This is a genomic window from Bradyrhizobium sp. HKCCYLS3013 (assembly GCF_051167615.1).
Taxonomy (GTDB): domain Bacteria; phylum Pseudomonadota; class Alphaproteobacteria; order Rhizobiales; family Xanthobacteraceae; genus Bradyrhizobium.
Genome location: NZ_JBNPTK010000029.1, coordinates 1 through 50426, shown reverse-complemented (window position 1 = coordinate 50426; position 50426 = coordinate 1). Strand labels below are relative to the sequence as shown.

The window sequence follows — 50426 nt, the reverse complement described above, 5'->3', positions numbered from 1 at the left end:
TTCATAGCCGCCGCCGGTTGCCTCGACCCCGATCGGAATCCAGCCGCCGACGTTTCCGGCGACGATCGGCGAGCCGCTGTATTTGAGTTCAGGTCCGAGGCTGCCTCCAGCGGGCATGAAGTAGTAGTTGAGACCCACCTGAGCCAGAGCAGTTGAGCCGTAGGCCTCGAGAGTCGTGGTGGGGATTCCAATCGTGCCGTCGCCGTTCAGGTCCTGGTGGAAGCTGGCTTCGAGCGACTGCAGCGTGAGATCAGTGCCTGGGGCGCTGCCAACGAGATTGCCGTTGTAGTTGCCGCTCGCGTCGGTGGTCCAGACGGAATAGAGATTGCTGCCGGGCAGCTTCCATGCGAGTTCATAGCCGCCGCCGGTTGCCTCGACCCCGATCGGAATCCAGCCGCCGACGTTTCCGGCGACGATCGGCGAGCCGCTGTATTTGAGCTCAGGTCCGAGGCTGCCTCCAACGGGCATGAAGTAGTAGTTGAGATCTACCTGGGCCAGAGCAGTTGAGCCGTAGGCCTCGAGAGTCGTAGTGGGGATTCCGATCGTGCCGTCGCCGTTCAGGTCCTGGTGGAAGCTGGCTTCGAGCGACTGCAGCGTGAGATCAGTGCCTGGGGCGCTGCCAACGAGATTGCCGTTGTAGTTGCCGCTCGCGTCGGTGGTCCAGACGGAATAGAGATTGCTGCCGGGCAGCTTCCATGCGAGTTCATAGCCGCCGCCGGTTGCCTCGACCCCGATCGGAATCCAGCCGCCGACGTTTCCGGCGACGATCGGCGAGCCGCCGTATTTGAGCTCAGGTCCGAGGCTGCCTCCGACGGGCATGAAGTAGTAGTTGAGACCCACCTGAGCCAGAGCAGTTGAGCCGTAGGCTTCAATGCTGACTGGTGACGCGCCGACCAGATGAAAGCCGAGCGCGTCCATCTGCTTGAGGTCCACGGCCGTCAGCGTCTGCAGCGTGCTGTAGGTGTAGAACTCGTTGAACGGATCGTTGCCGCCCTGCACGCCGCTGTTCAGGAAGTCGCTGGGGTCCGAGGATTGGCCGTAATCGGCGAGCTTGGTATAGCCGCCATCGAGGGAGAAATAGGCGGTCCCCGCCGTCGCGCCGCCGGTCATCAGCCGCACGCCGGGGCTGGAGAAGCGGAACAGATCGAAGACGTCGGGCTGCGGTCCGTAGGGCACGCGGCCGAAGGCGTGCGTCAGCTCGTGCAGCGCCACGCCGACCAGCAGGTTCGAATTGATGTCGGTGGCGAAGGTCGCGCTGCCGTCGTCGGTGGTCGCATCGTTGGCGCCGAGCCCGCCCCACAGCTTGAGCTGCGAATTCCACACCGCGACGTAGGACTGTCCCTGGATGCTGGATCCCGCCGGCAGGGCATTGAAGGTGGTGTCGCCTGGGCTGGCATAGTTGATCAGGTTGGACCTGACGCTCGAATAGCCCATCCACTGGCCGCCGTCAGGACCGGCTGCCGCGCCGCCGCCGACGCCGCTATAGTCGATCTTGATGTTGACGGTGATGCGGTCCGAGATCATCGAGGTGAGGATCGCGGCGGCCTGCTGAATGCCGGCCCGGAAGCTCGCGGGGGCATTCATCGCCGCGGTGTCGAACAGCAGATTGATCGTCAGTCCGCCGGCGCTCACCGCGGTGACCGCGCCAATCCCGCCGAAGTCGCCCTGCGCGAGCTGGGCCTCGACCGCCTCGTCGGGCAGCTCCACGGGATTCGACGGCGGGGGTACCCCCGCGTCGTATGGAGGTGAAGTCGTGACCGACTGTAAGTTGGATGCTCCAGGCATTGCCTCAGTTCCGGCTCATCGCGTGAGGGCGCATGGCTCGACCGTATCGACACGCTGCCGAGTCGAATCGTGACCGTCCCAAGTTACAGGGCAACGATCTTGCTCGGAGGTTAATGGGCGTTCCGAAGCCCCGGAAAACGACCGGCGATGGCTGTCGCGGGCGTTCATCGAACCGAGGTTCGCTTACGCGTTCAATCCAGCAACTCGGGCAGGCGGTCCAGGAACGCAGGGACCGGTAGTGCAGCACCGAAATTATAGGGGTTGCCGCTGAGCGCGGCGCGATAGCGATCGAGCTGTGGCCCGCCCTCACGCAGGGGCCGGCCGATCCCGTCCAGGCAATCGAGCTTGTAGCGGACGGCTGCCGTGATGTCCTGCGCGGTATTCGGGTGGATTTCGAGCCCGTGGCGCGCCAGCACGGCGGTGTCGATCAGCAGTGCCTGCAGCGGCTGGCGATAGGTCTCGCGCAGCGAGAGGTAGCGCCGCGCGCGCCGGTCATAGACCGGGCGCAAGGTGAAGTCGGTGCGCTCATGCCAGAACTGGCAGTCGTTGGAGATGCAGTTGACGAGCAGCATCGGCGTTCCCAGCGCCTGCACGGCCGTGGTCAGGCCCGATGTCGTGCCGACGAACAGGCGGGCGGCAGCGCAAAGATAGAGGTCCATCTCCGCCGACTTGATGTCGCTGTGGGCGTAGTCGAAGACGCCTGCCATGCCGCGCAGCGGCGTCATGCTGCGATCGCCGAGCCTGACCACGGCGCCGCCGCGTGCGGTGATCGCGGCGATGGCGTCGAGGTAGTCGCCGACATTGGCGGAGCGATGCTGGCGCGTGGTGCCGGGTCCATCGCCGTGATAGCCGCCCTCGCGGATGTGCATCGCGACGAACCAGTCGGCGGTGACACCGGCGGCACGCAGCCTGGCCGTTGCGGTTTGCATCAGCTCCGACGGGACCTTCACGATCGGCAGCCGCTGCTGTTCGGCCCAGGCGACCTGCGCGCGCGACGCTGCGTGAGCCCACGGCTCGGCGATGCCGTCCTTGCCCCGGACGGCGATGAACTGGTCGCCGACCAGCCGCTGATAGGGCAGCAGATCGTCGACGAGAGCGGGGTCTTCGATGATCGTGACATGCTGATCGAACAGCCTGAGGAATGGCTGGTTGACAACCTTGCTTGCCGGGGCAAGCAGCACGTAGTTGGCGCGCGGCAGCATGCCGAGCGCGGCCATGCGCAAATGGCAGTCGATGAAGCCGACGTGGCCGATCAGCGTCACCCATTCGTAGCCGAGCAGCCGGACCGGGAGCGCGGGATCGAAGATGCTGCCGGCGCCGGCAATGCGCGCGATCAGCGCGTCGGGAATCGACCATTTGGCTGCCAAGGAATCCTGGTGGTCGAGTGCGGCCTGATAGCTGCGGAACGTGTCCTCGTAGCGCCCCTGGTGATAGAAGTTCTCGCCGAGCTGGATCAAATTGTCGTAGATCAGGAGCTCGCCGGCATGCTCCAGCTCCCAGGTGCTCGGCGTATAGGTCGATGGATCGTAGCCGCCGGCATAGTTCTGGTGCGCCATCACCGAGCGGGGATCGCGCGCGACCGACGCCTTGAAGCACGCGGCGGCCTGAACGTGGTCGCCGGCCAGGGCATGGACGGCGCCGAGCTTGCGCAGCGCGTTGCCGTCGCCCGAGGCCGCCGTCAGGAAATGCGCCGCGACTGGAAGATTGCCGCGATACATGTGGGCGACGCCGGCCGCGAAATTGATCGCGAAGCTGTCGATCGTCTCCGGCCGCGGCACCTCGCGCACGATGCGGTCATAGGCGCTGCACAGTGCCAGCGTCGTGAAATAGGCCTGCGCGCCCACACCGGCTCTGGCGCGCACATTGCTGCGGAAGATCAGGTTCAAGATCCGCACCGCACGCAGCGCGCTCGGCTTGCGGCTGGCGGCGAGGTGAATCTGCGCTGCCGCGGCCAGCGTGGTCGAGGCCGTCAGCGCCAGCAAACGGCCGAGGCGCGATCCCTTTGCCAATTGCCGGTCCATCAGCCGGAGCAGCGTCGCACCGGCCGGCGCGACGATCAGCCTGCTGTCGACGATGTTCGCGGCGCGGGTGGTCAGCGGCAGCAATTGCCGGCGCCGCGCACTCAGGAACGCATAGAGGCGAAACGCGGATGCCGTCAGCCACGTCCGCGGCGACCAGCGGCCTCGCGGCGTCTGCGGCGACGGTTGCTCGGCCGGCACGGCGCGAGTCGGCGCAGGAACAGCCTTGGCGCCGAGGCGGCGACGGAGAGAGCCGAAGGGGGCGCGGGCCGTCATGGCGCGCGATAGCCGGAGGTGGCGGACAAGATCGCGCGCCGGGCGGCGGTCTGGGCAAGCAGGCGCGTCAGCGACATCGGCCGCGTCCGGAGCGTGACCCAAGCCAGCGCGGCCAGGCGGCCGACGGCCCCGAAGCTCAGCATCACCCGAAGCAGGTGCGTGTCGAGCGCGTTGCCATCCAGCAAGGCGGATACGCGCGCAGCCTTGGCCGACGGCATCGTTTCACCGCCGAGCACCATCCGCGCCGCGCCGAAGCGATTGCGCCGGGCGAATAGATCGCCATAGCCTTCGGGGAACAACTTGCTCTGCGCAATCAGCGCGCCGATGTCGGCGAGCTTGGCGTTGAGCGAAGCCGGATCGGTCGCCGTCGCCGTCGAATAGTTCTGGCCGTGGATGCGCCAGTAGCCGAGCGCCTCGGCGATGAAGCAGCAGCCATAGGTCAAGGCCAGCCGCCGGGCGAGAAAGGCATCGGAGAACGAGCCGAGCTGGACGTCGAATCCGCCGAGCGCCTGCAAGGCGGTGCGGCGATACAGCGATGTGGTCCCCGAGAAGTAGTTGTCGCCAAAGCGCAGCGCCTCGCGAATGTCGGCCGGCGCCAGCATCGCCGAGGTCGACGCGGGCAGCATCATCGGCCGCAGCATCCGCCTTGCGGACGGCCCCTGAGGACCGATGATCTCGCAGCAAGCGAAGACCAGGCCGGCTTCGGGATGGCTGGCGGCCTGCGCCATCGTCTTTTCGAGATAGGTCGGATGCAGCGCGTCGTCGGCCCCGAGAAAGCCGATCCATTCGGTGTCCGCGAGCGCCAGCGCCTCGTTCTGACCGCGCACGACGCCCTGGTTGGTCTCGTGGCGGATCAGCCGCCAGCTCGGCCGGTCCGCCACGAAGCGCGAAATGACCGCGATGCTGTCATCCGTCGAGCAGTCGTCGATGATGACGACGCGGTCTGGGAGGCGGGTCTGGCTGGCGATGCTGCCGAGCGACTCGGGCAGGTAGCGGGCATGGTTGAAGTTTGGGACGACCAGCGTGACGGTCGGCAAGGTTGCTGGGCGGGTCGTCGTAGTCATGGCTCAGTGAACGTCATGGCACATCATCCCCGATGCCTGTCTCTCACGGCTTCGGGAGTTCCTTGACAACGTCGTCCAGGGCGCCGAAGGCCCTCACGCGGCCGCCATCAAGATAGAGCCCGAGATTGCAGGTGTCGCGCAGCAGGCCGTGATCATGCGAGGCGAGCACGACGATTCCCGAGCGGTTCGTGATCTCCTGCAGCCGGCCGTGGGTCTTCTTGCGGAACTGCGCGTCACCGACCGCGATCCACTCGTCCATCAGGATGATGTCGCCGTGAATCGAGGCGGCGATCGAGAACACCAGGCGCAGCAGCATGCCGGAGGAATAGGTCCGGATCGGCAGCTCCAGATAGTCGCCGAGCTCGGCGAATTCGGCGATCTCCGGCACGCGCTGCTCGATCTCCTCGGGCGAGAGCCCGAGGATGAGGCCGCGGGTGCGGATGTTCTCGTAGCCCGAAGCCTCTTCGTCCATGCCGAGACCGATGTCGAACATCGGAACGTTCCGCCCCACGGTCCGCAGCGATCCGCTCGTCGGCTCGTAGATGCCGGCGAGCACGCGGATCAGCGTGGTCTTGCCGGCGCCGTTGTGGCCGAGCAGGCCGAGCCGGTCGCCCTGCTTCAGGGTGAAGCTGATGTCATCGAGCGCCTGGACGAACTGGAACGAGCCGTCGCTCTTCGAGACCCGGCCGCCGACGCGTGAGGCCGCCTTGATCGCCAGATGCCGGAATGATCGTGCGTTCGGGGGTGCGACGGGAAATTCGATACCGATTTGCTTGGCTTCAATGAGAGTCATTCGAGGCGGATCCAGAGGTCTCCGGCCATGATGTCAGGCCCAATACACGACGCGCGACCGATAGCGCGTGTAGATATAGATCATGGCCGCGGTCAGGACCGCGACCGATCCAATGGCGCCGGCCCAGGTCGCAAGGCCGGGAACGTCGCCCATCAGCGGACCACGCGTGACCGCCAGCAGATAGGCGATCGGATTGAGCGTGACGATCAACTCGCCGCCGCGGATGCTCGACGGCTCCCAGATGATCGGAGAGATGAAGAACAGGAGCTGCAGCACCGCCGCCATGACGGGCGGCACGTCGCGATAGCGCACGCAGATCATCGAGACGATCACCGAGGCGCTGACGACGAAGACGTAGACGATCATCAGGCCGAGGATGGCGAGCACCATTCCGAATCCGACCGACCATGGATAGACGAGCCAGATGAACGGGATCACCGCGATGTTGTGCAGGAAGATGATCAGGTTGCGCTGAACCATGCGCATGACATGGATCAGGATCGGCATGTCGACGGCCTTGATCATGCCGCCTGCATTGATCATCGTGTAGCAGGCTTCGCTGAGCGAGGACGAGATGAAGCTCCAGATGGTCATGCTGACCATGAAGTGGGGCAGGTAGGTCTTCATGTCGGCGCCGAGGAAGCGGCCGGCCACCGTGCCCATGATCAGTGCGGTGATCGCATTGGTGGCCGTGATCCACCACGGGCCCAGCATGGTGCGGCGGTATTTCGATCGGATGTCACCGGCCGCGAGCGCACGCCAGGTGACGTGACGGGTGATGAACGGCGCGATGTCCTCGCGGCAGCGCGCCCAGGAGATGCGGCGCCGATCCGCAACCACGAACCGCTCGACCTGTCCATCGGTCAGGGTGGTCATCCTTCTACCTCGCGAGAGCCGTAAGTATTTGGCTTACCAGCCGAAAGCGGTTGGACGTCCGTCACGCCCGGGGGCCAATCGCCGGGGCTTGCTGGACCATGTTACGCGGGCACTGTCAACCGGTCAGCTTGAGGCCGCCGCCGCGGGCTCAGATCGCGACCGAGCCCGAGGCGTCGACGATCCGCGGCTCCGGCAGCGGCACCAGGAAGCGGCCGCCGGCGTCCAGGTAAGCCTGGTTGCGCTTCAGGATCGGCTCCGCATAGATCCAGGCGAGAATCACGACGATGTCGGGCTTGCGCGTCGCGAGCTCGCTGGACGGCAGCACAGGGATGTGGGCGCCCGGGCTGAAGCGGCCGTGCTTGAGCTGGTTGTCGTCGACGATGAACTTGATCCGGCTCTCCAGCTCGAAATGGTAGAGCAGGGTGGTGGTGGTGGTCGAGGCGCCGTAGGCCGCGACCAGCTTGCCCGCGGCGATGGCCTGGTCGAGCGTGGCGAGCACCCGGCGCTTGCAGTTTTCGATGGCGACGAACCAGTCGCGGTAGATCTGCGGCTTGGTCACCCCGCGCCGCTCCTCCTCGGCGATCAGTTTCGACAGCTCCGCCGAGCGCGGCCGCTTGCCGGTCGATTTCGGCTGCGCAAAAGCTCGGATCGAGCCGCCCTTGGTGCCGGTGCGTTCGACGTGGAACAGCGTCATGTCGTGCCGGTTCAGGAAGGTCTCGAGCGGGATCAGCGCGTGATGCGAGACGTGCTCATGGTAGATCGTGTCGAACACCATGTTGTCGATCATGTCGACGATGTAGGAGACCTCGAACACAAAGGCGCCGTCGTCGGCGAGCAGCAGACGGATGCCCTTCACGACGTCGGACATGTTGTCGATATGCGCGAACACGTTGTTGGCGCAGAACAGCTTGGCCTCGCCCTGTTCAGCCTTGATGCGGGCCGCCAGCGCGCTGGTGAAGAAATCCGGGATCGTCGGCACGCCTTCCTTGGTGGCGGTCGCCGCGATGTCGCGGGCTGGGTCGATGCCCTGCACGCGCATGCCCTCGTTCTTGAATGCCTTGAGCAGCGAGCCGTCGTTGCTGCCCATCTCGGCGACCAGACTGCCCTTGGGGATGCCGAGCGAGGACACCACCGATTGCGCATAGCGCTTGAAGTGCTCGACGAGGCCGAGCGAGACCGAGGTGCGATAGGTGTAGTCGCGAAACAGGATGTCGGGATCGACGACGTCGAGATTCTGCAAATGGCCGCAGTCGAGGCAGAGATAGCAGTCGAGCGGGTAGAGATCCTGCTTCTCGCTCAGCCGGTCGGCCGTCACGAATGCGTCGCCGATCGCCGAAGGCCTGATCGGCAGCACGTGATCGAGCGAGGTCGAGCCGCACAGGCGGCAATCGGTCTTGTGCTTGACGTGCTGCATGAGGTGTCGATCCTGGGTTGGCGATCCCGCAGGCGGGATGGTCGGCCGAAGAGGAATTTGCGGCGGGTTTTACAGGCCGGCGAAGCTCTTGGCGACCTCTTCTTGCCAGACTGTGGACACTCCGCCATCCAGGAACAGGCTCTGCCCGTTGATGAACGACGCGCGCGGGCTGCAGAGGAAGTCGAGGGCGTCGGCGCATTCCTCGGCCGTCCCGAGCCGGCCCAGCGGGACCAGCTTCCGGTAGGTCTCCATCAGCTTCTCGTTCTGTTCATAGAAGATGCGCGATTCGCGCTTCAGGTAGGTCAGCGGCATGATCGCGTTCACGCGGATGCCGCGCCGGCCGAGCGTTGCGGCGTAATGCCGGACCATCGCATTGAGGCCGCCCTTCACGGCGTGGTAGCCGACCGGCTGCGAGGAGCCGACGAATTCGGCGTAGACCGAGCTGACCACGCCGATGGCGCGGTCGCCATCGCCAGCAAAATGGCCGGAAAAGCCCTCGATCAGGTCGCGCGAGGCGGTCAGGCCGACCTGGATCTCGCCGGCCCAGGGATCGCCCTGGCCGCGAAAGCGCTGGCTCAGGACGAGGTAGCGGACCGGGCCGGAGGCCTCGGCGATCTCGCGCCAGAGCCCGGCAAAGCTCTCGCTGCGCTCGAGATCGGCGGAAAAATGCTTCAGGCCGGGCTGATCGGGAAAATCGGCCGGGCGCTGCCGTGACACGACGCTGACGGCGCAGCCGCGCGCCAGGAAGCGTTCGACGACCACGCGGCCGAGGCCGCGGGTGCCGCCGACCACGACCGCATGGTCGGTCATGCCGCGACGCCTTGCCGTGCGGCGACACGCCGGACGAGATCAGCCTGGTAGGCTGCGGCCTTGGCGGTGTCGCTGTCCTCGGGCGCGAAGTCGGCGAACACGCTGGCGCCGGGGCGGAACGGGCCGTTGGTGATCTCGTGCACGATCAGGAGGTCGCTGCGGATGATCAGGGTGTGGAAGAACGCGTTCGACATCCGGTAGTAGAACGGCCGCGCACCGCCCGGCGGCCCCAGTTCGACGACACGCTCGATCTGGCCGTCGTCGTCGAACACCACGATATCGACCTCGCCCTCGATGATGTGGAAGGCCTCGCTCTTGCCCGGGTGCTTGTGCGGACGGATGTAGGAGCTGGAATCGATCGCGATGATCATTTCATGCAGGCTGTCATCGCCGTCCGGATGGGCGTTGATGCGGGCCCGCCGCTTCGGGCTGGCCTTCACCGCGGCTTTCAGGGTGTTGATCTCGGCAGCGCCCACCGATGAAATGGGGCCCTCGGCCAGGAAGACCTCGGGGGATTTCTGGACGAGCGTCATGCTTGATCCCTCATGATCGAATTGTCGAGCGCGGCGTAGATCGAGCGGAATTCCACGCCCCTGGCAGCGAGCGGCGCAAGCTTTTCACGCACCTTGGCCTCGATATGCGGCGCGATCGCAAACAGGCACAGCCTGATCCGTTCGTCGTCGAGCAGCCGCTCGGAGCCTACCACAGGTGTACGGAAGCCGGGCGGGAAAAACCCGGCCTTGTCGGCATCATCGTCGACGGCCACCGCGATCAGGTCGGCCAGGCCGAAGGCGTTGACGAACATGATGGCGTGATGGCCGATGCCGAACAGCGCGATCCGATCGCGGTCGGGACCGGCCAGGGCCGCGAGCTTCGCGCGAAGGGCTTCCCGGGTTGACGCAAAGCCGTCCCGATAGGCTTCGAACATACGAGAGGGGCCGCGCGCCAGAATGGCCGGTACTGGGGCGTCGGTGGCTTCGAGAACAACCGCCAGAGCGTCTTCGAGGACGCCGGGATAGCGCAGCAACGCCCGAGTCCAGAAGCCACTCAACTCTGCGAGACACCGAAACGTTTCTTCGACGAAATAGCAGCTGTGCTCCTCCCAGAGAAAGCAATAGTCGCGAGCGGCAAGAAACTTGCTGCTATCGGGAACTTCAACAACCAGCAGGCCGTCGGGATTGAGCAGGCGCTTCAGGGCCTGCAGCGCGGCGACCGGTTCCGGTGTGTGCTCGACGACGTAGCGGCAGGACACGATGTCGAAAGTGCCAAGCTGCGCCGCCTTTGCTGAGAGATGCGGCTCATTCAGGCTGGCCTGCCAGGTCTCCAGATAAGGGTAGCGGCCAGCGGCCGCGCCGGGCTCGAGTTCGAGAGCGCGCGAAACAAGCCCCCGCGCGGCAAGCCGCGACAGCAAAGGCCGCTCGAACGGGCCAGTACCGATGGCGCTTTGTGCGTCCGGTCGCAACGAGAACAAGCTCTCCACCAGCGCCTCAAGATGACCTTCAGGCTCGCGATAGCGAATCCAGGGCACCTCGGGCCTCAATAGATGGGGCGGGGAGACCTCACCAAGCTGGACGAGCTGGCAGGCGTCACACTCGACGATAGTGAGATCGATGTCAGCGACGGGGCCGGGAGACCGGCTGAATTGATTGCAGACGGGTATAGATCCCAGTGCCAGCGTCGGCTCTGTCATCGTCTGTCCGCAGAGCCGGCATGTCGGAGCAGGTGGAGGTCTGACCATCTTGGCATCCGTGCTAGATTCGGAAATCATTGCCAATTCGCTGGCCGAACGACACGCGAGCACTATTCTCAGTGTCGAAGGGCATTCGACGGTGACCGTGGCGATAGCTGAGCACCGCAGGCTAGCGTCCAGAGCGCTTTGCTGGTATTCATCCTTCGACGAGTGACAGGGCATTCTTTATCTGCGGTCCGATTCTAGCGCAAGCTTCTATACGCCGCCCTTTGATTCGAGGAGATAGTGTTCGTGGGTATGAACTTAAATGGCCCGATCTATTTGCAGCGCAAGGGCTTTTTGACGTCAGAACGAAACAAGATACTCGATATTGGCCCCCAGAATGTTCTGTTTGTCCGAGAAGAACAGCTCAGGGAATTCATTCACCGCCAAGGCGGCGCAACGGTGCCGGAAGCGACAGTCGAAGCCGAGCTCAAACGCCTCGTCTACTTCTCGACTCCGCGCTCCGGCGAACGGACAATGCTCTTCTCGGAGATCACCGACCTGACCAACATCGAGTACAATTCGGTCGACGTCTGTCCGGGGCTCAAGACGACGATTCTGGACCTAAACTTCGATCCGGTGCCGAGCGAGATGCTCAGTCACTATGATGTCATCTTCAATTTTGGAACGACAGAGCATATTCTCAATCAGTGGAATTGCTTCGAGTTCATGCACGACGCCTTGAAGGTCGGTGGCGTCATCTATCACCAGCTGCCTGCCAGCGGCTATCTCGATCACGGCTATTATTGCTACACGCCGCTGTTCTTCCGCGAGATGGCTCAAGCCAACGACTATGTCATCGAGCAGATGGCGATGACGCCGGCAGGTGAAAGCAAGATTGATTTGCTCGATATCCCGTCCATGAGCGGTGATTCGCTTCTCAGTGAAGGCGCACCTCTGGGCGAGAATAACCGCGTGCCAGCGCTGAACATTCATGCCGTGCTGCGCAAGACGTCGGACGCGCCGTTCCGTGCTTCACTTGAAATCGCTACGGCTCACTCCGAGGTCGCCACAGCGATGCTGGAGCGCTACAAGGGCGGGGCTCGTGGCGTCTCGTTCTCCAAGCAGCGCCTGAGCGAACTGCTCGCTGCAGAGCGCGAGTTGGTAGCTCTCAAGCGATCTCGCTCATGGCAAATTACGCAGCCGCTCCGCGATGCAGCCGATCTAGTGCGCCGCGCGCGAGGAAAATAGCTTGCGCTTGCGTCCGCCGTAGTCTGTGACAGCACCCTGCTCGACCTCTACGTTGGGCTCGGGACGAGCCCCTCGCGACTCTAAGCAAATTTACAAGCACGCAATCTGCAACATTCGGCGAAGAATACCACGCGCACCATCGGAGCAGACTTGGCCAGCTTGAACGCGAGGGCATCTGCCGAATAATTGTGCGACAGCAGATGGAAGTAGCTTTGCGAGATGTTTGGCTGAACCGACGAAGGCATGATTCTTCTTCGTTGTTCCGGTGACAGGTAGTTGGGGGTGCGACTGCATGAGTGACGAAGACGAACTACTGCGGCGCATGCTATCGACGGCCCGCTCGGCGGCTCGCACCATTTGCGTGTGTGTTATAGTCTTGTCGGTGCTTTCGGCGCTTGGCGCAGGACTTCTGAAATCTTCGGTGGCAGCGGGGGTCGCCTTTGTTTTGGGCGCAGTCGGGCTTGGCCGGTTGATGCTCGAGAGGCTCGCGGTGTGGTCCGTTGTTCTATTGATTATCCACTGGACAGGCCTATTGCCTCTCAAGGAATGGATCCAGGCGATGATCGCGATCATCAATCGAGGATTGAGCTAAAGCGGCGCACGTATCCGTCCGGCCCTTCATTGCTTGGCGTTGGTAGGAGCTTGATCGAGCAAGTAAGAGCAAGGCGGAACTGGAGCTTTGGACATGACAACGGGAATCCGAACGGAGCAAGAACAGGACCAGCTATGCCGCCTCTACGCATTCTTCGTCAGGTCTGACGCTTCTTGGGCAGGGGGGGCAACTAAAGGCTGTAAACGACTATTTTGCTACTTTCCCTAAAGTCCGCGTCGTGCTGTGATGGCGGCCGCTATACATTGCCGAGCTGGACGCAAACGATGACCAACTTCGCCGTGTCGTATTGTGGTTATAGGATGCTATCGTGCACCAGCTCGGCAGGTGCGTTAGGCCATATATTGATCCATTTTCCACAAGATTTTCAGCTACGGAGAGAGTGTTCTCGGTCACGTAAGACTGTATCGACTTGGGTTGAGTTTTGAGAACAAGGGGCCGAGCGCCGTTCGCCATCGGCTTGCCTCCGATCTAAGATGCTCTCGTCTGATCGCAAATGACGACCGGGCTAGAAATATGTGATCGTGAGGTCGGGCGACTAATTAAATGCTGTTCTTGGGATCTGACAACTGTGATGACAATGCGCAGGCACAAGAGTTTGGAGGTGCCGTCCGAGCCGCTCACTCTCGTTGCAGCGTACGGGGGAGCAGCACGGTGGTCACGGCTGCAGTCCCGGCGATGGCTTCTCTTCGGCGTCGGTCTAGCGGCTAAGCTTCTATCTCTGTTCCCGGCTCGTTCGGCATTTCTGGTCATGGTGGCTGTCGAGGCGAGCAGGGTTCGCGGCGGTCGCCGGCTCCAGAGCGCCTATCAGGGCCACGTGACATCGCTACTGGCGAAGCGTCCCGCCCGTCGGTTTTCCGGACGGTTGATGCGGCAATTTCCGATTGTCGCCGCGCGAGTTCTCCTGCGTATCGGGGCCTGTCGCGAAGCCTACGAATTGGTCATGCAGGGTCAACTAGGTTTCCGTTCCACTGACCTTGCAAGCTGGACCGCGCGCGAACTGTTCGAGCACGGAGAATTTGAGAAAGCGCATCGACTGCTATCGAAGGTGGCAGGACAAGTCGATCTTGAACGGGAGCACCATCTCGCCTTTCTGAAGGGAGGGCTTGACTTGATAGCGGGTGACGAGGCGGCCGCCGTTGCATCCGCCCGCAAAGCCGGCTGTGGCTACTCGGATTACATGCGTCCGCACCAGAACATGGCTGCACGGCCGGCTCAGAACTACGTTCCCAATCCGCTCGACTCCGCTTGCGGCTCACGGGGGAGGCTGTTTGATCTCTGCAACTACACCGGCCAACGTTTAACCCACGTCGGGCGTGGCGAACTGGGAATCGGTCTTTTCGAAAGAGCTCTTGTTGCGCAGTCGCAGCTGCGCGGCAATGTCGTGCCGATCTTGTCGGCGGAACTTGCTGCCCTGCTCACCAGGTTGGGAATCCCGCTGGATCAACTGCGGATCCTTGCGGAGGAATGGACGAGCCAAATCGGTCATCTTGGGATGCTTGACATCTTGTTCCGAATGCGCGACCTGGGCTGGTGGTCGGGACGGCCGGTCCTTGTCGTGCGGCGCAATCTCGTTGCCAACAAGCCTTTTTCTCGTCTGTTCGAGAGATTTGCGGAAGTTGTGGTCATTGGAGAGTCCGTCTCCCAAACGATAGGCGAAGAGCTCCTGTCGCTGCAGCGGTGGTATGGAATGAGCTTCAACGTATTCCCACTTCCCAGCGGCGATGTGGTGCCGTGGCAGGAGGCGGGAGCGTTAGCCGTTGTGCAATGGGAGAAGGAGGGCCGAGGCCATCCGCTGCGTGACGAGTATGATCGGATTTTCGGGTCGCGGGCGGAGGTGCAAGACAGTTTCCAGCGGATGCGCGAAGCCTTTGGCATGAAGCCGGACGATTGGTATGTCTGCCTGCACACGCGCGACGCTGCGCACTATTCCGAGGTCGAGGGCTCCGGCCAGACTCATCGTAATTCTCCCATTGAATCATACCTCGATGCAGTCCATTTCATCACGGACAGAGGTGGATGGGTGATCAAACTCGGCGGTCCGAATTCACCCAAGCTGCCGCCAATGGATCGTGTGATCGATTATGCACGCAGTCGCTTCCGTTCCGAATTGATGGATATCTGCTTGATCCGTCACGCTAAACTGTTCATCGGCACCACGTCCGGGCTAACGAATGTAGCGATCAGCTTCGGCGTCCCATGCGCTCTTGTCAACTGCATCACCACTGACGCGCAGCTTTGGACAGGAGGGGTGCGGTTCGCGCCCAAACCGATTCGTCGCGACGACGGGACAATGCTGACGCAGGCGCAACTCACTTCGAGTCCATGGCGTTGGCGGCAGTTTGATGCAGGCGTCCTTCGGCGCCGCGGGGCTCAGCCGTACAACAATACGTCCGATGAAATTTCCGCAGTCGTTGAAGAAGTGGAAGCATTAGCTTCAGGACGTCCGCCGGCGCGTTGTCCTTCAGCGCTGGTAGTTCGTTGGCAGAAGCAGCTTGCTATCCCGCACTATTATGGTGCCAGCACAATCAGCTCGTATTACCTGAAGAAGTACGAAGATGCGTTCTTGCGTTCGGGAGATGACGCGGAGGTTCCTGGTAACAGGTAATTCGCTTACACTCTACACATGTATGTCTGCTCGAAGCGGTCCTTCGCGCCAGTATAGAGAGCCTGATCGACGACGTTCAGTTGCCGGATCAGCTCAAGGTCTTGAGGCGCGATGTCTCTTTGCAACGGACGGTCCATGTTCAAGTTGAGTTCTCGGGCGATTAGAGTTCTCCCAAGAAGTCGGGAAAGAACCTCGACGCTCTGTCGATAGTGCTCCACTATTCCGACGAACTGGAATTCGGAAAGATTAAGTTCCGCCTCACGTTGTAAATCTCCGATTTGTTTCCGATATTGTGGCCTAAAGTCCAAGGCGAGCGTTCTGGCCTGAAAATTTTCCGTGATCATCCGGACCTGCGGATCTTCACATCGAAGAAATTCCGAGAACGACATTATTCGAGCAGCCTCGATCGCGCGGCGACTGTAGTCGGATATCGGAGATTTCTTTCTCAAGAAATAATAGGCCGAGATAACGCGTTCGGTCGGATCGCGCAAGAAGGTCAATAGGAAGCGATCCTTCCTGAGTTTTGCGACGTGCTGATATGTGAAATGGCCAATAACGAGATCGTGGATCACGAGCTCAAGCGGCGTTACCGTGTCAAAGTTGGTAAGCTCCTCGTGGAAGATGACCGCGTCCTTGAAGGCGTCCGAGAGCGCGTGCTGAAGCGAGGTGCCCGCCGTCTTGCCGATATGCAAAAAGCAGATCTGGTGGCCGTCAGGTCCCGGCCCGGATGCGGTCGCTCGCCCCAGGAACTTCTCGAGGCCGCGGAAGAGTCGGTCACGCTCATCAAGCGCCCTGGAACGTTCGGCGCAGCACGTCTCGTATGCAGCACAAAAACCATCCGATGTTTCGCGCCACAGCGTAGCTTCAGCTTGCAAACTCTGGAAGGCATTCCGATAACCATCGGTATCGAGGTGCCATTGCGTTGCTTGCTGCGTCAGGCTTTGATAGGCAGCACGCAAACCGTCCGCCGTTTGCCGCCACTCGGTAGCCTCAACCTGAAGACTCTCAAAAGCAGCCCGATAGCCGTCAGCGTCGAGGTGCCACTGTGTTGCTTGCTGCGTTAGATTTTCGTACGCAGCACGATATCCATCACGTTCGCTTCGCAGGCGATCAATATCTAGCGCGGTGCCCACATTGTCCGCATCGGTGGTTCTCCACTTTGTCAGCAACCGCTGAAAAATCGTTCCGGGCTTCGCCATTCGCATCTGTCCTCACTCACGCTGAGGCGCGTTTGATTTTAATCTTAGGTGGGCCTAGTGGCCTGAGTCCAGTCGCTCACGTATGCCGTCGTGCCTAGAGTGAGAAAGAGATGGCAAGCACACTCATTCGAAGAAGATGAATTCGTGGTCGCCGGTGTAGCCGGAGCGCTTGAATTCGAAGGCCCATTCCTCGGGCGTGTGGAAGATGCGGCAGGTGAGCTGCCAGTACATCAGGTTCACCTTCTCGCGCTCGTTGCGGTAGCCCTCGACGCAGAGATATTTGGCGCCGCGGCTGACGCGCTCCATCTCGCGCAAGGCGGCATCGAGATCGTAGTTGTAGAGGTTGTGCAGCGTGTTGATCGAGATGACGAGATCGAAATACTTGTCGGGGTAGGGCAGCTTGGCGGCGGAGCCGACCTGGCAGAACGGCTTCACGCTCTCCATCGTGTGCTCGACGCCGTAGGACGAGATGTCGATGCCGGCGACCTCGAGGTCCGGAATGGCCTCGCGGAAATCGTGCAGGATGAAACCCTTGCCGGAGCCGACGTCGAGCACGCGCATGCCCGGCTTGATGCCGTACGTCTCGATCATGGCGTCGGCGACCTTGCGCCAGCGGCCGTCATATTTGTAGCCGCCATAGCCGGTCTCGCGGCTGCCGTCCCAGTAGTCGTAGTCGAACTTGATCGCCATCTCCGCGACATCGGCCTTGTCGCGCTGGGTGACGCGCGCGAGATAGTCGCGCTTGGTCGATTTGTGGACGAGACTGACGAACTCGCGATAGGCCATGAATATCTCCGGGCGTGTGAGTGTCGGTTAATCGGATGTGGCGCCGATCAGGCTGAGCTGTGCCTCGGCCTTGGCGAGCTGCGCAGCGCAGCGCTGCGCCCAGGCGCCGGTGTCGGCGAAGGCGCGACGCGTGGCGCCGAGCGGCAAGAAGTCGTTCAGGATGATGCAGGTCCATTTGACCTGGTAGGCGTCGATCAGCAACCGGCAGCGCGCCACGCTGGCGGCGTCGAGCCCGAGGCCGTCCGTCAGCCGGTCGATGAAATGCTCGTGCACCGGCAGCGGCACCGGCACTTCAGGCTGGCAGAAGAAATCGGAGACCAGCTTGGCCGGGTCGTCGCGGCCGGCATATTCGAAGTCGAGGAAGGTGAGCTTGTCCTGGTCGTCGATCAGCGCGTTGTGGAAGCCGAAATCGGATGGCGACAGGCAGACCTGATCGGCGGGGATGGCGGCCTCGAAGGCGAGCCCTTCGGCCGCCGCTCCGCGCAGAATGGTTGCCTTCACCTCGGTCCAGGCCGGCTGCAGCCGCGCCGCCACGAATGCCCGGGCGTCGGCGACATGCGGCACCTCGGCATCGAGCGTGGCCAGTCGCGCCACCCGGCGCTCGACGGTGGCGAGGTGCTCGGCGAGGGAGAAGCAGGCTTCCGATCCTGGCGCCAGCGCGGGGCGGGGCGGGGCGTTCACCGCGAGCACGAAGTCGATCGCGGCATCGACATGGGCGGGCGCGAGCTCTGCCGCGGTCAGCTTGCGGCCTGCGACGAAGCTGTAGAGGCCCGCCTGCTCGGCGCGGTCGCAGGCCAAGGGCTCCGGCACGACGCGGACGCCGTGGGACCAGGCATGGCTGATGAAGCTCCACTCGGCGCCCAGCCGGTCGCGGGTGTCGCGGGCGTCGGTGAAGTAGCGCTTGAGGACCAGCGGGCCCTCGGCGGTGTCCAGACGATAGACTTGGTTGTTGCGGCCGCCGGCGAGCCGGGTCAGCGCCGTCGGGCTCGCTCTGCCGGCCTGCGCGGTGAGGCGCTGCGCCAGCGCCAGCAGGGCGGCATCACGATCCGCGCCGGCGTCAGTGGGGGTCACGGACGACATCCGCCGCGATCTCGGCCCAGGAGACTCGGCGCTCGTACGGCACGGCCTTGGCCGCGAACTGGTTCTCCGGATCGAACAGCACCTTGCGCATGCCCTCGGGGAAGCCGGTCATGGCCAGGATCTCCGGCAGGTCGTCGACGAACAGCTCGCAGGCCAGCGCATGGGCCCGGGCGACCTTCTCGTCCTTGGTCAGCTCGAAGAACACCCGGTCAGGCGCGATCTGTCCGGGCGCTTCGCCCATCAGGCCGCGATCGGTCAGGAAGCCGCGCGCGGCGGCATGCATGTCGTGCTTGGGCCCGAGAATGGGGTGCTTCGTCTTATGACTGACGATGAACAGGTCATGGCCGGCGGCGCGGGCCGCCGTGACAAACGCGGCGAAGCCGGGGTAGGGCGACACTAGGTCCATGCGGGCGCCGTAGACATAGCCCTGCAGCTCGGTGAAGTCGTCCTTGCGCCCGCTGCCGTTGAGATGGTCGCGGACGCTGTTCTTGTCGCGGCCGAGATCGGCCGGGATCAGGCCGCGCTCGAGGGCCGCCGCATGAAACACGCCGTCATAGCAGGCGATCGTGTTGTCGAAGTCGATCCCGATCCGCATGGCTTGGACTTAAATGACCTGGACTTAACGCAAGGACATGTCGATCAGCGGACGGCCGACCTTGCCGGCGGCGAGATCCTGCAGCGCCTGGTCGGCCTGGGCGAGGCTGTAGGGCTTCGACAAGAGGTCCCGCACCGGGAAGCGGCCGGAGCTCAGCAGGCGCCCATAGCGTCCGTAATCGCGATCGGGCACGCTGTCGCCACCCCAGGTGCCGAGCAGGCTCTTACCCTGGTTAAACACGCCCGGATTCAGCGTCAGCGCCGCGCCATGCTTGGCATTGCCGATCACGACCGCGCGGCCGCCCTGCTGGCGGGTGGCGTTGACGGCCTGATCCATGACGCCCGGAATGCCGGAGGATTCGACCGCGAGATCAACGCCCTGCGGCACGATCTTCTTGATCTCGGCCAGCACGTCGGAAGCCGCGTCGATCACATGCGTGGCGCCGTAGATCTGGGCGAGCGCGCGGCGGGTCGGGTTGGGGTCGATGCCGATCACCGGCATCGCTCCGGCCAGCGCCGCGGCCATCAGCGCGTTCAGGCCGATGCCGCCGGTGCCGAACACGGCAACCGCATCGCCCGGCTGCACCTTCAGCACGTTGTAGACCGCGCCCATGCCGGTCGGCGCGGCGCAGCCGAGCAGCACCGCCACATCCATCGGCAGGTCAGGCGGCAGCAGGGTCAGGCGGTTCTCGCTCACGACCGAATGGCGCTGGAAGGTGGTGACGCCACCGGCATTGACCTTCTTGCCGTCCCAGTCATAGACCGCGCCGCCGGCCTCGATGCCGCTGCCCTTGATCCAGGACAGCACGACCTTGTCACCGACCTTGACCTTGGTAACGGCGCTGCCGGTCTCGATCACCGTGCCGGTGCCCTCGTGGCCGAGGCAATGCGGCACCCATTTGTCCTCGCCCTTGTCGCCGCGCCACTCCATCACCTGCGTGCCGCAGGCGCCGGAATAGGCGATCTCGACCAGCACCTGGCCCGGCTTGAGGGCGGGGGTCTCGATCTCGGCCAGCACGAGCGGTTGGCCGGTCTGGACCAGCAGGGCAGCTTGGGTCTTCATGTGATGTCTCAGCTCAAGGCGTGGATGATTTTGTCCGCGATCTGGTGGCCGGTCAGGCCGAGCACCTCGCGGGCATATTCCTGTTCACCGGATTTCTTGAAGAAGGCATCCGGGGTGCCGAAGCGCAGGAATTTCTTCGCCGATGTCTCTGAATCGACGAGCCATTCCGACACGGCAGCGCCGAAGCCGCCGATCAGCGAATGCTCCTCGATGGTCGCAACCAGCTTGAAGCGGCTGAACGCCTGCTTGAGCTTGTCCTCATCCAGCGGCTTCACGGTGTGGAAGCTCACGACCTCGGCGGAGATGCCCTTTTCCTTCAGTCTGTGGCCGGCCTCGATCGCCTCGGGCAGCATGTTGCCGGTCGAGAGCAGGCAGACGTCGGAGCCTTCCTCGACCGTGATCGCCTTGCCGATCTTGAAGTCAGCGATGGGGCCCTTGTGAACGACCGGCTCACCCTTCTTGCCCATGCGGATGTAGACCGGACGGTCCTGCTGCACCGCCGCGCGCAGCGCGCCGCGGACCTCGAAGGCATCGCCCGGGCAGATCACGACCATGTTCGGGATCGAGCGCAGGAACGAGATGTCCTCGCAGGCGTGATGGGTCGGACCGAGGCCGGAATAGGCGAGGCCGGCGCCGACCGCGACGATCGTCACCGGCGCCTCGTGATAGCAGACGTCGGTGCGGATCTGCTCCAGGCAGCGCGTCGTCACGAACGGGGTGATCGTATAGGCGACCGGGCGCAGGCCGTTCATGGCCATGCCGGCGGCGACGCCCATCATGTTGGCCTCGGCGACGCCGCAGTTGAAGAAGCGGCTCGGATGCTTGTCCTTGAACTTGTCGAACAGGCGGTTGCCGATGTCGCCCGAGAGCATCACGACGCGGCTGTCCTCATTGCCGAGCTTGGTCAGCTCGTCGGCGAAAGCATTTCTCATGACAGGCCGAGCTCCTTGAACGACTTGACGACTTCCTCAGCGGTGGGGGCGCGGTAATGCCAGTTGTTGTCGTCCTCCATGAACGACACGCCCTTGCCCTTGACGGTATGGGCGATCAGCGCCACCGGCTTGCCGGAGCCGTTCGGGATGTTCTGCATGGCCTCCGCCAGCGCGCCGACGTCATGGCCGTCGATCTCGTGCGCGTCCCAGCCGAAGGCGGCCCATTTGTCGCGCAGCGGCGCCAGCATCAGGGTCTCGTTGGAGCGCGCGGTGGCCTGCCACTTGTTGTAGTCGACCACGACGCAGACGTTTTCCAGCTTCTGGGCGGCGGCGAACATCGCCGCTTCCCACACCGAGCCCTCGTTGTTCTCGCCGTCGGACAGCAGCGCGAACACGCGGTAGGTCTCGCCCTTGATGCGGCCGGCCAGCGCCATGCCGCAGCCGAGCGGCAGGCCGTGGCCGAGCGAGCCGGTGGCGGCCTCGACGCCGGGCAGCAGGTTCGCCGGCGGATGCTCGGCGAGCCGGCCGCCGTCCTGGCAATAGGTGTCGAGCTCCTCGATCGGGAAGTAGCCCTTCATCGCAAGCGTCGCGAACAGCGCCGCGGCGGCGTGGCCCTTCGAGAGGATGAAGCGGTCGCGCAGCGGATCGGTCGGGTTCTTCGGGTCGATGTTCAGGACGTGCCAATAGGCGGCGGTCATCGCATCGGCGCAGGACAGCGAGGAGGCGAGATGCGCGGCCTGCGCCTTGTGCGACATCTCGATGATCTTGCCGCGCAGCTTCGCGGCCTGCGCCTTCAGGGCGGCCACGTCGGGCTTGGCCGCGGTGTTCCGGACTGCCACGTTCATCGTGCTCTCCAGTCGCGCCTCCGTTCGGAAGCGCAGGGGTCTCGATCAGGGTTTATGTTCGTACTTGGTCGGCAGCTTGGCCATGACATCCTCGAAACGTCGCGCCCAGGCGATGACGTCGTCGATGCCCTGTTCCAGCGAGAACGTGTCGCGCCAGCCGAGCTCGGTGCGCAGCTTGAAGCTGTCGAGCGTGTAGGCGGTATCCTTGCCGGGCCGCTCGGGGCCGATCTCGACGCAATCCTCGAAGTTCTTGCCCAGCCGGGCGAGGATCATCTCGACCAGCGTGCGGATCGACACCAGCTCGTAGCCGGAGATGTGATAGGTCTCGCCAAGCTTGCCGCTGCGGCCGATCTTGACCGTCGCGTCCGACACGTCGGTCATGTGGATGAAGACGCGGACCGACTTTCCGCCGCCGTCGAGCCGCAGCTTCTGCCCGGTCATCGCGGCGACGATGGTGCGCGGCACGATGCGGTAGAGCTGCTGGCCCGGGCCGTAGACATTGGCCGCGCGGGTGAAGACCACGGGGAACTGGTAGTTGGCGAAATAGGTCCGCAGGCTCATGTCGCCGGCGGCGCGCGACACCGCATAGGGCGTCGACGGGTTGAACGGCGCGTCCTCTCGCACCCAGCCCTCGGTCGAGCCATAGACCTCCGGCGTCGTGACATGAACGTAGCGATCGAGGCCGTCATAGTTGCGCAGGATGTCGTGCAGGCGGACGGCGGAGACGACGTTGGTCATCATCCAGTGGTCCGGGTACAGCCAGCTCTCGCCGACCATGCTCTGCGCCGCGAAGTTCACGACATGGGTCGGCCGCTCGGCCACCAGCAGCGCCTTCAGCGCATCGAGATCGTGGTTGAGGTCGACGCGCTTGAACCGCACGTTGCCTGGGCGCTTCTGCCATTTGTAGGGCAGGAACGCATCATGCGGCTCGTCCGAGCGGCTGGTCGCGATCACGTCGTGACCGGCGGCAGCCAGGAAGTCGACGAAGGTTGCGCCCGAAAAGGAGTTCGAGCCGAGGATCAGGTACTTTTCGTTCGCAGCCATCGTCCTTGCCCGTCAGACCTCGCGCGTCGTGATGATGTCGCCGCGCTGGGCGTACAGCCACTGCATGATCATGTGGCCGATCACCATCTGCGCGTCCTCGGCGATCTGCATGTCGTCGACCGCGAAATGGATCGGCACGTCGGCCAGCGCCTTGGCCTTGCCGCCGGTGAAGCCGAGTACGGCATAGCTGGTCATGCCGAGCTTCTTGCCCTCTTCGAGCGCCTTCAGGATGTTCGGCGAGTTGCCGGAGCCGGAGAAGGTGATCAGCACGTCGCCCTTGCGTGCGAGCACCGCGAGCTGCAGCGAGAACACCTGGTCATAGCCTTCGTCGTTGGCGAGGCAGGTGATCACCGACGGGTTCGACGACAGCGAGTGCACGCGCAGGCCGGAGCCGGGCGTCTTCGACAGCGCGTAGAGGAAGTCGTTGGCGAGATGGTTGGCGTTGCCGCCGCTGCCGCCATTGCCGCAGAAGAACACCTGGCGGCCGGTCTGCCAGCAGTCGCGCAGATCATAGGCGAGCTTCTCGACGGGGGCCCAGTCGAAATCCTTCAGCACGGTGCTGAAGCGGCTGGTGTAGTCGGCGAACAGGCTGCCGGGGGTCTTGAAGGCCAGGACGTTCATTTCACGACCTCCTTCTCCATCCATTTCAGATTGTACCAGCGGTCCTCGTTCTTGAGCTGGCCTTGCGAGTACATGCCGATGATTTCCTTGATCGCGTCCTCCACCGTCTTCTTCGGGCGGAAGCCGGTCGCCAGCAGGCGATCGGAGTTGACGCGATAGCTGCGCGGATCGTTCGAGGGCGTCACGATGACCTCGGCCGGCACGTGCTTGGTGACCAGATTGGCGATGTCGAGGATCGAGATGTTCTCGAAGCCGGCATTGTAGACACCGGTGTGCTCAGGATGATCGAGCAGGAACAGATAAAGATCGGTGATGTCGTCGATATGAATGTTCGGGCGGGTCTGGTCGCCGCCGAACACCGTGATGCGGCCGTTCATCAGCGCCTGCATCGTCAGCATGTTGACGGAAACGTCGAGCCGCTGGCGCGGGGAGTAGCCGCACACGGTGGCGGGACGCACGATCTGCACCACCATGTCGTCCTTGTAGGACAGCACGATGCGCTCGCCGCACATCTTGGTCTTGTTGTACTCCGAGATCGGCAGCAGCTCGAGATCCTCGGTGACCTGCTCCTCTTCCTTGACGCCGTAGACGCTGCCGGAGGACGCGTAGATGAAGCGCTTGATGCCGTGGCGGTAGGCGCGATCGGCGAGCTGCATCGTGGCGAGGCAGGAGATCTCCCAGGTCAGCTTGGGATCGAGATCACCGCAGGGATCATTGGCGACGCTGGAGAGATGAATGATGGCATCGACGCCGGTGAGGTCGATGGCGTCGGGATTGCGCACGTCGCCCTGGACGACGGTGAGATCCGGATGCGGATCGAGGAAGTTGCCGAACCACATGATGTCGAATGCGACGACCTTGTGGCCGGCCTTCAGGAGCTTCGGCACGAGCACGCTGCCCTTGTAGCCGCACGCTCCGGTCACGAATATCTTCATCTGAGCAATCCCCGTGGCTCGCCTGTCGTGTCGCCGGCTGGCGCGTCGCGCGCACCTTTATACAAATTGGCGGGGGAAGGCGACCAGCCCAGCGGCGAAAATCGCCCGTCAAGCGTCCCCGCCACGGCGCGGTTCGTGATTAAACTCCAAATGGGCCCGGCGCAAGCTTTCCGGGTTACCGATATCCCGATGATAACCGCTGGTTTCCACGCACAAAATGCGTTCCAAATAGTTGGGGATGATTTCGGTGGAGAGATCGACGATCGGCTTTCCCAGCGCGGCGATGTCGGCGATGACGGCGGGATCGAAGACGTAGACCGCGCCATTGGCGAGGTTCCCAGGCGGATTTTTGACCTTCTCGTGGAAGGCGATCACCCTGTGCTGAGCATCCAGCTCGAGAATCCCGCACGAGCTCGGATCGTCGGTCCGGAACGCGAGCATCGTCATGATGCAGCCGTCAGGGCGGTTGCGATGGGCGGCGAGCAGCCCTGCGACGTCGAAATCGGTCAGATTGTCGGCATGGGCCACGAGGAACGGCTGGTCGCCGAACCAGGTGCGGTTCGCAAGCACGGTGCCGCCGGTCCCGAGCAGTTCATCTTCGTGAACGAGATCGATCCGGTCGCGCCAGCGCGACTGCGCGACGTGCGCGCGAACCTGCTCGGCGAGCCAGTGCGTGTTCAGCAACGCCCGCTCGATGCCGCCTTCGAAGACGAGGTCGAGCCAATGGTCCAGCAAGGGTCGGTCGTGCACACGCACCAGGCATTTCGGCGTCGTATTGGTCAGCGGGCGCAGCCGGCTTCCGATCCCCGCCGCGAGCAGAAGGGCACGCATGTCGACATCCTACTCCTGGCTGAATCCGGTCTCGTCGATTTCCCGCACCAGCTCCGCCGTCGTCAACGGCAGGTTGCCGACGCGGGAAACCTGGAGCGCGGCCGCCAGCGATCCGAGATAGGAGGCCTGCCAGATATCGGCGCCCGCGCGCAGGCCCATCGAGCAGGCCATGAAGAAGCTGTCGCCGGCGCCGGAGACGTCCTTCGGCGACGGATTGAACGCCGGCAGGCGGTCGGAGGTGAAGATGCCCTCGGCCATGGTATTGATCAGCGCGCCCTCAGCGCCGAGCGTGATCACGAGGTTCTTGGTGCGGGCCCGTTCGACCAGGCGCTCGCTGATGACGGCGAGACCGGAAATGAAGTCGTTCAGCGCGACGCGGGCCTCGCGTTCGGTCGGCGTCAGCAGGGTCATGCCCTTGAAGCGCGAGACGTCGCCGGTCTGCGACGACACCTGGCTGTCGGCCGCCATCATCACGCCCTGGGCGCGGGCGCGGTCGGCGATCGCGTCGACCAGATCCTGCGGCAGGCAGCCGTAGTTGAAGCAGGAGAACAGCAGCAGATCGCAGGTCTTCAAGGCGCGCTCGACCGAGGTCAGCATCTGCCGCTGAAGGTCGGCATCGGAGGCGTGCTGGCGCAGATGATTGACGCGCAACAGCGTCTTGTTGAGCGCGCGAAAACGCTGCTTGCGCGTGGTCGGCCGGCTCTGGTCGGTGAAGGCGTTGAAGTTCACCCCATGCTGTTCCAGCGTGTTGCGGGCGAACCGCGCCGCTTCATCGTCGCCGACCAGCGTGAAGAACTTCACGTCTGCGCCCAGGCCATGCGCATGGGCCGCAACCGCGCCAGCGCCGCCGACGAAGGTACGGGTCATCAGCGGCGTCACGACGATGGTCGGATCTTCCTGGGACATGCCGACCGCATCGCAAGTGACATATTCGTCGACGATCAGGTCGCCGATAACGGCGACTCGCATGCCGGAGAGCTTGCGGAGCAGGTCCTTCAGATTCCCGATCTCGAAGCCGTGGCGCCTTGGAAATTCCTGCGGCTTGCGGACCGTGGAGATGTCGATGTTGGCGTCGCGTTCCAGCAGCGACAGCGACGCAAAGCGCAATTCACCGGACGAGAAGATCAGCCGTCCGCCATAGGCGTCCACGGCCTCCTGCTCTGGATTGGCGCGATCCTCGAACTCCTTGCCCTTGACGACAACGGTCGGCTTCAGATGCGCGATGAAGTCGGACGCCGACGTTTCCAAGCGCACGACATGGTGCACAAAGGCGATGGAACGCACATTTTCGAGGCGCATGTCCTGCGCCAGGGTCACGCCTGGCGTCGAATCGGGATTGACGCCCACGACCAGCACGTCGGCCTGCTCGGCAGCGAACTTCAAAAGCCGTAAATGTCCGGGGTGCACGACGTTGAAATTGCCGGACACGAACGCAATCGTCTGCCCGGAGTCACAGGAGGCGCGAACCGTCTGACAGGCCAGATCCATCTCACTCATATCGATCACCTGATCCAAGGAATTCGCCTCCGGCTCGATCGGGCTGAGGTCGGACAATCGGCCACCGTGTCATTCGCCGGCCGAGGAACTCCGATGCAAAGCGTCGCTGTCGCCCGGCACATCTGCACCGCGAATCCCGTTCCGATCTGCATCTTTCATGCTCGACATTGATTTCGTTGCGAAAAAAACAAGAACAGTCCCTCGATCGGAGCGATGGAGGGGCCTGCGGCCGATCATTTCCAATGGTCTCTTTATCAGGTGTGCGCAGCAGCACAAACAGTCCTGTTAGCTTACGGTTGTGCGGTCGCATCGGAACGCGGCTCCGGAGTGCTCATCGTCCTTTCACGACGATGCTGAACGCCCGTGCTCACGAATCAGGCGGGGGATGGATCCGAGGATGCTCCGACGAAAAAAGACGAACAGCGGGGCGCGCTGGTGGGCGGGCTATGCGGAAAAGCCTCGGAGACGCAAGTCTCTCGCAGCATGCCTCAGTGATAGAGATCGAACTGTTCGTGCTGTCCCTTTTCAAGATCGGCTGCCAAGGCGCTGCGGTCGATCCGCGGAAACAGCTTGCTAAACTCGGGCCGGTCCAGCAGGGCGAGGTAGGTCTTGAGCATGCCCCTTTCCGAGGGATGCGCAGGATCGAAGAAGTTGCCGGAATCCCGCGAGATCTCGGTGCGGCTCATATCGAAGAACTGGATGCCAAGCTGCGCAAATCTTTCGACGGTCTGTGGACTCCTGATCTCGCGCCAGTGCCCGGAATAGGGCCGGTAGGCTTCATCGTTATCGAGGAAGGCTGCCGCGCTTTCCAGGAAGGGATATTGGATCGCAACCACCGAGAAGTCTCGTTCGCGAGACAGTCGGACCAAGCGGTCGATTTCCAGGAACTGCCGTTCGCTGAGGTGGGATGTGCCCCAGAACGACAGGATGTATTGAGCGCCATTGGACATCGTTTCGGCCGACGCGCGTCGATAGGGTGGGGCCACAATGACCGAGCCGTCGTTGCGGAATCCGAACTTCCCGCGAATTGCCTCTGGTCCGACCAGTTTATTGTTATCCACAGGATCGAATTGCGGAACAAAGAGTGCGGACCGGATTGCTTCGAAGTTTCCGCCGGTCCGGATCAAGAACTCTACAACGCTGTGCAACTCTCGCCGGTGCGCATCGAGCCCCTGCGCGAAATCCATCGTGCGTTCTTTTCTCCAGGCATCGGCAAGGGAATCGTCGAACAGGAAGTAGTCAAGCGCCACGACGACGACGCGAGGTTTCGTAGATGAGGTCGCGCGATCGACGAAATCCACGATTTGCGCGAGAGGCCAAGCCGTCAGGCAGGCATTGTAGGTGCGATAGGGACGAAACATCTGCTCGCGGGCCTGGCCACAGCGTGAGCTTCCTACTAGCAAGATCTCAGGACGAGTTCGCCTGATTCGCTCCAGCTTGTAAGCCGCATAGTCCTTGAACGTCCCGAGCCAGACGAGCCGGTCGCTGCGTGATTGCTCCGCTGCGATCACTGAAAGCGGAACCGTGGCGCCCAGCCGCCAGCCGGCCCATTCCAGCGCCGCCAGGAGCGGCACGAACACGGCAGCGAACAGCGTTATGACTATCGCGATATACCGGGTCACGGTCTTGTATCCAATCCGTCTCCTCCCGCAAGGCGCGGCCATTTTGGTTGCCAACGAGCAACATCCGGACGCTGACTGCCCCCGTGAAAACTTGGTGTTGCGACGATCGCTTGAGCCGCCGGTGCCCAAAGAACGTTGTATGATGCTCAGGTTTGCGTTGAAGAAGCGAGTGATCGCCGGATCTCTACGGGGTCGATTCTCGGAAACTCGGCTCGAAAATCCGGGTCGTCCAGTAGATGCAGCATCGTCCGGGCGGCGCCGGTCTCAGCCAGATGATACGCGTCCACGAAACTGACCGTTTCATGCTCCAGCGTTAGACGCGCCAGATCGAAGAAGCGGATTCCTATCTCCTGCAGCCAGTCTCGGGTCTCCTTGCTCGCGAACTCTCGCCAAGCACCGAACCCCTGAGGACCGCTCTGTTCGCGATCAAGAAGATCAACGCCGGCCCGAATGAACGGCAATTGAACGCCGATGAGCTTTACCTCGCGAGACTTTGCGATTTTGGCGAGGCGAGCAATCGGCTGTTCCAGCCGCGGCGACACGCCCGGCGCGCGAGGAAGGCTCCCGGCGAGCGTTTCGGCATTCAAATAGCGTGAGCGCGCGTCGGCGATATGTGCCGGCGAATAGACGTAGGACCCGTCGCTGCGGAAGCCTTCTTCGTGAACGATGGACTGGGTGCCGACGAAGGCCGTCGGAGCGCTAGAGTAGTTCCGGAACGGCGTCGGATTCCGCGCTGCGGTACGCGCGAAATCCAAAACGCTCGATCTCACATAGGCAAGCGCAAAGTCATAATGCATCTTTCTAGGAAGAGCGAACCATTCTTCCCACCGCTCCGCGAACAGGAAATGATCCAGTGAGAGAATGGCAACTCGGGGAGGTGCTTGCCGTGTGGCGCGCTCGAACAGTTCAACCATCTGGTCGGTCGTCCAAGCCGTGAACGAGAGATTGTAGAAGCTGTACGGAGCAAAATGGGCTGCACGAAACGCACCCGCTCGCGACGAACTGATCCAGATGACTTCGGGACGCTCGTGCTCGAGCCTCGCCAGCTTGAACGCTGCGTTGTAGCGCAGATCAAAGGGCAGCACGATCTGTTCTGGGTTCTTTCGCTGCGATTCCGCTAGTTCATGCAGCGTTCTCGTCGCGCCGAATGGTCGGGCGAGTTGAAAAAGAGCCGTGGGAAGCAGGTAACCGGCCAACGCGGAGGTCGCCAGCACCGTCGTGACGTAGCGCCGCGTGCAATCTATCGACTGCGCTGAAGGCGGTGGCCGCGGGTGATCATCCATGCAGCTATCGTCTGAATCCATGCTCATTGAGATCAGCGCAAGGCGCTGCCGCGCACGCGATGATAGTTCAGAATTGGAAGTAGAGGAACTGGGAGGTATCGCCGGCAATGATGTTCATCAAGACCGCCGCCACGAGCGCGATGGAGGTTCCGATGGCCCACGGCAGGGACGGCCGCCACTTCAGGTTCAGAATGCTCCAGGGACGAGGGTTGTGATAGGTTTCCAGCCCAACCTTCCAACGCTCGAACATCGCGTTCACGTTGGGCAGGGTGAAACAGGCAACATAGCCTGCCAGGATCGCGATCATGAGGCGCGGATCGACGAGGTTCGTTGCCGTGATCTTCTCCGGGTTGGACAGGGCGAGCATTCCCTTGATGAGCCTGACCGCGGCATTCGGATTGTCGGCCCGGAAGAAAACCCATGCCAGAACCACGACGAACTGTGTCAACAAGAGCGCCGCCACCGTATACCAGGCGGTCGCCGACAGGCGGGTGAGGCCCGGTCGCTGCGCGACGAATTTGCTCCAGCGATGATTGACGATCAGAAACAGCCCGTGCAGCGCGCCCCAGATGATGAAGGTGAAACCCGCGCCATGCCAGAGACCGCCGAGCAGCATGGTGGCGAAGAGGTTGGCGTTTCTCCGGTGCTCGCCGTAGCGGTTGCCGCCAAGCGGGATGTAGAGATAGTCGCGCAGGAAGCGCGACAGTGAGATATGCCAACGGCGCCAGAATTCGACGATGCTCAGCGACTTGTAGGGGGAATCGAAGTTGAAAGGCAGCCGGATCCCGAACATGATCGAGATGCCGATCGCCATGTCGGAGTAGCCCGAGAAATCGAAATAGATCTGCAGCGAGTAGGCGAGGGCGCCGCCCCAGGCGTCCATCAGGTGAAGGTGGCTCGAATTGGCGGCCTGGAACACGGGATTCGCGATCAGGCCGAACCCGTCCGCGATGAACGACTTCTTGAAAAGTCCAATGGTCAGAATCGTGAGGCCGACCGCGACCTTCTCGATGGAAATCCGTCGGCTCTCCTCCGAGCCGAATTGCGGCATCATCTCGCGGTGATGGAGGATCGGGCCGGCGACCAGATGCGGGAAATACGTGACGAACAGGCCGTATTTCACGAAGCTTCGTTCGTCGGAATAACCGCCATAGACGTCGGCGAGGTAGGCGATCTGGGTGAAGGTGAAGAACGAAATGCCGAGCGGGAGAACGATCGCGAGCGAGGGGTGTTTCGACGCGGTGATCGCATTGAGGATCTGGATGCCGAAATTCGTATATTTGTAGAACGCGAGCGCGGCCAGGTTGAGCGTGATGGCCGCGGAAAACAGGCCGGTTCGGAGCTTTCCGGTCTGTCCGGCAATCAGCAGACCCATCGTGTAATTGAAGACGATGGAGACCAGGATGACCGGGAGGAAGTGAATGTCCCAATAGCTGTAGAAGGTCAGCGACGCCGCGGCGAGCCAGCTGAGGCGCACGACAGGGGCGGCGAAAAAGCGAGCCAGCAGAAAATAACCGACCAGGGTCACCGGCAGGAACAGAAACAGAAACTCAAACTGCGTGAAGAGCATAACAAGTTTCTTGATGTTGCTGCATATTGCGCTGCTTTATCAATGATTGAGGGCGCTGCCAAGTTGGGTGCACCTCTCGCGATGCGAATTTCGGGGGATGTCGCCCCCTGACGACAGCGACGTGGACCAGCCTCTCGAATGGGGCGGACACTTTTCGATCAATGATTCTTCTGCTATGGCAGCTCAATTAGACGACGACGCCAATCCAATGACGCCATGATGGGGTTTCGCGCAATCACTCTCGCCGATGACCGCCGCGGCCAAGAAACCCCTCGATGGACCATGCCGATGACATCCCGATAGGTCTGCGCTCTCGCGCGCAAGCAAGCTGGGGAGGAGTGGAAAGCCCTCTGTTCCACCGGCTGACGTCGTGTCTAGACTCTCGTTGTCGGAGCCAAAAGCAGCTGCCACGACACCCACCGAGACAACCTATCGAGCGGGAATTGCGTCATGTCGACAGTCGGCCGGTCTGCACCGGAAAAGTCAGCTGAACCGGGCGGATTCGAGCGCTATCTCATCGCAGTCGGAATTGTCGGCGTGGCGGCCGCGCTGGCGTTTTCGCTCGGTCTGTCGCTCTTTTCGTCGGACGTGTGGACGTTGCGTGATGGGCTGCTGCAGATTCCACGGGAAGGGGACACCAACTGGTATCGTGATTTCGGCGGCCGCAGCATTCCGCAGATCCAGGACCAGGATATCTTCTACAGCAATCTGGGGGGATCGGTCGAAGCCGCAAAGCAGGCCGACATCGTCTTTCTCGGCCCGTCCTTCGTCAGCTATGCGGTCGACCGGCAGACGCTCGCGCAGTCGCCGGTGCTCGCTCGATTGGGGATCTACAACATGGCCTTCGTGGGCATTCGCGGCGGGGAGTTCTCGCGGCTCGTGATCCAGCGCTGGAAAATCCGTCCGCGTCTGTGGGTCATCAATGCCGACGATCAGTTCGTGCACTTTTTCAGCAACGATCTCAGCGTCACTCTTGGTCCGCAGAAGCAGCCCGTCGCCGCGGTCCAGCGCAACCGAATGCGGGGGTACCTGACGGTGGTCGGCCGCAATCTGCATTGGCGCATCGAGGACCTCGTTGCAGCCTATCAGAATGGCCATTTTTCGCCCACTGGCCTCTATCGCAACATCACGGACGGCGACATGGGGCTGGATGCCAATCCAGGCTATGTTGCCACCGGCAACAAGCCGATGCTATCGGCCCGTGATCCGGACTGCCATACGACCCCCGCGATTGTCGACTATGCGAAGAGATTTCTCCACGAGGTCGGCGGAGAGGTCGTGCTCACGCTGGTCCCGCACAGCCAGTCCTGCGTCCAGCAGGCGGCAGAACTGGCGAAGGAATTGAACATCGAACTGATCGCGCCGCCATTCGATGGCCTGACGACGATCGACGGCGGCGGCCATTTGGACAGGCACGGCGCGCAAGTCTTTACGAGCTATCTCGCTCGCGAGATCGTCAAGACGGCGGCTTTCAAACGGGCATTTCCAGTCGGAACTGGCGACGGCAAATGATGCCGATGTTGCTGAATTCCAGCCAAGGAGCCGCCGGCTCCACGCGGGTTCGTCCGACACGCTTCGTCCGAGCCATCGAGGGCCCTCGCTCAAGGTGGGGCTCCCCGAGACTAATCGCCACCGGGGCTTAGAATTCTGAATTCTCATTTCGTCCAGTTTTGCTTGCGTTCATGCCCAGGTTCGGCTTGGAAAATTCCCGGCACCTCTGTTATAGCTGCGATCCAATCGGCTCAATCCTTGGTTGGCATTTGCGGCGGCGATGTCTGCACGGGGAATTCTCGCATTGGACCCGGCGAGCGTACTGTCCTCATCCCGAGACGTGATCCTTGGCGCGCAGGCGACTTGAACGGCCGGTCGTCCAGGCTCCGCCTTGATCCGAACGCGCGGAATCCGGGATTTCAAGGTTGTGTGGAACTTGGTCGTATGAAACTGCAAAAGCAAAGGCCGATGCGCGGCGGCCGCCGACGGATTGTCTACCAGGTCTTCGTCATAGTCGGAGCGACCCTCAACCTGCTGCCGAGACGCGCGGTGTTCCTTGGTCTGGTCATCGCTTTCGCCGCGAGACTTCCACTCCGGCGGCGCCTGGCTCAGGCGTATTTTCCCTATGTGACGTCGCATCTTGCAGCTCGGCCGGAGTTTCGTTTTTCGACGGCTCTCAGCCGATATTTCCCCGGCCCTTCGATTCAAGCCCTGAGCAGCATCGGCGCCTATCGCGAGGCGGCCGGGACTGTCGGCCGCGAAACCTTGGCGTTCGATGATGCGGAGACCAGATACGCGCTGGTTCGATCCTTGTTCGAGCTGGGCGAGTTTTCGGAAGCGCGCGATGCCGCGGCGGGAGCGAAGCCCGAACAGCTCGAAGCGATGGTCGATCTCGCCTTCTACAAGGCCATGGTCGACGTGATCGGAGGGGATGACGCGGCGGCGCTCGACGCGATGTTCTGGGCGTGTCGGAGTAGCCTGCATTTTCTCCGTCCCCACCAGAACATCGCGGCTCGGAATTCACCGTATTATGTCCCGAACAGCCTCGACTTCCTCTGCGGCGCTCGAGGCCGGCTGTTCGACCTGTGCAACTTCACGGGCCAGCGTGTGATGCATGTCGGTCGCGGCGAGATTGCAATTCGGTTGTACGAGCGCGCCTTGGATGCGCAGCAGGAACTGCGGGCATCGCCGCCACCGCTTTCTGATGAGTTGAAGCGTCTGCTCGACCGGCTCGGCGTCACCTTCGATACGTTGCGGCTCGTTCCTGAGGAATGGGCGACGCAGATCGGCCATCTGGGCATGCTCGACATTCTGTTTCGGATGCGAGCGCTGGGCTGGTGGTCAGGCGAAGCCGTGATCGTCGTCCGTCCCGATAGCATCGCCAACGCGGTCTTCTTCAAGCTGTTTGAAAGTTTCGGCAAGGTCGTGGTGATCGGCGAAACGGTATCGGAGCGACTGGGTGAGGAACTGCTGTCCTTGCAGCGATGGTGCGGGTTGAACTTCAACGCCTTCAGGCTGCCGGATGGGCGGGTCGTTCCCTGGCAAGATGCGGGTGCGATCGCCATCGAGCAATGGGAGCGCGAAGGAAGAGGGCATCCGTTGCGTGATGCCTACGATCGGAGCGAGGCGGCAGCGGCAACGGCTCGCTTCGACGCGTTCCGTTCCAGGTACGGCATGAAGCCCGACGACTGGTATGTGTGCCTGCACACCCGGGACGCAGCGCATTATTTCGAGTTCATGGGCACAGGGCAGACCCACCGCAATGCGCCGATCGAGACGTCTCTGGACGCCATTCGTCTGGTCACCTCCCGTGGCGGATGGGTCGTCAAGCTTGGCGGTCCGAACTCGCCGCGGCTTCCTCCGATGGCGCGCACGATCGACTACGCACTGAGCGAATTCAGATCGGAGCTGATGGACATCCACCTGATCCGCCATGCCCATGCCTTCATCGGGACGACGTCCGGGTTGACGAATGTCGCCGTCAGTTTCGGAATTCCCTGTGCGATCGTGAATGCGATCACGACCGACGCCCAGCTTTGGAACAGCGACGTCCGTTTTGCCCTCAAGCCCGTCAGACTGGCAGACGGCGCCGCGCTGACGCAGCACCAACTGACAACGTCGCCCTGGCGCTGGCGCGTGTTCGACGCGGCCGTGCTGGGCCGGAGCGGTGCGCATCCGGAGACCAACTCGGCGGACGACATCCGCCACACCGCGGACGAGGTCCTGGCCATCGCCGACGGTCGGTTGGCCGAATTCGAAGCTGGTCACGATGGCGCGCGGCTGCTGTCGCGCTGGAGGCGTGCGCTCGGGCTGCCCTATTACTACGGCACCAGCCGTCCAAGCCTCGGTTTCCTGGCCCATCATGAGACGGAGTTGCTGCACGACACCGGTGAGGGGCACTGAGCCATGCAAATGGGGGACGAAGCGGCGGAGATGGCCCGATGTGCGGCATAGCCGGCCTGTTTCGCCCCGGCGGGGCCGACGAGGCCCAACTGGCCGGGATCGTCGAACGGATGACGGCGGCGTTGGCGCATCGCGGCCCCGATGCGTCCGGCACTTGGATCAGTGCTGCGAGGGGACTTGCCTTCGGACATCGCCGTCTGGCGATCCTCGATCTCTCCGAGGCCGGGGCGCAGCCGATGCACAGTGCCTGCGGACGCTACACCGTCACCTTCAACGGCGAGATCTACAACCATCTCGATGTCCGTGCCGAGCTAGAGGCCGACGGCGCCGCACCGAATTGGCGTGGTCATTCCGACACCGAAACGCTGCTCGCCGCGATCAGCCGATGGGGCGTCGAGCCGGCGCTTCAGCGCCTGATCGGCATGTTCGTCTTCGGGTTGTGGGACGCCGAGACCCGGCAGTTGATCCTGGCGCGCGACCGCTTCGGCGAGAAGCCGCTGTTCTACGGCTGGAGCGGCGCCGATCTGGTGTTCGGCTCCGAGCTCAAGGCGCTGGCGGCGCATCCGTCCTGGGCGCCGTCGCTCGACCGCGCGGCGCTCACGGCGTTCATGCGCTATTCCTACGTGCCTGCGCCCGCCACGATCTGGACCGGCATCCGCAAGCTGCCCCCGGCGTCGTTCGTGCGCTTCTCGGCGGATGCGGCTCCCGACAGTTGGCCGGTGCCGCAATCCTATTGGTCGCTGCGCGATCGCGTTGTTGCCGCCCAGGGCGATCGCATTGCCGACGAGCGCGAGGCCGTCGATCGGCTGGAGCAGTTGCTGTCGGTCGCCGTGAAGCGGCAGTGCCTGTCGGACGTGCCGCTCGGCGCGTTCCTGTCCGGTGGCGTCGATTCATCGACCATCGTGGCCTTGATGCAGGCGCAGTCGGGCCAGCCGGTCCGCACCTTCAGCATCGGTTTTGCCGAGGGCGGCTACAACGAGGCCGAGGATGCCCGCAGGGTCGCCCTGCATCTCGGTACCGATCATACCGAGCTGTATGTCGATGCGCGGACCGCGATGGACGTGGTACCGAAGCTGCCGCGGATCTATGACGAGCCGTTCGCCGACTCCTCGCAGATCCCGACGCATCTGGTCGCTCAGCTCGCGCGCCGGCACGTGACCGTCGCATTGTCAGGTGACGCGGGCGACGAGCTGTTCGGCGGCTACAACAGGCATGTCTGGGGCGGCACGCTGCAGGCACGCCTGGGTCGTGTGCCGATGCCGGTGCGGCGCGCGATCGGTGCCGTCCTCGGCGCGATTGCCCCGGAGCCGGCCGATACGGTCCTCAGGGCGCTGCAGCCGGTGTTGCCGGCCCGATTGAGGATTCGGCACGCCGGCGATCAGGTTGCCAAGCTCGGCCGCGTCATCGCCGCCGATGGCTTTGATGGCCTCTACCGGGCGCTGTGCTCGGTCGATCAGGATCCGGCCGGGACGGTGGTGGGCGGCACGGAGCGGGAGAGTTGGGCGGGGAACGAGATGCGGCAGCTTGCGGCGAAGCTCGATCCGCTCGACCGCATGACCCTGGCGGACTCCCTCAGCTATCTCAGCGACGACATCCTGCAGAAGGTCGATCGCGCGGCGATGGCCGTGGCGCTGGAGACGCGCGTGCCGTTCCTCGACAAGGACGTCGTCGAGTTCTCGGCCAAGGTGCCTTCCGGCATGAAGGTGCGGGACGGCCGCGGCAAATGGCTGGTTCGGCAGGTGCTGTATCGCCACGTGCCGGCTGAGATGATCGATCGGCCGAAGACGGGGTTCAGCATTCCGCTCGACGCGTGGCTGCGCGGGCCGTTGAAATCCTGGGCATCGGATCTGCTGTCGCCGGAGCGGCTGAGGCGGCAGGGTCTGTTCGATCCGGTGCGGGTGACGCGCATGTTCGACGAGCACGTCAGCCGCCGCCATAATCATTCCTATTGGCTGTGGAACGTGCTGATGGCGCAGGCCTGGCACGACGAATGGGCGCGCGCCGCTTAGAGCATGATCCGGAAAAGTGGAAACCGGTTTTCCGAAAAGATCATGCTCAAACAAAGAGATGAGATCATGATGCGATTCCGTGGAAGCGCATCATGATCCAGGTCAGTCTTCGACCGTAGCGGGAACCGCCAGGCGGCCGGCGCCCTTTTCGGCGCTGAGGATCCACACCAGCCCACCCATGCCGCCGACGATGAAGTAGACCGCGCCGAACAGGATCGAGACGACGGTGCCGTCGGCAGGCGCCAGGCCGGCATAGCCGAACGCGACCATCATCGTCGCCTCGCGCACGCCCCAGCCTGCGATCGAGATCGGCAGCATCGTGATCAGCATGATCGGCGGGGTCAGAAGGAACAGTTGTTCGAACGCGGCGGGCGCCGCGATGGAGCGCACGGCGCACCAGGCGATGACGACCGCCAGCACATGGATCGACAGCGACAGCACGGCGATCTTCGCAGCGGTGCCTGGGCCGAAGATCACCTTGTTCGCGATCACCGAGCAGGCATAGACGTGCCGCGTCGGCCACCACGCCTTCATCCATTTGGCCGGCAGATAGCCGATGGTGAGGAAGCCGACGCCGGCGGCCAGCGCCGCCGCGTCGACCAGCACCAGGGCCAGCCGCCCGTGCTCGTCGGCGATCATGCCATAGCTCCACGGCAGGCTCGCGACGATGATCAGTGCCAGCGCAATGAAGCCGACGGCGCGGTCGGTCAGGATCGAGTAGCTGGCTGCGCGCCAGCCGGCGCCGGTGCGCCCGATCAGCCACAGACGCACGGCGTCGCCGCCGATCGAGGACGGCAGGGTCTGATTGAAGAAGGCGCCGATCATGTTGTAGCGGAACGCCTGCATGTCCGTCAGCGGCGCGCCGCACAGCGCCGAGATCTCGCGCCACCGCAGGGCACCGATGAAGATCTGCACCAGCGTGATGGCCACCGCCAGTCCGATCCAGCCGATGTTGATCTGGCTGAGCCGCTCACGGATCGCCGCAAAGTTGATCCCGCGCAGAGCGAGATACAGCAGAGCCAGCGACACCACGATCCGGAGGAGAAGAATCAAAAACGCACGCATGCCAGGCTGGCTTCGCTCTTGGTTGAAACGCTCCAAGCCGAGTGCGATACGCGCAACTCCCGTCCTGGCAAGGCTGGACCCCGGGTCCAGGGGGAGCCGTAGCCGCCCCTTGCGGTCCTGATGCCCCGGTGGCTAAACAGTCGCAGGGGTGGCGTCAATGGCCTCCGAAACGACCGGAATATCAATTTATGTCTCATGGCCGGAAGATTGCGGTGATAGGCCTTGGCTATGTCGGCCTGCCGGTCGCGGCTGCGTTCGCGCGGGCAGGCTGCCCGGCGATCGGGTTCGATATCGATGCGGTCCGGGTCGCGGAGCTGAAGGACGCAAGGGACCGGACCTGCGAGGTCGATGCGGCCGATCTGCGCCGGCCGGGCCTGCGCTTCACCAGCGAGCCGGATGATATCGCGACTGCCGATTTTTTCATCGTCACCGTTCCGACCCCGATCGACAACGCAAGGCGGCCCGATCTCGGCGCCATGCTGGCCGCGACGCGCACGGTGGGAGCCGTTCTGAAGCGCGGCGACATCGTCGTCTACGAGTCGACCGTATACCCGGGCGCCGTCGAGGAAGACTGCGTCCCGCTGCTGGAGAGCAGCTCGGGGCTGAAGGCGGGGACGGATTTCAACGTCGGCTATTCGCCGGAGCGCATCAATCCCGGTGACAAGACGCATCGCTTCGAGACCATCACCAAGGTGGTCTCGGCACAGAATCCGCAGACGCTCGCGATCGTCGCCGCCGTCTACGGCTCGGTCGTCACCGCTGGCATCCATCGCGCGCCGTCGATCAAGGTCGCCGAGGCGGCCAAGGTGATCGAGAACACCCAGCGCGACCTCAACATCGCGTTCATGAACGAGCTGTCGCTGATCTTCCAGGCACTGGAGATCGATACCGGTGACGTGCTCGCCGCCGCCGCCACCAAGTGGAACTTCCTGCCGTTCACGCCCGGCCTCGTCGGCGGTCACTGCATCGGCGTCGATCCCTACTACCTCACCTACCGCGCCGAGAAGGCGGGCTATCATCCCGAGGTCATTCTGGCGGGCCGCCGCATCAACGACGAGATGGGCCGGCGCATCGCGCGCGAATGCATCCGCGGCTTGCTGCGGCGGAAGGGCCGGGGTGGCCTCGTCACCATTCTCGGCATGACGTTCAAGGAGAACGTGCCGGACATCCGCAATTCGCGCGTGATCGACATCATCAGCGAATTGCAGTCGTTCGGCGTCGAGGTGCAGGTCGCCGATCCACTGGCCGATGCTGCGGCCGTGCATGAGGAGTACGGCATCGGCCTGACGGCGATCGAGGCGCTGCGTCCGGCCGACGCGGTCGTGCTGGCCGTGTCGCACGATCGATATCTCGCCGGAGGCTGGCCTCTCGTACAGGGCCTGCTGCGCGAGGAGAGCGGCCTCGTGCTCGACGTGAAGATGAAGCTCGACCGCGCGAGCAAACCCGCCGCCATCGAACTGTGGCGACCCTGACGGAGCGACCATGGCTGATCATCCCATCCTCGTGACCGGCGCCGCCGGGTTCATCGGATTTCACCTGTCGCAGCGGTTGCTCGCCGACGGACGCCAGGTGATCGGCATCGACAACGTCAACGCCTACTACGATCCGAAGCTGAAGGAAGCGCGTCTCGACATTCTCAAGAGGCAGCCCGGCTTCACCTTCCACAAGCTCGATCTGGTCGACCGCGCCGGCATCAAGGCGTTGTTCGCTCAGCATCGCTTTCCAGCCGTGGTGCATCTCGCCGCCCAGGCCGGCGTGCGCTACTCGCTGGAAAATCCGCACGCCTATGTCGACGCCAATCTCGAAGGCTTCATCAACGTCCTCGAAGGCTGCCGCCATCATGGCTGCGAGCATCTGCTGTTCGCCTCGTCCTCATCGGTCTATGGCGCCAACACCAAGCTGCCGTTCTCGGTCAGGGACAATGTTGATCATCCGATCAGCCTCTATGCGGCGAGCAAGAAGGCCAACGAGCTGATGGCGCATTCCTACAGCCATCTGTACCGGCTGCCGGCGACCGGTCTGCGCTTCTTCACGGTCTACGGTCCCTGGGGGCGGCCCGACATGGCGATGTTCATCTTCGCCAAGGCCATCCTCGCCGGACAGCCGGTCAAGCTGTTCAATCACGGCCGCATGCGGCGTGATTTTACCTATGTCGACGACATCGTGCAGGCCATCGTCCGCCTGCTCGGCCGGCCGCCACAGGGAAACCCGGATTGGGACGGAAACAGGCCCGATCCGTCGAGCAGCCGGGCGCCATGGCGGATTTACAATATCGGCAACAATCATCCCGAACAGCTGATGGACGTGATAACGCTGCTGGAGAAGGAGTTCGGGCGGCCAGCCATCAGGGAGATGCTGCCGATGCAGCCCGGCGACGTCGAGGCGACCTACGCCGATGTCAGCGACCTCGAGCGCGACATCGGCTTCCGGCCGGCGACCTCGATCGCCGACGGCATTGGGCGTTTTGCAAAATGGTACCGCGAGTATCACGGGATTTGACGGATTGATTTCATGACCGGACGCATCATTCCTCTCATTATGTGCGGCGGCGCCGGAACCCGGCTGTGGCCGGCCTCGCGCGAGGTCAGGCCGAAGCAGTTCCTGCCGCTGTTCGGCGCCCGTTCCACCTTCCAGGATACGCTGCTGCGCGTCTCCGATGCCGATCTGTTCGAGCGGCCGATCATCATCACCAATTTGGCCTATCGCTTCATGGTGCTGGAGCAACTGGCCGAGATCGGCATCGAGGCCGACGTCCTGCTGGAGCCGATGCGACGCGATTCAGGCCCGGCGATCGCCGCCGGAGCCGCCTTCGCCCAGTCGCGCCATCAGGATGCTGTCGTGCTGGCGCTTGCGGCCGATCACGTCGTTCGTGACACCCCCGCTTTTCTCGCGGCGTGCCGCCAGGGGCTCGCTGCCGCCGAGGCCGGCCGCATCGTCACCTTCGGCGTCAATCCGGAGCGCGCGGCCACCGAATACGGCTACATCAGTCCTGGCGCGCCGGTATCCGGGGAGGTGCGGGCGGTCGCGAAATTCGTCGAGAAGCCGGACCAGCCGACCGCGGAGCGCTACATTCGCGAGGGCTATCTCTGGAACAGCGGCAACTTCATGTTCCGCGCGTCGGTCCTGCTCGACGAATACCGCAAGTTCGATGCCGACAGCGTGCAGACGGTCACCAACTCCGTTGCCAAGGCCGGCCGCGACCTCAGCTTCATCATCCTCGACTCCGACGCCTTCGCCGCGGCCAAGCCGATCTCGATCGACTATGCCGTGATGGAGAAGACCGAGCGTGCGGCCGTGGCCCCAGTGTCGTGCGGCTGGTCCGACGTCGGCTCCTGGCATGCGGTCTGGGAATTGTCCGACAAGGACGGGCAGGGCAACGCCGCGCGCGGCACCGCCGTGTTCGAGGATTCCCGCAATTGCAACGTCGTCACCGACAAGGCGCTGGTCGCGCTCGAAGGCGTCGACGATCTCGTCGTGGTGGCGGCGCAGGATGCCGTGCTGGTGTCGCGCCAGCGCGATGCCAACGGCTTGAAGCGGCTGGTCGCCAAGCTCAAGACCGTGGCGCCGGAGGTGACCGAGGCCCACATCAAGGTGCACCGGCCCTGGGGCAGCTATCAGTCGGTCGACAATGGCGAGCGCCACCAGGTCAAGCGCATCATCGTCAAGCCCGGCCAGCGGCTGTCGCTGCAGAAGCACTATCACCGCTCCGAGCACTGGATCGTGGTGCGCGGCGCGGCGCGGGTCACGGTGAACGAGACCGTTCAGACCGTGCATGAGAACGAATCGATCTACATCCCGATGGGCGCGGTGCACCGGCTGGAGAACCCGGGCAAGATCCTCTTGGAGCTGATCGAGGTCCAGACCGGGTCCTATCTCGGCGAGGACGACATCATCCGCATCGAGGACGATTACCGCCGCGAGTAGGGCGGGGTCTCGCCGCGAATCACGCGAGCCGTGCTAGACAGCCCCGGAGTCGTCCGCCGGAGAGCTTCCTTGCAAAGCACGATCGGATCGCGTGCGTTCCAGAACGCGCGCCTGCAGAAGAAGAACCGCAAGCAGGCCGACGGCCTGCTGCCGAAGGCCGTCGAGGCCTACCGGGCTGGCCGGCATGCCGATGCCCAGGCCATCTGCGGTCAGGCGCTGGCCCTCGTGCCCGATCATTTCGACGCTCTTCACCTTCTCGGCGCCTCGGCGCTCGACAGTGGCCGGCTCGACCTCGCCGAGCAGGCCCTGACCCGCGCCGTCGCGGTGGAGCCGCGCAATGCCGAAGCCCTTGCCAATCTCGGCCTCGCGCTGTTCAGCATGAAGCGCTACGAGGAGGCGCGCGCGGTGCAGGAGCGCGCCGTCGCGCTCAAGCCCAGTTTCGCCACGGCGCTGACGAGCCTCGGCAACACCCTGATGAACATGCAGCTGTTCGCGCAGGCGATCGAGGTGCATGACCGCGCCATCGCGCTGAAGCCCGACTTCGCCGACGCCTACTGCAATCGCGGCATGGCGCAACTGCTCCTGCTGCGCAACGAAGAGGCCCGACAGAGTTTCGACCGCGCCCTGGCGCTGGCGCCGCGGCACATGCAGGCGACCTTCGGCAAGGGATTGGTCAGCGTCAATCTGCGGCACCTCGAGCAGGCACTCGCCGCCTTCAACGCCGCGCTCGCCATGAAGCCGGGGACGGCGGCCGTCATCGCGCAGCGTGGCCGGCTCTATGTGCAGATGGGACGGTTCGCCGAGGCCGAGGCCGATTTCGATGCCGCGCTGGCGATCGACCCCGGGCTCGAAGCGGCGCTGCTCGGCAAGGCGCATGTCTGCGTGCTCACCGAGCGGATCGCGCCAGCGATGCTGGCCTGCAAGCGGGTGCTGGAGCAGAATCCGGCGTCGGAAGTCGCGCTGATCTGGCTCGGCACGTGCCTCGCGAAGCAGGGCGACACGGCCGGCGCCATCCAGCACTTCGATCGCGCCCTCGAGATCAAGCCGGATTTCGAGGATGCGATCATGAAGAAGATCTTCGCGCTCGATTTCTATCCCGGCGCCGACGTCGCCCTGCATCAGGCCGTCCGCCGCGAATGGTGGGAGCGGATCGGCGCGCATATCCCGCAGCGCCAGCTTGCCGCCATCGACCGCGATCCGGATCGCCGCATCACGGTCGGCTACGTGTCGTCCGACTTCCGCAGCCATTCGGCCGCGCTGACCTTCCTTCCGGTGCTGCGCCATCACGACCACGCGGCGTTCAAGGTCATCTGCTACTCGTGCTCGCCGCTGGTCGATTCCGTCACCGAGCAGTGCAAGGCTGCGGCCGATGGCTGGATCGAGGCATCTCAGTTGTCCGACGATGAACTCGCCGATCGCATCCAGGCCGATCAGGTCGACATTCTCGTCGACCTCTCCGGTCATTCGGCCGGCAACCGGCTCACCGTGTTCGCCCGCAAGCCCGCGCCGATCCAGGTCACCGCGTGGGGCAATGCGACCGGCACCGGCCTGCCCACCATGGACTACTTCTTCGCCGATCCGGTGACGGTGCCGGCGGCAGTACGGCCGCTGTTCGCCGAGCAGGTCTACGATCTGCCGGCACTGATCACCACGGATCCTCTGCCGGACGCGCAGCCGACACCGCTGCCGATGTTGCGCAACGGCTACGTCACCTTCGGTGTCTTCAACCGCGTCGACAAGATCTCCGACGAGGTGCTGACGGTGTGGTCGGCGCTGCTCCGGACGCTGCCGGACGCCCGCGTCGTGATCAAGAACGGCGCGCTTGAGGATGCATTCCTGCGCGACACGCTGATCGCCCGCTTCGCCGCGCACGGCGTCGGCGAGAGCCGCCTTACGTGTCTGGGCGCGTCGATGCGCCATGAGCACATCGCAGCGTTCGCCAACATCGACATCTCGCTCGATCCGTTCCCGCAGAATGGCGGCGTCAGCACCTGGGAATCGCTGCAGGCCGGCGTGCCCGTGGTTGCCAAGCTCGGCAGCAGCGCGGCGTCGCGGGCCGGCGGCGCGATCGTCAAGGCGGTCGGGCTCGACGACTGGGTGGCCGAGGACGACGAGGGCTACATCGCGATCGCCGTGCGACACGCGGCCCAGCCGGCCGAGCTGGCTCGGCTCCGCGCCGAGCTGCCGGCGCGGGTGGCCAACTCCGCTGCCGGCAATGTCGAGACCTACACGCGCAAGGTCGAGGAAGGCTATCGCCAGTTCTGGCGCCGCTATTGTGCCGCCGGCGGCTGAGCGCCGTCCGCAGTACGCCTGTTCTGTCGATCTACGCGTCACTCCGGAGGCCGTCTTTTGGCAAGCGACGTCGGTTCCCGCGCGTTTCAGAATGCGAGGCTGCAGAAGAAGCATCGCAAGCAGGCCGATGCGCTGATGCAACAGGCCGTCGCCGCTTATCGCGGCGGCCGTCGCGCCGAGGCGCAGGCGGTCTGCGGCCAGATCCTGGCGCTGCTGCCCGATCATTTCGATGCGCTGCATCTGCTCGGCGTGACGGCGCTCGACAGCGGACAAATGGAGATGGCCGAGCAGGCGCTCATCAAGGCCGTCGAGATCGAGCCGCGGAATGCCGAGGCGCTCTCCAATCTCGGCCTTGCGCTGTTCAACCGCAAGCGGTTCGAGGAGGCGCGCAAATGCCAGGAGCGGGCGATTGCGCTGAAGCCGAACCTGCTCGTGGCGCTCACGGGCCTCGGCAACACGCTGATGCGCCTGGGACGGCCGGAGGAGGCGATCGCAGCCCATGACCGGGCGATCGCGCTCAAGCCCGACTATGCCGACGCCTATTGCAATCGCGGCATGGCGCTGCTTCCGCTCGCCCGCAATGCGGAGGCCAATGCGAGCTTCGATCGCGCATTGTCGCTCAATCCCCGCCACATGGAGGCGATGTTCGGCAAGGGCCTCGCCAGCATCAATCTGCGCCATTCCGACGAGGCGCTCGCGGCGTTCGATGCCGCGCTTGCAATCAAGCCCAATGCAGCGCAGGTGCTGGCACAGCGCGGCCGCCTGCACCAGCAGGCCGGACGGTTCGAGCGGGCCATGGCCGACTTCAAGGCCGCCCTGGCGCTCGATCCATGGCAGGACGTGGCGTTGCTGGGCTTCGCGCAGCTCAGCGCCATCAAGGACAATATCGCGCCGGCGATGGACGCGTGCCGCAAGGTGCTGGAGCTCAATCCGGCCTCCGAGGTCGCCTGGACCTGGCTCGGCGAATGCTTCTGCAAGCAGGGCGATCTCGCAACGGCCTTGCAGCACTTCGAGGGTGCGCTCGAGATCAAGCCGGATTTCGGTGATGCGATCACTGCCAAGATCTTCCTGCTCGACTTCATGCCGGACACCGACTTCGCTCAGCACCAGGCGGCGCGCCGGGAATGGTGGACCAGGATCGGCAGCAAGATCGTGCGCCGGCCGCCGCCGGTCCGCGACCGCGATCCGGAGCGGCGGCTGACCATCGGCTACGTCTCCTCCGATTTCAGGAATCACTCGGCTGCGCTGGTGTTCCTGCCCGTCCTGCGCCACCACGACCATCAGGCGTTCAAGGTCGTCTGCTACTCCTGCTCGCCGCTGCAGGATGGCATGACCGAGCGCTGCCGTTCCGCCGCCGACCTCTGGGTCGACGCCTGGCAGATGTCCGATGAGGAACTGAGCGATCGCATCGAGGCTGATCAGGTCGATATCCTCGTCGACCTCTCCGGCCATTCCGCCGGCAACCGGCTGCCCGTGTTCGCGCGCAAGCCGGCGCCGGTGCAGGTCACGGCGTGGGGCAGCGGCACCGGAACGGGGCTTCCGACCATCGACTACTTCTTCGCCGATCCGGTGACCGTGCCCGAGGCCGCGCGTCCTCTGTTCGCCGAGCAGGTCTACGACCTGCCGGCCGTCATCACCACCGATCCCTTGCCGGGATGGCAGCCGACGCCGCTGCCGATGCTGCGCAACGGCTACGTTACGTTCGGCGTCTTCAACCGCATCGACAAGATCTCCGAGCCCGCGCTCGCGCTGTGGTCGCGGCTGATGGGCGCGCTGCCGGACTCGCGGATCGTCATCAAGAACGGTGCGCTCGATGAGCCCTTGCTGCGCGATGGGCTCGTGGCCCGGTTCGTGGCGCACGGCATCGCCGAGGGGCGCATCACCTGCCTCGGCCTGTCGACGCGCGATCAGCACATCGCGCAGTTCGCCGCGATCGACATGTCGCTCGATCCGTTCCCGCAGAATGGCGGCGTCAGCACATGGGAGTCGCTGCAGGCCGGCGTGCCCGTCATCGCCAGGCTCGGCCACGGCGCGGCGGCGCGGGCAGCGGCCGCCATCAACACGGCGGTCGGGCTCGCGGAGTTCGTAGCGAAGGACGATGACGGCTATATCGCCGTCGCCCTCAGATATGCCGCGCAGCCCGCGGAACTGGCGAAGCTGCGCGCGGAGCTGCCGACGATGGTTGCCGGCTCTGCGGCGGGCGACGTCGAGACCTACACGCGCAAGGTGGAGGAGGGCTACCGCCGGTTCTGGCACCACTATTGCGCCTCCTCCTGACCTCGGCGGCTACAGCCGCGCGGCGCCGACGATGCGCCCGTCCGCCGCTTCGAGAATCACCGCGGCATCCTCGCCCTCCGGCATCGGCTCGGTGAGGCGCAGCGCGCTGCCGCTCCAATCTGCCAGCGTCCGCACCGAGCGCACCACGTTCAGCTCCTCCAGCGTGCGGCCGCCATTCTCGCCGCGGCGGATCGACGTTTCATGCCGATGATCGAAGCCGACCAGGAGCAGGCGTCCGCGTCCTTCACCGCCGCCGACCTCGACCGTGAGCCTGTCGCCATTGCGTGCGAGCTTGAGCCGCGCCGCCGTCGCGCTCGCCCCTCTGGCGCGATCGATCGCGGGTCCGACCTCGGCCCGGTTGGAGCCGACATGGCTCGTCGTGCCGTCGACGACGATCTCCGGCGTGTAGGAGCCGTCGCCGAAGCGGCTGCCGTAGCGGGCCTGGCGATCGGTGGCGGCCGGCAGCGAGAACGGATCCTTCCAGCCGAGCCGGTCCCAATAGGTGACGTGAAAGGCGAGCGGCAGCACGTCGCGGCGCTGCCGCACCAGCTCGTTCAGATAGGCATTTGCAGGCGGGCAGGAGGAGCAGCCCTGCGAGGTGAACAGCTCGATGACGACGGGCCGATCCGTGGCGGCGGCCGACGGCGACCATGGGGCAAGCGATGCGAGCAGCACGGCGAAGGCGGAGGCGTGGCGGAACGAGGCGAGGCTGAGGGGCATGGGTGTTCTCCCGCGTTGTGACGTGATCTCCTTCGCTGGCGCGGGCCATCGCGTTACCTCCTGCCGTAGCCAACACGCAGGCGTGAAGACGCATCCACCGTTACTTTCGCGACCTGTCGTGACGCGTGAGCAGGGCGCCCGCCACACCTGAGGCGCATCGCGCACGCCATTCAAAAGACAGCGTTTTTCGTCCGTGCCGGATGTAACTTTCTGAATCAAATCGTGTCCTGAAAAGGCTTTCCGCATTCGCCTCGCTTCGAGCGGCATGCTAGGAGAGCTTCGACCGGTGATTTGCAGTTCGTTAACCGTTGCGGCCAATCCGTGACGTCGCAAGCCGGGGGCATTGATGGGGTCGATGACATGAGTTCCAAGGGGGCGGGCCACAAGGCCGAGCTGAGGCAGGCGCTGCGCGTCGGCGTGATCGGAGCCGGCGTGATGGGCAGCAATCATGCCCGCGTGCTCGCCGGACTGCCCGATGTGCATCTGGTCGGCGTGGTCGATCCGCTGCCCGCGCATCGCACCCGCGTCACCGAGCTTGCGAACTGCCCGACCTTCGAGAGCCTCGACCAGCTCGTCGCCGAGGGCGTCGACGCCGTGACCATTGCGGCTCCGACGCATCTGCATCATGAGCTCGCGCTGGCCTGCATCGCGCGCAAGGTTCACCTGATGGTCGAGAAGCCGATCGCCTCGACGGTGGACGAGGGCAGGGAGATCGTCTCGGCCGCGCATCGCGCCGGCGTCACCCTGATGATCGGCCATGTCGAGCGCTTCAATCCGGCGGTGGCCGCGATCAAGAAGGCGATCGCCGGCGAGGACATCCTGTCGATCGCGATCACCCGCGTCGGCCCGTTCCCGCCGCGCATGTCCAATGTCGGCGTCGTCATCGATCTCGCCGTGCACGACATCGATCTCATCCGGTGGTTCACCGAATCCGACATCATCGAGGTGCAGCCGCAACTGTCGAGCGCGGTGGCCGAGCGCGAGGACATCGCGCTCCTGCAATTCCGCACCGCCTCCGGCGTGCTCGCCCACATCAACACCAACTGGCTGACGCCGTTCAAGGCGCGCAACGTCACGGTGGCGACGCGCGGCAAATACATCATGGGCGATCTCTTGACCCGCCAGGTCACCGAATGTTTCGGCTTCAAGCCGGACGGCAGCTACTCGATGCGTCATCTCCCGGTCGGCCATGACGAGCCGCTGCGCGCCGAGCTGATCGCCTTCCTGCATGCGGTGCGCTCGGGCACGGCGCCGGCCGTCACCGGCGACGAGGGCGTCGCGAGTCTGGCGATCGCCACGCAGTGCCTGGAGACGTCGAGCCATCGTCCGGCCGAGGCGGCTGCCACCAAGCGGCGCGCCGTGGCCGGCTAGCCGCCCAGGCCTCCGCTTCACCCTCATTTCCGTTTCCGAACCTTTGTCAGAGCTCATGAACCAGCACCTGCGTCATCAGCCCATTCCGTTCATCGACACCGCCGCGCAGCGCCAGCGGCTCGGCAAGTCGCTCGACGACGCCGTCGCCCGCGTGCTCGCGCATTGCCAGTTCCTCGGCGGCCCCGAAATCATTCAGCTCGAGAAGGAGCTGGCCGAGTTCTGCGGTGCCAAATACGCCGTGAGCTGCTCCAGCGGCACCGACGCGCTGCTGATGGTGCTGATGGCGCAGGGCATCGGCCCGGGTGACGCGGTGCTGTGCCCGTCCTTCACCTTCTGCGCCACCGGCGAGGCCGTGGCGTTGACCGGCGCCACGCCCGTCTTCGTCGACGTGCTGGAGGACACCTTCAACATCGATCCGGCCTCGCTCCGCCGCGGCATCGCCACCGCGAAGCGGCTCGGCCTGAAGCCGAAGGCCGTCATTCCGGTGGATCTGTTCGGCCAGAGCGCGGACCACGATTCGGTCGCAGCGATCGCGGCGGACGAGGGCCTGTTCGTGCTCGACGACGCCGCGCAGGGCTTTGGCGCCAGCTACAAGGGCCGCCGCATCGGCACCTTTGGTCTCGCGACAGCGACCAGCTTCTATCCGGCAAAACCGCTCGGCTGCTTCGGCGACGGCGGCGCCATCCTCACCGATGATGCAGGCCTCCTGGAGCGCCTGCGCAGCGTGCGCGCCCATGGCGGCGGCAGCGACAAATACGACAACGTCCGCCTCGGCCTCACCGCGCGGCTCGATACGATCCAGGCGGCGGTGCTGCTCGAGAAGCTCAGGATTTTCGAGGACGAGATCGCCGCGCGCAATGTCGTCGCCGAGCGCTACACGGCGGCGCTGGCCGACGTCGTGAAGGTGCCGCGCCTCGTCGACGGCTGCACCTCGGTCTGGGCGCAATACACCATCCGCCTGCCCAAGGGCGTCGACCGCGACACCTTCGCCGCCGCGCTGAAGGCGCAGGGCATCCCGACCGCGATCTACTATCCGAAGTCGATGCACCAGCAGACCGCCTACCGCATCTTCCCGAGCGCCGACGGCGGCCTCCCGGTCAGCGAGCAGCTCTCGGCTGACGTCATCAGCCTGCCGATGCACGCCTATCTGGACGAGGCGACGCAAGGGCGCATCATCGACGTCGTGCGCGGCGCACTGGCCTGAGGTCTTACGCATCGTCGCGCATCTCCGCTGGCGGCCCGACCGGCCGCAGCGTGTATGAATGATCTGTCCCACCGGCAGCTCCAACAAACACTGTCGTCCCGGCGAAAGCCGGGACCCATACCGCGTGATGTCTGGAAGGGGCAGGCGGCCCGTTCCGCGCGCCCCATCGGCTGCACGGCGTATGGATCCCGGATCGGCGCCCGCCGCCGCTTCGCGTCGGCAGGCTTGTCCGGGACGACAGCGGAGTGCGTGGTGCGCCTCCCCGCCAGCGTCGCAAGTGCCGACGTGCGACCGGCATGCTCACTGTCATTTCGAGCGAAGCGAAGCAATCCAGGGCTGCGCGTGCGGTCCTGGATTGCTTCGTCGCTTCGCTCCTCGCAATGACGGTGGTGAGACATGTGTTCACCTTCTCGCGGCGCACCTGGCGTCCGAGCTTTGCTGTTCGTCATGCCCTCTCCTTAAAAGAGGGCACGGGGAATTCCGGGCGCTGGCCGCACCCATGGCCCGCCTGCGGAAAAAATGCAGGCGGCAGGAACCACAGGTTCAGCCGAGACATCCCGGCATTCCCCGCGCGATGGTTTTGACGGCTGC

39 protein-coding genes are annotated in these 50426 nt (G+C 64.0%); 13 read left to right on the top strand and 26 right to left on the bottom strand.

Annotated features, from left to right (window positions below; translation table 11 throughout):
• From ACQR1F_RS31170 to ACQR1F_RS31130, 9 genes are all read right to left on the bottom strand, one after another.
• A partial coding sequence (locus tag ACQR1F_RS31170) for an NF038122 family metalloprotease (RefSeq protein WP_434914486.1) occupies nucleotides 1-1707 on the bottom strand: 1707 nt, incomplete at its 3' end.
• A gap of 269 nt (nucleotides 1708-1976) precedes the next feature.
• Nucleotides 1977-4079, bottom strand: coding sequence for a TIGR04372 family glycosyltransferase (locus ACQR1F_RS31165; RefSeq protein ID WP_434914485.1), 2103 nt, complete (start codon nucleotides 4077-4079; stop codon nucleotides 1977-1979).
• Nucleotides 4076-5143, bottom strand: coding sequence for a glycosyltransferase family 2 protein (locus tag ACQR1F_RS31160; RefSeq protein WP_434889103.1), 1068 nt, complete (start codon nucleotides 5141-5143; stop codon nucleotides 4076-4078). The genes ACQR1F_RS31165 and ACQR1F_RS31160 overlap by 4 nt, the downstream gene beginning before the upstream one ends.
• Before the next feature lie 43 nt (nucleotides 5144-5186).
• On the bottom strand, nucleotides 5187-5936 hold the full coding sequence (locus ACQR1F_RS31155) for an ABC transporter ATP-binding protein (RefSeq protein WP_315805277.1): 750 nt from the start codon (nucleotides 5934-5936) through the stop codon (nucleotides 5187-5189).
• Between the two features lie 33 nt (nucleotides 5937-5969).
• Entirely contained in the window at nucleotides 5970-6812 is an 843-nt protein-coding gene (locus tag ACQR1F_RS31150; protein ID WP_315805278.1) for an ABC transporter permease, read from the bottom strand.
• 148 nt (nucleotides 6813-6960) lie between these two features.
• A complete protein-coding gene (locus tag ACQR1F_RS31145) occupies nucleotides 6961-8226 on the bottom strand; it encodes a class I SAM-dependent methyltransferase (protein ID WP_315805279.1) in 1266 nt (421 codons plus the stop codon).
• Between the two features lie 69 nt (nucleotides 8227-8295).
• Nucleotides 8296-9036, bottom strand: coding sequence for an SDR family NAD(P)-dependent oxidoreductase (locus tag ACQR1F_RS31140; RefSeq protein WP_316183373.1), 741 nt, complete (start codon nucleotides 9034-9036; stop codon nucleotides 8296-8298).
• Nucleotides 9033-9569 carry a WbuC family cupin fold metalloprotein gene (locus tag ACQR1F_RS31135; RefSeq protein WP_315805281.1) on the bottom strand — a complete coding sequence of 179 codons (537 nt, stop codon included), beginning with the start codon at nucleotides 9567-9569 and terminating at the stop codon, nucleotides 9033-9035. Before ACQR1F_RS31135 ends, ACQR1F_RS31140 begins: the two co-directional genes overlap by 4 nt.
• A complete protein-coding gene (locus ACQR1F_RS31130; RefSeq protein WP_434914487.1) occupies nucleotides 9566-10774 on the bottom strand; it encodes a methyltransferase domain-containing protein in 1209 nt (402 codons plus the stop codon). The genes ACQR1F_RS31135 and ACQR1F_RS31130 overlap by 4 nt, the downstream gene beginning before the upstream one ends.
• Before the next feature lie 243 nt (nucleotides 10775-11017).
• Between ACQR1F_RS31130 and ACQR1F_RS31125 the strand changes: the two genes are divergently transcribed.
• The 3 genes from ACQR1F_RS31125 to ACQR1F_RS31115 all read left to right on the top strand — a co-directional run bounded on the left by ACQR1F_RS31125 (nucleotide 11018) and on the right by ACQR1F_RS31115 (nucleotide 15177).
• Nucleotides 11018-11959, top strand: coding sequence for a hypothetical protein (locus ACQR1F_RS31125; RefSeq protein ID WP_434914484.1), 942 nt, complete (start codon nucleotides 11018-11020; stop codon nucleotides 11957-11959).
• Between the two features lie 292 nt (nucleotides 11960-12251).
• Entirely contained in the window at nucleotides 12252-12551 is a 300-nt protein-coding gene (locus ACQR1F_RS31120) for a hypothetical protein (RefSeq protein ID WP_434914483.1), read from the top strand.
• A 769-nt stretch (nucleotides 12552-13320) separates the two neighbouring features.
• Nucleotides 13321-15177: a TIGR04372 family glycosyltransferase gene (locus tag ACQR1F_RS31115; RefSeq protein ID WP_434914482.1), complete on the top strand. Its 1857-nt coding sequence runs from the start codon at nucleotides 13321-13323 to the stop codon at nucleotides 15175-15177.
• A gap of 5 nt (nucleotides 15178-15182) precedes the next feature.
• Here the strand turns inward: ACQR1F_RS31115 and ACQR1F_RS31110 are convergent, their stop codons facing one another.
• The 15 genes from ACQR1F_RS31110 to ACQR1F_RS31040 all read right to left on the bottom strand — a co-directional run bounded on the left by ACQR1F_RS31110 (nucleotide 15183) and on the right by ACQR1F_RS31040 (nucleotide 31079).
• On the bottom strand, nucleotides 15183-16376 hold the full coding sequence (locus tag ACQR1F_RS31110; RefSeq protein ID WP_434914481.1) for a sulfotransferase family 2 domain-containing protein: 1194 nt from the start codon (nucleotides 16374-16376) through the stop codon (nucleotides 15183-15185).
• Between the two features lie 123 nt (nucleotides 16377-16499).
• On the bottom strand, nucleotides 16500-17162 hold the full coding sequence (locus ACQR1F_RS31105) for a class I SAM-dependent methyltransferase (protein ID WP_012045559.1): 663 nt from the start codon (nucleotides 17160-17162) through the stop codon (nucleotides 16500-16502).
• A gap of 27 nt (nucleotides 17163-17189) precedes the next feature.
• Complete coding sequence (locus ACQR1F_RS31100; protein ID WP_434880990.1) at nucleotides 17190-18233, bottom strand: phosphotransferase; 1044 nt, start codon at nucleotides 18231-18233, stop codon at nucleotides 17190-17192.
• Nucleotides 18220-18837 carry a hypothetical protein gene (locus ACQR1F_RS31095; protein ID WP_315805296.1) on the bottom strand — a complete coding sequence of 206 codons (618 nt, stop codon included), beginning with the start codon at nucleotides 18835-18837 and terminating at the stop codon, nucleotides 18220-18222. Before ACQR1F_RS31095 ends, ACQR1F_RS31100 begins: the two co-directional genes overlap by 14 nt.
• A 24-nt stretch (nucleotides 18838-18861) precedes the next feature.
• Nucleotides 18862-19899 carry a zinc-binding dehydrogenase gene (locus ACQR1F_RS31090; RefSeq protein ID WP_434914480.1) on the bottom strand — a complete coding sequence of 346 codons (1038 nt, stop codon included), beginning with the start codon at nucleotides 19897-19899 and terminating at the stop codon, nucleotides 18862-18864.
• An 8-nt stretch (nucleotides 19900-19907) separates the two neighbouring features.
• A complete protein-coding gene (locus ACQR1F_RS31085; RefSeq protein ID WP_434914479.1) occupies nucleotides 19908-20831 on the bottom strand; it encodes a transketolase family protein in 924 nt (307 codons plus the stop codon).
• Nucleotides 20828-21676 carry a transketolase gene (locus ACQR1F_RS31080; protein ID WP_316183388.1) on the bottom strand — a complete coding sequence of 283 codons (849 nt, stop codon included), beginning with the start codon at nucleotides 21674-21676 and terminating at the stop codon, nucleotides 20828-20830. Before ACQR1F_RS31080 ends, ACQR1F_RS31085 begins: the two co-directional genes overlap by 4 nt.
• Before the next feature lie 45 nt (nucleotides 21677-21721).
• Nucleotides 21722-22720 carry an NAD-dependent epimerase/dehydratase family protein gene (locus ACQR1F_RS31075; protein WP_316183389.1) on the bottom strand — a complete coding sequence of 333 codons (999 nt, stop codon included), beginning with the start codon at nucleotides 22718-22720 and terminating at the stop codon, nucleotides 21722-21724.
• A gap of 12 nt (nucleotides 22721-22732) precedes the next feature.
• On the bottom strand, nucleotides 22733-23341 hold the full coding sequence (locus ACQR1F_RS31070) for an SIS domain-containing protein (protein WP_315805301.1): 609 nt from the start codon (nucleotides 23339-23341) through the stop codon (nucleotides 22733-22735).
• Nucleotides 23338-24276, bottom strand: a complete 939-nt coding sequence (locus tag ACQR1F_RS31065; protein WP_257170486.1) for an NAD-dependent epimerase/dehydratase family protein — start codon at nucleotides 24274-24276, stop codon at nucleotides 23338-23340. Before ACQR1F_RS31065 ends, ACQR1F_RS31070 begins: the two co-directional genes overlap by 4 nt.
• 108 nt (nucleotides 24277-24384) lie before the next feature.
• Nucleotides 24385-25107 (bottom strand): nucleotidyltransferase family protein, encoded by a 723-nt coding sequence (locus tag ACQR1F_RS31060; RefSeq protein WP_434914478.1) that lies wholly within the window; start codon nucleotides 25105-25107, stop codon nucleotides 24385-24387.
• 9 nt (nucleotides 25108-25116) lie between these two features.
• The gene (locus tag ACQR1F_RS31055) at nucleotides 25117-26604 is read right to left on the bottom strand and encodes a PfkB family carbohydrate kinase (RefSeq protein ID WP_410051472.1); all 1488 of its coding nucleotides are present in this window, start codon (nucleotides 26602-26604) and stop codon (nucleotides 25117-25119) included.
• 488 nt (nucleotides 26605-27092) lie between these two features.
• Complete coding sequence (locus ACQR1F_RS31050) at nucleotides 27093-28226, bottom strand: hypothetical protein (RefSeq protein WP_316218698.1); 1134 nt, start codon at nucleotides 28224-28226, stop codon at nucleotides 27093-27095.
• A 146-nt stretch (nucleotides 28227-28372) separates the two neighbouring features.
• Nucleotides 28373-29509 carry a hydrolase gene (locus ACQR1F_RS31045; protein ID WP_316218699.1) on the bottom strand — a complete coding sequence of 379 codons (1137 nt, stop codon included), beginning with the start codon at nucleotides 29507-29509 and terminating at the stop codon, nucleotides 28373-28375.
• 67 nt (nucleotides 29510-29576) lie between these two features.
• Entirely contained in the window at nucleotides 29577-31079 is a 1503-nt protein-coding gene (locus tag ACQR1F_RS31040; RefSeq protein WP_316218700.1) for an MBOAT family O-acyltransferase, read from the bottom strand.
• 450 nt (nucleotides 31080-31529) lie between these two features.
• On the opposite strand from ACQR1F_RS31040, the gene ACQR1F_RS31035 reads away from it, so the two are divergent.
• From ACQR1F_RS31035 to asnB, 3 genes are all read left to right on the top strand, one after another.
• Nucleotides 31530-32591 (top strand): hypothetical protein, encoded by a 1062-nt coding sequence (locus tag ACQR1F_RS31035; RefSeq protein ID WP_434889109.1) that lies wholly within the window; start codon nucleotides 31530-31532, stop codon nucleotides 32589-32591.
• Nucleotides 32592-33014: 423 nt separating this feature from the next.
• Complete coding sequence (locus tag ACQR1F_RS31030; RefSeq protein ID WP_434914477.1) at nucleotides 33015-34973, top strand: TIGR04372 family glycosyltransferase; 1959 nt, start codon at nucleotides 33015-33017, stop codon at nucleotides 34971-34973.
• A gap of 38 nt (nucleotides 34974-35011) precedes the next feature.
• On the top strand, nucleotides 35012-36982 hold the full coding sequence (gene asnB, locus ACQR1F_RS31025; protein ID WP_434914476.1) for an asparagine synthase (glutamine-hydrolyzing): 1971 nt from the start codon (nucleotides 35012-35014) through the stop codon (nucleotides 36980-36982).
• A gap of 102 nt (nucleotides 36983-37084) precedes the next feature.
• Here asnB and ACQR1F_RS31020 read toward each other — a convergent pair whose 3' ends face one another.
• Nucleotides 37085-38047 (bottom strand): lysylphosphatidylglycerol synthase transmembrane domain-containing protein, encoded by a 963-nt coding sequence (locus tag ACQR1F_RS31020; protein WP_315805308.1) that lies wholly within the window; start codon nucleotides 38045-38047, stop codon nucleotides 37085-37087.
• A gap of 188 nt (nucleotides 38048-38235) precedes the next feature.
• On the opposite strand from ACQR1F_RS31020, the gene ACQR1F_RS31015 reads away from it, so the two are divergent.
• The 5 genes from ACQR1F_RS31015 (at nucleotide 38236) to ACQR1F_RS30995 (ending at nucleotide 46540) form a co-directional block, all read left to right on the top strand.
• Entirely contained in the window at nucleotides 38236-39519 is a 1284-nt protein-coding gene (locus ACQR1F_RS31015) for a nucleotide sugar dehydrogenase (RefSeq protein ID WP_316183398.1), read from the top strand.
• Nucleotides 39520-39529: 10 nt separating this feature from the next.
• Entirely contained in the window at nucleotides 39530-40546 is a 1017-nt protein-coding gene (locus ACQR1F_RS31010; RefSeq protein ID WP_316218704.1) for an NAD-dependent epimerase, read from the top strand.
• A 12-nt stretch (nucleotides 40547-40558) separates the two neighbouring features.
• On the top strand, nucleotides 40559-41971 hold the full coding sequence (locus ACQR1F_RS31005; RefSeq protein WP_316218705.1) for a mannose-1-phosphate guanylyltransferase/mannose-6-phosphate isomerase: 1413 nt from the start codon (nucleotides 40559-40561) through the stop codon (nucleotides 41969-41971).
• Nucleotides 41972-42040: 69 nt separating this feature from the next.
• Entirely contained in the window at nucleotides 42041-44263 is a 2223-nt protein-coding gene (locus tag ACQR1F_RS31000) for a tetratricopeptide repeat protein (RefSeq protein WP_434889112.1), read from the top strand.
• A 57-nt stretch (nucleotides 44264-44320) separates the two neighbouring features.
• Complete coding sequence (locus tag ACQR1F_RS30995; RefSeq protein ID WP_434914475.1) at nucleotides 44321-46540, top strand: tetratricopeptide repeat protein; 2220 nt, start codon at nucleotides 44321-44323, stop codon at nucleotides 46538-46540.
• Between the two features lie 9 nt (nucleotides 46541-46549).
• On the opposite strand, the gene ACQR1F_RS30990 is transcribed toward ACQR1F_RS30995, so the two are convergent.
• On the bottom strand, nucleotides 46550-47260 hold the full coding sequence (locus ACQR1F_RS30990) for a DUF1223 domain-containing protein (protein ID WP_434914474.1): 711 nt from the start codon (nucleotides 47258-47260) through the stop codon (nucleotides 46550-46552).
• Nucleotides 47261-47620: 360 nt separating this feature from the next.
• Here ACQR1F_RS30990 and ACQR1F_RS30985 point away from each other — a divergent pair, with 360 nt between their 5' ends.
• Nucleotides 47621-48631, top strand: a complete 1011-nt coding sequence (locus ACQR1F_RS30985) for a Gfo/Idh/MocA family protein (protein ID WP_315805315.1) — start codon at nucleotides 47621-47623, stop codon at nucleotides 48629-48631.
• A 55-nt stretch (nucleotides 48632-48686) separates the two neighbouring features.
• Nucleotides 48687-49835 (top strand): DegT/DnrJ/EryC1/StrS family aminotransferase, encoded by a 1149-nt coding sequence (locus tag ACQR1F_RS30980; RefSeq protein ID WP_434914473.1) that lies wholly within the window; start codon nucleotides 48687-48689, stop codon nucleotides 49833-49835.
• Nucleotides 49836-50426: the final 591 nt, after the last annotated feature.

Coding starts and splice junctions, on each gene's coding strand:
- ACQR1F_RS30985 (WP_315805315.1), top strand. CDS start 47,621: ATGAGTTCCAAGGGGGCGGGCCACAAGGCCGAGCTGAGGCAGGCGCTG.
- ACQR1F_RS31140 (WP_316183373.1), bottom strand. CDS start 9,036: ATGACCGACCATGCGGTCGTGGTCGGCGGCACCCGCGGCCTCGGCCGC.
- ACQR1F_RS31010 (WP_316218704.1), top strand. CDS start 39,530: ATGGCTGATCATCCCATCCTCGTGACCGGCGCCGCCGGGTTCATCGGA.
- ACQR1F_RS31075 (WP_316183389.1), bottom strand. CDS start 22,720: ATGGCTGCGAACGAAAAGTACCTGATCCTCGGCTCGAACTCCTTTTCG.
- ACQR1F_RS30980 (WP_434914473.1), top strand. CDS start 48,687: ATGAACCAGCACCTGCGTCATCAGCCCATTCCGTTCATCGACACCGCC.
- ACQR1F_RS31090 (WP_434914480.1), bottom strand. CDS start 19,899: ATGAAGACCCAAGCTGCCCTGCTGGTCCAGACCGGCCAACCGCTCGTG.
- ACQR1F_RS31115 (WP_434914482.1), top strand. CDS start 13,321: ATGGTGGCTGTCGAGGCGAGCAGGGTTCGCGGCGGTCGCCGGCTCCAG.
- ACQR1F_RS31165 (WP_434914485.1), bottom strand. CDS start 4,079: ATGACGGCCCGCGCCCCCTTCGGCTCTCTCCGTCGCCGCCTCGGCGCC.
- ACQR1F_RS31150 (WP_315805278.1), bottom strand. CDS start 6,812: ATGACCACCCTGACCGATGGACAGGTCGAGCGGTTCGTGGTTGCGGAT.
- ACQR1F_RS30990 (WP_434914474.1), bottom strand. CDS start 47,260: ATGCCCCTCAGCCTCGCCTCGTTCCGCCACGCCTCCGCCTTCGCCGTG.
- ACQR1F_RS31030 (WP_434914477.1), top strand. CDS start 33,015: ATGAAACTGCAAAAGCAAAGGCCGATGCGCGGCGGCCGCCGACGGATT.
- ACQR1F_RS31130 (WP_434914487.1), bottom strand. CDS start 10,774: ATGGTCAGACCTCCACCTGCTCCGACATGCCGGCTCTGCGGACAGACG.
- ACQR1F_RS31110 (WP_434914481.1), bottom strand. CDS start 16,376: ATGGCGAAGCCCGGAACGATTTTTCAGCGGTTGCTGACAAAGTGGAGA.
- ACQR1F_RS31065 (WP_257170486.1), bottom strand. CDS start 24,276: ATGAAGATATTCGTGACCGGAGCGTGCGGCTACAAGGGCAGCGTGCTC.
- ACQR1F_RS31105 (WP_012045559.1), bottom strand. CDS start 17,162: ATGGCCTATCGCGAGTTCGTCAGTCTCGTCCACAAATCGACCAAGCGC.
- ACQR1F_RS31085 (WP_434914479.1), bottom strand. CDS start 20,831: ATGAGAAATGCTTTCGCCGACGAGCTGACCAAGCTCGGCAATGAGGAC.
- ACQR1F_RS31040 (WP_316218700.1), bottom strand. CDS start 31,079: ATGCTCTTCACGCAGTTTGAGTTTCTGTTTCTGTTCCTGCCGGTGACC.
- ACQR1F_RS31095 (WP_315805296.1), bottom strand. CDS start 18,837: ATGCGGATCGGGATCGACTTCGACAACACGATCGCCTGCTATGACGGC.
- ACQR1F_RS31080 (WP_316183388.1), bottom strand. CDS start 21,676: ATGAACGTGGCAGTCCGGAACACCGCGGCCAAGCCCGACGTGGCCGCC.
- ACQR1F_RS31145 (WP_315805279.1), bottom strand. CDS start 8,226: ATGCAGCACGTCAAGCACAAGACCGATTGCCGCCTGTGCGGCTCGACC.
- ACQR1F_RS31135 (WP_315805281.1), bottom strand. CDS start 9,569: ATGACGCTCGTCCAGAAATCCCCCGAGGTCTTCCTGGCCGAGGGCCCC.
- ACQR1F_RS31015 (WP_316183398.1), top strand. CDS start 38,236: ATGTCTCATGGCCGGAAGATTGCGGTGATAGGCCTTGGCTATGTCGGC.
- ACQR1F_RS31070 (WP_315805301.1), bottom strand. CDS start 23,341: ATGAACGTCCTGGCCTTCAAGACCCCCGGCAGCCTGTTCGCCGACTAC.
- ACQR1F_RS31005 (WP_316218705.1), top strand. CDS start 40,559: ATGACCGGACGCATCATTCCTCTCATTATGTGCGGCGGCGCCGGAACC.
- ACQR1F_RS31055 (WP_410051472.1), bottom strand. CDS start 26,604: ATGAGTGAGATGGATCTGGCCTGTCAGACGGTTCGCGCCTCCTGTGAC.
- ACQR1F_RS31045 (WP_316218699.1), bottom strand. CDS start 29,509: ATGGATGATCACCCGCGGCCACCGCCTTCAGCGCAGTCGATAGATTGC.
- ACQR1F_RS31120 (WP_434914483.1), top strand. CDS start 12,252: ATGAGTGACGAAGACGAACTACTGCGGCGCATGCTATCGACGGCCCGC.
- asnB (WP_434914476.1), top strand. CDS start 35,012: ATGTGCGGCATAGCCGGCCTGTTTCGCCCCGGCGGGGCCGACGAGGCC.
- ACQR1F_RS31155 (WP_315805277.1), bottom strand. CDS start 5,936: ATGACTCTCATTGAAGCCAAGCAAATCGGTATCGAATTTCCCGTCGCA.
- ACQR1F_RS31160 (WP_434889103.1), bottom strand. CDS start 5,143: ATGACTACGACGACCCGCCCAGCAACCTTGCCGACCGTCACGCTGGTC.
- ACQR1F_RS31035 (WP_434889109.1), top strand. CDS start 31,530: ATGTCGACAGTCGGCCGGTCTGCACCGGAAAAGTCAGCTGAACCGGGC.
- ACQR1F_RS31060 (WP_434914478.1), bottom strand. CDS start 25,107: ATGCGTGCCCTTCTGCTCGCGGCGGGGATCGGAAGCCGGCTGCGCCCG.
- ACQR1F_RS31020 (WP_315805308.1), bottom strand. CDS start 38,047: ATGCGTGCGTTTTTGATTCTTCTCCTCCGGATCGTGGTGTCGCTGGCT.